The following is a 56652-nucleotide window of genomic DNA, read 5'->3' on the forward strand; positions in this document are numbered from 1 at the left end:
GGGTGCACGGTGACATTGGTCGGAGTGTTGCCGGTACTGCCACCGGCGGCGGCCAGCGGGGCCGCCAGACCGACAGCCGCGAAGGCGGTCGCGGTGACCGCGAGAGCGCGTGAAGCACGCATGGTGTGAACCTCCAGCGGGGCACGCCCCGGAGTCTTTCCTCCGGGATGGATCGAGGAGAACGCACCCCATGACGAACCCTCACCAGTTCCCCGGCACGTCGCACTTCGGCGCTGCTCCACCCCGGTGAGCCGACACGCCGTACGAGGACCCGGCGATCTGACGGAGCCGCAGGTCACAGACCGTCAGAACTTTTATCTGCTCATTACTCCGAAGAGCAGTCCCCCAGGCGGCCCCGTCATCGCCGCCACCCGTTCGCCCCTCCCCGATCGCCGCCCCACCGCACCGCACCTAACGTTCCCATCGTCGCGACGAAGGGAGAACCATGGGCCGGGACCACTCTGGCGCCGGGCGGACCGGACGCGTGCCCTGGGGGGCTGTCGCCCTGGTGATGCTCACCGGACTCGCCCTCATGCGGAACGGTGCCGACACCCCGGCCGGCCCGCCGCAGCCCGCCGCGGCCGCGTCGCTGGACAAGGGCCGGGACGCGGCGGGCCCGCCGGTGGAGGGCGAACCGGTCCAGCCCCTGCCGTACGCCCCCGCCTCCCGTGTGAAGATCCCGTCCATCGATGTCGACGCACCGATCGTCGATGTGAACCTGGACGCGAACGGCTGGATCGACGCACCGCCCCCCGAGGACCCGAACCTCGCGGGCTGGTACCAGAACGGCATCGCGCCCGGCCAGCGCGGCACCGCCGTGGTCGTCGGCCATGTCGACAACATGGCGGGGCCCGCCGTGTTCTACGGGCTGGGCTCGCTCGACAAGGGCCACCACGTCGAAGTGACCCGCTACGACGGCCGGGTCGCGGTGTTCGAGGTGTACGGGGTGGAGGTGTTCGCCAAGAACGGCTTCCCCGGCGCCCGGGTGTACGGCGACACGGGACACGCCGAACTCCGGGTGATCACCTGCGGAGGCGGCTACTCCAAGGCCGGCGGGTACGACGGGAACGTGGTCGTGTTCGCCCGGCTCGTCGAGACCCGCTGAGCCCGTACCGCCCCGCGCCCGGCCGGAAGGCACAGCCGTACGCACCGCAGGAGCGCGGGTCCGCCCGGCCGGGGTGCGGCGGGCGGGTGCCCCGGCACACGCGGGGGCACCGTCCCCCGGGGGCGTGCCGTCAGTCGCGGTGCGGCACCGTGATGCGGTAGCCGTCGTCCAGCAGTTCGGGCAGGTAGCGCCGGAGCGCGGCGACGCTCTGCGAGCGGTTGCCGCCCGCGTCGTGGGAGAGGACGACCACACCGGGGGCGGCCCCGTCCAGGACCCGGCGCACGATGGTGCCGGTCCCGGGCGTCGTCCAGTCCAGGGTGTCCACCGTCCAGGCCATCGGCTCCATGCCCAGTTCGGCGCCGATCTCGAAGGAGTTTCGGTTCCACGCACCGTAGGGGGCCCGGTACCAGAGCGGCGGGGCGCCGAGCGTGCGGTCGATCACCTCGGTGGTGCGCCCCAGCTCGTCGTGGATGCCGGCCCGGGAGAGTTTCGGGATCAGCGGGTGCGACCAGGAGTGGTTGCCGACGACATGGCCGTCGTCCGCCATCTCCCGCAGCAGGTCCCGGTTGTCGACGGCCATCTCGCCGCAGACGAAGAACATCGCGCGGACCCCGTATGCGCGCAGGGTGGCCAGGATGTCCGGGGTGTACAGCGGGTCCGGCCCGTCGTCGAAGCTGAGCACCATGGAGTGCCCGAGGCCGGGCAGTTCCTCGAACGGCCGGGTGCGTACCGGCGGTGGCGCCGGTGTGAACCGGGCGGGGGCGTTCCCGGTCATCGGCTGCAGCCGGTAGACGGAGGGTCTCCCCCGCGGTTTCGCGGGCGGGCCGGCGGCCGCGACGGCCCGGGTGCCCGCCGGACGGGCGGGGGTGGCGGCCGGGTCGGCGGCGATCATGTGCGCGGCGGTGGCGGCCCCGAGGCCCAGGGCGAGCCTCAGCGCGGTGCGGCGCCCGGGTGAGGTCTGATCACGTCTCATGGCCAACTGCTCGCACGGGCGGGCGCGTGCCCTGCCCCACGACACCGGATGATGGTCATTTTGTACCCATTCGAAGCAGCACGCCCACGGCATCCGGCGGGTCCCCGCCCAAGCCCCTCGGCACCCGGAGCGAGACCCTCCGCACCAGCCGATAACCTCTGTGCCGTGACAGACCAGCAGCCCCACCAGTTCGAACGTGGCACAGACGGCCCCAAGGTGATCGTCGCGGGCCTCGACGGGTCCGACTCCTCCATGCGGGCCGCGGCCTACGCCGCCGGTCTGGCCCGGCGCCAGAACGCCATGCTCACCCTTGTGTACGTCCAGCCCGTGATGCCCGCGGGCGCCTCGCTCGGCGCACCGGTCGGCGACACGACGGGGGAGGTCGCCGAGGGACTGGTCGGCGAGATCCGGGCGGCGACGGAGCGGCTCAAGGACATATGGGATGTGCGCTGGGAGTTCCACACCTTCCGCGGCGACCCGTACAACGGGCTCGTGACGGCGGCCGACGAGCTCAAGGCGGACGCCGTGGTGGTCGGCGCGTCGGAGTCGGCGGGGCACCGGTTCATCGGTTCGGTGGCGATCCGGCTGGTGAAGGCGGGCCGCTGGCCCGTCACCGTGGTGCCGTAGCCGTCGGCGGGTGGGCCCGTCGCCCGGTGAGGGGCGGCCCCGTACCGTCGTGGGCGCCCGGTCGGGACCCGAGCAGGGGTGACCGCCTTCCGCGCGGCCCGCTCCCCCGCGGCCGCGGGCCTACTCCCCCATGACGAGGCCGTCGCGGCCCGCGCCCCGGCCGAGCACCACGGCGCGGATACGGTCACGGATCTCGCGCCTTTCATCGGCCCCGTCGTCGTCGCCGACGGGGTGGAGAGCGATGACACGCCCGGCGTCCGTGTCGTACCACTGGGGGATGAACTCGGCCTTCCTCACCGTCCAGCGCTGTCCGGGTCCGCCGGGCGGCGCGAAGGTGAAGCGCCCCATGGAACCCTGATTGCCGCGCGGATCCCGGCCGCCCTCGTAGTTGATCATCTCTCCGGCGATCTGGTCGCCCATGCCGTAGACGACCCAGGTGCCGTTGACCTTCTCGTACGCCTGTGGCACATGGGCGTGGGTACCGATGATCAGGTCGATGTCGGGGCGGCCCGCCGACACGGACGCGGTGAGCCGCCGGGCGAGTCCGAGCTGCTCCTCGTCCGGTTCGTCCTGCCATTCGGTGCCCCAGTGCATGGACAGCACGACCACGTCGGCGCCCGCCCGCCGGGCCGCGCGGGCATCGGCGACGATCTTCCGCTCGTCGATCAGATCGACCGCCCAGGGCTGCCCGGCGGGCAACGGGATGTCATTGGTGTCGTAGGTGTACGCGAGGTGGGCGACCTTGGCCGCCCGCTTTCCCGGACCTGCCCTCAGGAGGGTGGGGCGGGCGGCCTCGGCTGCGGATCGGGCGGAGCCCGCGTGCCGGACGCCCGCCCTGTCCAGCGCGCCGAGGGTGCGGCCGATACCGTCGGCGCCGTCGTCCAGGCTGTGGTTGGAGGCGGTGGAGCAGGAGTCGAAGCCGGTCGAGCGCAGGCCCGCGGCGACCTCGGGCGGCGAGGTGAAGTTCGGATAGCCGGTGTACGGGCCACCCTCGGGGCCGTACACCGTCTCCATGTGACAGATGGCCAGGTCCGCCCGGGAGACGACCGGGGCAACGCCTGCGAGCATCGGGGCGAAGTCGTAGCCCCGGCCGTCCGCGTCGGCGGCGGCCCGGTCGATGACCGAGGAGTGCGGCAGCACATCGCCCGAGGCCAGCAGGGTGAAGGCCCGCGGCTTGTCGACGCCCCCGCTTCCCGCCCCGCGCGCCGGGGAGGCTTCGGCGGAGCGTGGCCCGCTCTCCCCCGCGGGAGGGGACTGTGCGCCCGTGCAGCCGGACGCGGCGGCGAGCAGCGCGGCGATGGCGGCCACCGCGCCCTGTCGGTTGCGCTTCGTCATCTGCCCGGCTCCATTTTTCGGATGAGAAGGACCATCCGACTACACATATCTTCATACCGGTCATTCAAGGAGCAAAGCCGCGCAAGTAGCTGAACCGGTCGTATCACTCGCACCCGACGGCTCCGTGACCGTTCACCGCACCACTCGCCGCACTGTGCGACCGCTCGTCGCACGCCTCGGTGTACCGCCTGTTCCTCCGCTCCCGAATGCGTTCGGATACGGCAGTCGGCAGCGAGGCGGCAGGGGCCTTCGCGGGAGAGGACGTTCACGATGACCACGACGACGACCGATGAGCGGGCCCTCGCCGCGTTGCAGCGGGAGCACGGGCCCGCGCTGTTCCACTTCCTGCTCGGCCTCACGTTCGGCGACCGGCAACGTGCCGAGGACCTGCTCCAGGAGACCCTGGTACGTGCCTGGCAGCATCCGGAGGCGTTCGACGCTCCCTACGACTCGATGCGCCCCTGGCTCTTCACCGTCGGCCGCCGCCTCGCCATCGACGCCCGCAGGTCGCGCCGGGCCCGCCCCGTCGAGGTGAGCGACGCCGTCCTGGAGACCGCCCCGGCGCCGCAGAACACCGCGGAATCGGCGGTCCGCACCCTCGATGTGCGCAAGGCGGTGCGGACGCTGAGCCCCGAGCACCGCGCGGTGCTGGTGCAGATCTACTTCCGGGGGCTGAGCGTCACCGAGACGGCGCGGGTCCTGGGAATCCCGCCGGGCACCGTCAAGTCCCGTTCGTACTACGCGCTGCGTCTGCTGTCGCGCAATCTGCCCGGCTACGGCGCGGACGGTCAGTCCAGCAGGTCCTCCTCGCTGAGCAGCGCGAGCAGGGCCGAGGTCTCCGCCACCTCCACATAGACCGCGGCGCACCCGTCGCAGAGCTGGAGGTGGCCGGAGACCCGGCACGCCTCGTCCTCCGCCAGCGCGTCCAGGACGTACGCACCGAGCAGCTGCCGCACATGCGGGTCATCGCCGGGGTCGGCGGCCATCACAACCTCGTATCTCCTCAACGATCCTGCTCTTCTGCCCACGCGGGGCGCCCGCCCCCGGTTCAATGCTCGGTGAAGCCCGGTGCCGAGTGAGGAAAGAGGCGAGGCGGGATGCGTCCCGAACGTGACGAGGGGACCGGTGGGGACGGGCTGCTGGTTCCGATGGCCTGGATGTACACGGAGTACATAGCCGACGAGCTGCTGCGGACCGGCGACCTGATGGAGCCGACGACACTGGAGTTCCGTGCGGGGCGCGATGCCCTCGCACTCACGATCTTCCTCAGCGACGACGAGCCGGTGGCCGGAGCCCTGCCGGAGGCGCGGGTGAACCAACTCCGGCTGCTCACGGCGTACGGGGCGGCGTGGCGGCAGTGGGTCTGCGAGCGGCTGGACGACGCGGCACGGCGGTACGAACCCGGGGACCCCGATCTCGCGCTGGCGCGGGCCGCCTGGCGGTGGCTGGAGGAGACCGAACTGCTCGCCGCGGACCTCGACGCGATCGGCCCGCCGCCCTGGGAGCCGCCGGGCCGCGGAGCGGACGGGGCCGACGGGGCCGACGGGGTGGAGCTGAGGGGCGGGGTGGAGCCGGAGGACGGGGAGGAGAACCAGGTCTGGACCCCCGCGTGGCAGCTCGGGCTGCCGCTCGGGCATCTGGCGGTCCATCTCTGCTGAAACACTCCGCCGCGCCGCCGTCCGGGACCGCCGTGTCCTCGTACCACCGTCGTGCGCCCGGTCATGAACCGTGCACCCCGGCGCGGTACTTCGGCAGTCGCAGCGTTATCTTCATCCCCGCCCCCACCCCGGTCTCGATGACGAGCCCGTACTCGTCCCCGTACACCTGGCGCAGCCGCTCGTCGACGTTGAGCAGTCCGATGCCGGTGGACGTGCCGCCCTCGCCGCGCAGGATCTGCCGCAGCCGCTGCGGGTCCATCCCGATGCCGTCGTCCTCGATGACGACCTCGGCCTCGGACCCGGCGTCCAGGGCGCTGATGGTGATGCGGCTGGTGGTGACGGCGCCTTCGAGACCGTGTTTGACGGCGTTCTCGACGAGGGGCTGGAGGCAGAGGAACGGCAGCGAGACCGGCAGGACTTCGGGGGCGACCTGGAGGGTGACCGCGAGGCGTTCACCGAACCGGGCCCGGACCAGCGCCAGATACTGGTCGATCGAGTGCAGTTCGTCGGCCAGGGTGGTGAAATCTCCGTGGCGCCGGAACGAGTAGCGGGTGAAGTCGGCGAACTCCAGCAGCAGTTCGCGCGCCTGCTCGGGATCGGTCCGGACGAACGAGGCGATCGCGGCGAGTGAGTTGAAGATGAAGTGCGGGGAGATCTGGGCACGCAGGGCCTTGATCTCGGCCTCGATGAGCTGGGTGCGGGAGCGGTCGAGCTCGGCGAGTTCCAGCTGTACGCAGACCCAGCGCGCCACCTCGCCGGCGGCCCTGGCCAGCACCGCGGACTCCCGCGGCGCGTAGGCGACCAGCGTGCCCAGGACCCGGTGGTCGACGGTCAGCGGGACGGCGACGGCCCAGCGCAGCGGGCAGTCGATGTCACCGCAGTCACTGGGGAACGCGGTGTCACGGCCACTGTCGAGCAGGCCCTGGACCTGGTCCATCACGTCCTTGCCGTGATGGTGCCCGTCACCGTCCCAGACCAGGACCCGGTCGCGGTCGGTGAGGCAGAGCGCGTCCGTGCCGAGCAGCGAGCGCAGTCCGCGCGCCGACTTGCGGGCGCTCTCCTCGGTGAGCCCGGCACGCAGCGGTGGCGCCGCGAGGGACGCGGTGTGCAGGGTCTCGAACGTGGCGTGCTCGACCGGCGTGCCGACATCGCTGGGGCGTACGCGGCGCGCGGTGCGGCGCCCGAGCAGGAAGCCCGTACCGGACAGCAGCACCGCCAGTACGGCCAGTACGGCGATCCCCGCCCCGGTCATCGCTCCCTCCCGGAACTGAGGGCTTCCGGCAGATGGAAGCGGGTCATGGCGGCGTTGGTGCCCGGGGGTATCCGGCCGGGAGTGGCTAGCGACACCAGGACCATCGCCAGGAAGCCGACCGGCACGGACCAGACCGCGGGCCAGGCGAGCAGGGCGTGCGGCCAGCCGGGCGGCCGTACGGCACCGCTGACCGTGATGGTCACCGCGACCAGTGCCGAGCCGCCGCCCAGCAGCAGTCCCGCCATCGCCCCGGGCGGGGTGAGCCGCCGCCACCAGATGCCGAGGACCAGCAACGGGCAGAAGGACGACGCGGAGACCGCGAAGGCCATGCCCACCGAGTCGGCCACCGGCACCCGGCTGACCATCAGGGAGGCGCCCAGCGGCACGGCGATGGCGAGCACGGTCGCCAGCCGGAAGTGGCGTACACCGCGCGAGGGCAGGACGTCCTGGGTGATGACTCCGGCGACGGCCATGGTGAGTCCGGAGGCGGTGGACAGGAACGCGGCGAACGCGCCGCCCGCGACGAGGGCGCCGAGCAGATCGCCGCCGAGCCCGCCGATGACCCGGGTGGGCAGCAGCAGCACGGCGGCGTCCGCGTCCGGTCCGTGCCGGAGTTCGGGGGCGTACAGCCGGCCCAGCGCCCCGTAGACGGGCGGCAGCAGATAGAAGGCGCCGACCAGGGCGAGGACGGCGACCGTGGTGCGGCGGGCGTCGCGGCCGTTGGGGCTGGTGTAGAAGCGGACGACGACGTGGGGCAGCCCCATGGTGCCGAGGAAGGTCGCCACGATCAGCCCGTAGGTGGCGTAGAGCGGGTGGTCGGCGCGGAAGACGGAGAGCTCGCCGTCGAAGCTGACGCGGGGCTGCCCGTCGCCGCGCCAGGCCAGCACGAGGAAGATCGCGGGGACGAGGAGGGCGGTCAGTTTCAGCCAGTACTGGAACACCTGGACGAAGGTGATGGAGCGCATCCCGCCCGCCGCGACCGCGATGACCACGACGGAGGCGACGAGCACATCGCCGAGCCAGCCGGGTGCGCCGGTGAGGATCTTCAGGGTGAGTCCGGCGCCCTGGAGCTGCGGCACGAGGTACAGCCAGCCCGCGCCGACCACGAAGACACTGACCAGCCGGCGCACCCGCCGCGATTCGAGCCGCCCTTCGGCGAAGTCGGGCAGGGTGTACGCCCCGGAGCGGCGCAGGGGCGCGGCGACGAACACGAGGAGCACGAGATATCCCGCGGTGTATCCGACCGGGTACCAGAGCATGTCGGGTCCGTGTACGAGAACCAGGCCCGCGACACCCAGGAAGGAGGCCGCGGAGAGGTACTCGCCACTGATCGCGGCGGCGTTGAGGCGGGGCCGTACGGTGCGTGACGCGACGTAGAAGTCGGAGGTCGTACGGGAGATGCGCAGACCGAATCCGCCGACGAGGACGGTGGCCAGGACGACGAGGGCGACCGCCACCCACGACGCCAGGTGGTCGGGTTCGCTCACGGTGCGGGGCGGCCTTCCACGAGTCTGGCGAAGTCGCTCTCGTTGCGTTCGGCCCGGCGGACGTACCACCAGGCGGTCAGGGTGAGCGGCGGGTAGGCGCCGAAGCCGAGCACCGCCCAGACGAGCGCCGAACTGTGCAGCGCGGCGAAGACCAGGGGCAGGGTGCCCGCGACGAGCGCGAGCACGGCGAAGGCGGTGATCCCGGCGCGGAGCTGGCTGCGCATCAGCGAGCGTACGTAGGCACCGCCCAGGGCGGTCTGCTCGTCGATCTCCGACTGGGTGCGGTAACGGGGCAGCGGACGGACCCGCCGCGACTCCCCCGTGACCACTTCGCGCCGGGACGTGGGCTCTGCGGACATGAGCCCGGAGTGTAGGCGCGGCCCGGCCCCGCTGGGAAGGTCTCGCCGCCCCGGTAGCTCCAGGTCAGCGGCTGGTCTGGCGCATCAGGAGATCGCGCAGGGAGCGGGTGTGGCGGCGGCTGACGGCCAGTTCCGCGTCGCCGACGCGGACGCTCATGCTGCCCGCGTCGAGCCGGAGTTCGTCGATGCGGCCGAGCGCCACGAGATGGCGGCGGTGGATGCGGACGAAGCCGCGGGAGCGCCAGCGTTCTTCCAGGGTGGTGAGCGGGATGCGGACGAGATGGCTGCCGGTGGCGGTGTGCAGCCGGGCGTAGTCACCCTGCGCCTCGGCGTACGCGATGTCGTCCACGGGGATGAACCGGATGACGCCGCCGAGTTCGACCGGGATCTGGTCCGCGGCGATGTCGTGGACGGGCGCGGAGCGGTCCTGGACCTGTTCGGCGACGCGGCGCACGGCTTCGGCGAGCCGTTCCCTGCGGACGGGTTTGAGGACGTAGTCCACGGCCTTGAGGTCGAAGGCCTGGACGGCGAAGCCTTCGTGGGCGGTGACGAAGACGATCAGCGGGGGCGCGGCGAATCCGGCCAGCAGCTGGGCGACGTCGAGGCCGGTGAGGCCGGCCATGTGGATGTCGAGGAAGACCACGTCGATGGCGCTCGGGTCGTCGGGGCCCGCGTCGACGGCGGCGCCGATGCGGCGCAGCGCCTCGGTGGCCCCGCCCGCGCCCTCGGCGCTGCGGATGCGGGGGTCGGCGCGCAGGAGGTAGAGGAGTTCCTCCAGGGCGGGTTGTTCGTCGTCGACGGCGAGTACGCGCAGCATGAGGCCGGAGTTTAAGGGCTGTCCCGGAATCCCTGGCGGGCGGACGGCGTCAGCCCTTGGGTGCTGCGAGGGGGTGGTGGCTCGACTGCTGCCGGGGTTCCTCCCGCTATTTGAGGAGCTTGGACAGACGCCTGTCGGCGAGCGGTTTGCCGCCGGTCTGGCAGGTGGGGCAGTACTGGAGCGAGGAGTCGCTGAACGAGACCTCCAGGATGGTGTCGCCGCAGACCGGGCAGGGCGCTCCGGCGCGGCCGTGGACCCGCATGCCGCTCTTCTTCTCGGCCTTGAGCCTTCCGGCGGCGAGGCCGCTGGAGCGTGCGACGGCGTCCTCCAGCGTGGTGCGCAGCGCGGTGTACAGATGGGTGATGTCGTCCTCGCCGAGGCTGTTGGTGCGCTTGAACGGTGACATCTTCGCGACGTGCAGGATCTCGTCGCTGTAGGCGTTGCCGATGCCCGCGATCAGGGACTGGTCGCGCAGGGCGCCCTTGATCTGGCGGCGTTCCCCGTCGAGGAGGGCGGCGAACGCGTCGCGGTCGAAGGAGTCGGCGAGCGGATCCGGCCCGAGCCGGGCGACGCCGGGGATCTCCGCGGGGTCACGCACCAGGTGGACGGCGAGGCGTTTGGTGGTGCCCATCTCCGTCAGGTCGAAGCCGTCGCCGCCGCTCAGTACGGTGCGCAGCGCGAGGGGCCCTTTGCCGGGGCGGGGCGGGGTGGCCGGGAAGCTGTCCTTCCACTGGAGCCAGCCGGCCCGCGCGAGGTGGGTGACCAGATGCAGCGGGCCCACCTGGATGTCCAGGAATTTGCCGTGCCGGGACACGGAGGTGACGGTGCCGCCCGTCAGAGCGGAGAGCGGCGGGTCGTACGTCTTGAGGACGCTGATCGCGAGCGGCAGGACGCGGGCGATCTCCTTGCCGACCAGGTGGTCGTCGAGGAAGACCCGCAGGGCTTCGACTTCCGGCAGTTCGGGCATGCACCCAGCCTGCCGCAGGCCGGTGACGGGTGCCTCCCCAACGGCCCCCGGGTGGGTCCGCCGGGTCTCCCGGGGTCGCGGGGGTCCTCAGCCGAGTCCGTAGACGCGGGTGGCGGTGTCCGCGAACACGGCCCGCCGCTCGTCCCCGGTGAGGTGCGCGGTGAGGGTACGTGCGGCGTCGGCGACCTCCGCGTAGCTCGCCGCGAGCCGGCACACCGGCCAGTCGGAGCCGAACATCAGCCGGTCCGGCCCGAAGGCGTCCAGGAGCGTGTCGGTGTACGGGCGCAGGTCCTGGACGGTCCAGGTGCGGGGGTCGGCCTCGGTGACCAGTCCGGAGAGTTTGCCGACCGTGTTGGGGAGGGCGGCCAGGGCCCTGAGGCCGTCGGCCCAGGGATGGGTGCGCCGCGCCGCGATCGGCGGTTTGCCCGCGTGGTCGAGGACGAAGGTGAGTCCGGGCAGCAGGGCGGCGGCCTTCGCGGCGGCGGGCAGCTGGTGCGGCAGGACGATGAGGTCGTAGACGAGTCCGGCGTCGGCGACGGCGGCCAGCCCCCGCAGCACATCGGGCCGCAGCAGCCACTCGGGATCGGGTTCGCCCTGGACCTGGTGGCGCAGGCCCACGAGCCGGTCGCCGCCGGGCAGGGCGCGCAGCGCGGCGAGGGTGTCGGCGATGCCGGGATCGGTGAGATCGCTCCAGCCGACGACACCCGCGACCAGGTCGCTGCCTTCGGCGAGCGCGAGGAATTCGGGGGTCTCCTCGGCGACGGTGACCGTCTGGACCAGGACGGTGGCGTACACCCCCGCGGCGCGGGCCTCGGGCTCCAGATCGGCGAGGGTGAAGGTGCGCCGGATGGGAGCCAGTTCCTCGCCGGTGATCCATTCCTGGTCGCGTACGGCGAGGTCCCAGACATGGTGATGGGCGTCGACGGCCGGTACAGGAGCCGCCGGGTCCGCGGGAGCCGCCGGGTCCGCGGGGGAAGCTTCGGGGGGTGTCATGTCACAGCTCCCAGGCGACGGGCAGTCCGGCCTCGGCGCCCTCCGCCGTGTAGTCGTGGGCGACATCGAGCAATTGGTCCATCCGGGCCTGCCAGGCGACATTGACCGGGAGCTGTTCCAGTTCGGCCAGCAGCCGGGCGTAGTCCGCGCACTCGATGAGGTGGAAGAGGTCGGTGCCGCTGCGCCAGATCGTCCAGGAGGTGGCGCCCGCGGCGCGGATGGCGCGGGTGAGTTCCTCCGGGACTTCTCGGTGGGCGGCTTCGTACTCCTCGACTCGGTCGGCGCGGACCTTGGTGTGCAGGGCGACCCTCATGTCAGTTCCCGTCCTCGTGTCCGGTGGTGCTCAGCAGCCCTTCGGCGCGCAGATCGTCCCAGAGCCCGTCCGGGATCTCGCGGCGCGCCTGGGCGGCGGCGTCGCGCACCTCGTCCGGGGAACGCGTCCCGACGAGCACCCCGGCGACGGCCGGGTGGGCGAGCGGAAAGCGCAGGGCGGCGGCGCGCAACGGAACGCCGTGCCCCTCGGTGACCGCCTTCATGCGCAGGGCCCGGTCGAGCAGCGACAGGGGGGCGGCGGCGTAGTCGTAGCGTGCGCCGGGGCGCGGGTCGGCGAGCAGCCCGGAGTTGAAGACTCCGCCGACGACGACGCTCTTGCCGCGGGCGGCGGCCTCGGGCAGCAGGCCGGTCAGCGCGCTCTGGTCCAGGAGGGTGTAGCGGCCCGCGCACAGGACGGTGTCGACGTCGGTGTCGCACAGGAACCGGGTGAGCATCGCCGTCTCGTTCATCCCGGCGCCGATCGCCCCGACGACGCCTTCGGCGCGCAGCTTCTCCAGCGCCGGGTACGCCTCGCGGAAGGCCGCCTCCCCGTGGTCGTCGGGGTCGTGCAGATAGACGATGTCGATGCGGTCGAGACCGAGGCGTCCGAGGCTGTCCTCGATGCTGCGCCGGACGCCGTCGGCGCTGAAGTCCCAGCGGCGCCGATGGGTGGCGGGTACGGCGAATCCTTCGGAGAGCCCGTCGCCGGGCGGCACGTCGCCGGGGGGCAGCGGTTCGAGGAGCCGCCCGACCTTGGTCGACACCGTGTAGGTGTCGCGGGGCCTGGTGCGCAGGGCTTCGCCGAGCCGCCGTTCGGAGAGGCCGAGGCCGTAGTGCGGCGCCGTGTCGAAGTAGCGGACGCCCTCGTCCCAGGCGGCGTCGACGGCGGCCGCGGCCTGTTCCGGAGCGACGGCGGTGAAGAGATTGCCGATGGCCGCTGCCCCGAAGGACAGTTCGGTGATCTCGACCGCACTGCGTCCGAGCCTGTTGCGCCGCATGTCTCTGCCGCCCTCCCCGATGATCGCTTTGCTGTACAGAGCGAATATTCATCGGATCACTTGGGCGCGTCAACACTTCCGGCACCACCCATTGCCGGGAATTGCGGCAGATCCTCAGCGATCTGTCCGATCTATCGCCCGGTCTTACGCTCCGGGGCCGCGATCAGCGCGCACAGCTCCCGGAACTCCTCGTGCACCGCGGCCGCCAGCCGGTCGAGGTCCCCCAGCGCCTTGCCGTCGGCAACCAGCCCGACCTGCACCCGCCCGCCGTACGTGGCGAGCGCCACCGCGAGGGACTGCCCGCGGGCCAGCGGGGCCATCGGGTAGACGGCGCGCAGGGGGCAGCCGCCCAGCGAGAGGGCGGAGCGCGGCAGCGGCACGCTGGTGACCAGCACGTCGAACAGCACCCTGGCCGCGCCGGCTGCCAGCGGCGCCCCGAACCGGTGCGCCAGGGGCGGCAGTTGGTCGGCGAGTACGGCGACGGCCCCGGCGCCCTTCAGCGGCCCCGCCGCCTTGTTGCGGTCCATCGCGGTGCGGACCGCGCGCAGCCGGCGCCGGGCGTCGGGTTCGCCGACCGGAAGACCGAGGAGGTACGCGGAGAGCCGGTTGCCGCTCACCGCCGCGCCGCCCGGCCGGCGCCGGGAGACGGGCACCAGGGCGCGGGGGTCGGCGGCGGGCAGCGGCTCACCGCGTTCCAGCATCCAGCGCCGCAGCGCCCCGGCGACCACGGCGAGCAGGATGTCGTTGGCCGTGCCGCCCTCGGCCCTGCGGATCCGCTGGACCGCCGCGGCGTCGAGCTCCGCCGTGGCGAGGCGCCGGGTACCGCTGGAGGGTGCGGTGAGCGCGGTCGAGCCGCGCAGGTCGAGGCGGCCCGCCCGGACGACGGAGGCGCCGACCCCCAGCGCCCGGCCGACCTCCCCGATCCGCCCCAGGGCCATGCCGACCACCTCGCGGGGGTCCGGCAGCCAGGAGCGCGGCGGCACCGGAGCGCGGCGGCGGGCGGTCCCCGCGCCACCGGTGGCGGCGGCGATCTCGTCGAAGATCCCGGCACCGATCGCGACCGCGCGCATGCCGTCGGCGAGGGCGTGGTGCAGTTTCACCAGCACGGCGAACGGCCCGTCGTCGGCGCCGCCGATGAGGTACATCTGCCAGGGCGGCAGCCCCCTGCCGAGCGGCCGCTCCATCAGCTCCCCGGCCAGCCCGGTCGCCTGCTCCATGAAGTCGCCCTCGGCGAGGACCAGGCGCCGGACGTGCCGGTGGACGTCGAAGTCCTTGTCCAGGGACCACGCCGCGCCGCCGACCGGCAGCAGCACGTCCCGTACACACATCCGCAGCCGGGGAATCGCGGCGGCACGGGCGCCGAGGAGCTCCAGGATGTCGTGCGGGGCGACGCCGGGGGACGGGGAGAACACGGCGAGCGCACCGAGGTGCATCGGGTGGGTATCGGATTCGAAGTGCCAGAAAGCCAGATCGAGAGGGGCCAGAAGCTCGGTACCCAACGGGTCCTCATGTCATCGAAGGCAGAACCGCCGTACGTCCGCAGTCAATCCCTCCGGTCGGTTACGGTCAAGTTCTGACATGTTACGTATTGTTACCGTTCGGTATGGGGCAGGGTCCGCCGTTCGGCCCGCCATCGCCGCACAGGACGCCCGTCACCCACGTTCCGGGACGGTGCCGGTCATGAACGTTCCGGGATGAGGAACTCGCACCACACGCATTTGCCGGTGCCCCGGGACTCCACGCCCCAGACGTCGGCCAGCCGGTCGACGAGCATCAGGCCGCGCCCCGAGACCCCGGACTCGCCCGCGTCCCTGCGGCGCGGCAGCGCGCTGGAACGGTCCTCGACATCGACGCGGAGCCGACGCTCGGTCGCGGCCATCACCCGGATGGTCACGATCGCCCCGCCGTCGGTGTGCATCAGCGCGTTGGTGATCAGCTCGTCGGCGGCCAGTTCGATCTCGTCGGCCCGCTCCTTCGCGCCCCAGGCCCGTACCGCCGCCCGGATCATGTGCCGGGAGGAACTCAGCGCCTGCGGGTCGTTCTGGGCGACATGCTGCTGGAGCCGGCCGCCCGCCTGCGGTGCGTGGGCGGCCCTGCGGCGCAGCAGCAGAACCGCCACGTCGTCCTCTCCCCCGCGCTCGTCGACCGCCTCGCAGAGCTGGTCGGCCAGCGTCTGCAGGTCGTGCGGACCGTTCGTCACCATGGACGTCAGCAGCTGCATGCCCTCGTCCAGATCGGCGCCCGGCAGCTCCACCAGACCGTCGGTGTAGAGCACCATCGTCTGTCCGGGGTCCAGCTCGACCGTGCTGACGGGGTACTCCAGCCGGCCGAACTCGGCCGAGAGCCCGAGCGGCAGTCCGCCCTCGGCCGGCACCCTGCGGCAGCTGCCGTCCACGTCGCGCACCAGCGGATCGACATGACCCGCCCGGACCAGCTGCACCACACCGGTGGTCAGGTCGACCTCGGCGTAGCTGCAGGTGGCGAAGCGGTCGGTGTCGAGCTCATGGAGGAAGACGGAGGCCCGCGCCATCACCGTGGCGGGGCTGTGCCCCTCGGCCGCGTAGGCGCGCAGCACGATGCGCAACTGTCCCATGACGGCCGCCGCATGGGTGTCATGACCCTGTACGTCGCCGATGACGGCACCCACCCGGCCGCCGGGCAGCGGGATGATGTCGTACCAGTCGCCGCCGATGTCCCGGCCCAGGCGCGCCGAGCGGTAGCGGACGGCGACCTGGGCCCCGGGCACCTCGGGGATGCGGCGCGGCAGCATCGCCTGCTGGAGCCCCTCGGCGAGATCGTGCTCCTGCTCGTAGAGCATGGCGCGCTGCAGGCTCTGGGCGATCGAACTGCCGAGCGCCACCAGCAGATTGCGTTCATCGGCGGTGAAACCCGCCTTGTCCCGGTAGAGCAGCCCGAGCGCGCCGATCGGGCGGGCCTGGGCGATCAGCGGCAGATAGGCGGCGGCGGTGATGCCGAGATGACTGATGTTCGCCCACAGGCCCGCGTAGGAGGTGGCGAAGTCGTGGGCGGACTCGATGAAGCGCGGCGTCAGGGTGCGGATCACCTCACTCATCGGGTACGGCTCGTCCGTCCGGGTGTACCGGGTGCCCGGCACGTACGCGCCCTCGGGACCGTCGGCGACGAGATGGATGCGGCCGGCCTCCAGGAGGCCCATGACGAGGCTGGTCGCACCGAGGTGCGCGAGGCCCTGCGAGTTCTTGAGCACCGCGATGACGTCCTTGACGGTGCGGGCGTGCGCCAGGGCTGCCGTGGTGCCCTCCACCAGGCTGGTGCGTCGCCGGCGCTCCTGGTCCAGCTCCCGCCGGGCGGTGGAGTCGGCGAGTTCCTGGGTGGCGTCGCGGACGATCCCGATGATGCGCCGGGGCCGCCCCGTCGCATCCCGGCGGACGCAGCCCTGGGTGTGGGTCCAGCGCAGGCTTCCGTCGCGCCGCTGGACGCGGAAGTAGGCACCGTAATTGCTGTTCCCGCTCTTCAGCGCCGACGAGACCATGGCGTCCAGCCGGATGCCCTCGTCCGTCGGCACCCGCACGGCGAGGCTCTCCGGCCGGTTGTCGTACTCCTCGGGGGTCAGGTCGAACACGTCGAGGGCGGGCCGGTCCATGTGCATGAGGCCGCTGTCCAGATCCCAGTCGAAGCTGCCCATACGGTTCAGGGCGAGGCTGAGGTCCGGGTGGGCGGGCCAGTCGTCCGGGAGTGACAGGGCACCCGAAACCCGATCATCCATGTGGGTCACTCTGCCATCAATTGTCCGATTCTTCGAGCGTTCCGTGCGGCGAGCGAACGGAACGTTCGAACCGCTCCCGCGCGCCCGTCAGCCCCCGAAGGGCTCGGGGGCCGCGGGCTCGGCGGGCTCGTCCGCAAGCAGCGGGCCACCGCCGTCCGGGGCCTCGCCGTCCGGGGCGGGGCCGTCGCCGGGGGCTGGGGGCTCGGCGGGATCCATGGGCCCGGCGGGATCCACCGGGCCGGTCGCGGCGTCCGGCGGCAGGTCGGTCGGAGTGTCCGTGGGCACATCGGGGGTCGTGGCACCCCGGCCGGCGTCTCCCCCACCCCCGTCGCCGGGCGGCGCGGGGACAGCGGGACCGGCGGGGGACGCAGGGCCGGACGGCTCGCTCCGCTCCGTCGGGCCGGTCCCCCGCGACGGCGGGAAGATGTCGTCGCCCGGCTCGAACGGCGGCGGGACGTCGGGGACCTTGTCCCGTCCCCCGCCGTCGCCCATCGGCCGCTCGATCCAGGTGTTGTCCGCGAGGTTCACGAGGGTCAGCTCGGTGAGCACCTGCGCACCGGGGCTGACGATCACGATCCGGGACGGGTCGTAGCCCGCCCAGCGCTCACCCCGGAGGGCGACACGCCCCTTCGCGACGACGGGCCGGTCCAGCGGGTTGCCTCCCGCGCAGCGGACACGCGGAAGGCCCCGGCTGTCGACCATGACGGCGGTGCCCGCCTGGAGCACGGACTGGAAGCCGGTGACCGTGCCGGCGGCGTAGCCGTGGCTGGTCACCTGGACGTCCGCCCGCAGGTGGACCGGGGTCAGCGCCTTCAGGTAGCCCGGAATCTGCACCGCCTCGATGCCCGCCACCCCGGCGAAGGCACGGCTCTTGGCCCGGTCGGCGGTCAGGAGGCGGATCTGGCGGCCGACATCGCACCCGGCGACGGACCGGGTCGCTCCGTAGAGGCCCGGGGCCGCGCCCGACACGGCGCGCACCTTCCGTGGCGCGCCGGCCGCGGGGGCCGCGTTCGGTGCCGCGGTGTCCGCGGAAGCCGCTACGGGCCTCGCCGTCGACCCGGTGAACGGTCCGGGGCCCGCCGCCGCGACCGGCTGGAGCAGAACCTCCTCGGCGCCCGCCGCACCCATGGCGCCCTGCGGTGTCCGCTCACCGCCGTCGCCGCAGCCCGCGGCGAACATGACTCCCACGGACAGCGCGCCGAGCAGGGCGCGCCGAAGGCGTCGGGGGGCGGGCACGGATCGGCCCCGTGCGCTGGCGTCAGCCTGACTGACCACGTCGACCTGCCTGTTCACCTCGTGAATGGATGTTTTCCCCATCTCTCCCGCACCCCGTGGGGCCCCGCAAGCCGGCGTGCGCACACGGCCCACACCGCGTACGCGAGGAACCCGGAGCACCCTGCGGCACACGGCACCTTGAACACGTTCAAGAGAAGCTCTACTCTCGACCCGACTGTTGAACGCGTTCAAAGAGGGAGTGGATGTGGACACCTTCACGTACCCGGAGGTCGGGGCCACCCGGCTGGGCCCGCTCCCCGACGGCTACCACCATCTGCACCACCGCACCCGGGTGGGCCGGGGCCGGTCCGACTTCGCGACGGCGGGCGCCGCGGTCACCGAGTGGCGCGTGCACCGCGCCGCCGGAGCCCGGGTGAACGCCTCGGCCGCACGGGCGGAGGACGGCGGCGGCGTGCGGGTGTCGCTGGGGCTCGGCCCGGTCCGCTTCACCGCCCCGTGCGAGGTGGTCTGGACGGCGTACGAGAGGGACCGCACCGGTTTCGGCTACGGGACGCTGGAGCGGCATCCGGAGTGCGGTGAGGAGTGCTTCGTGGTGGACCTGGCGGACGACGGGACGGTCTGGTTCACGGTCATGGCGTTCTCCCGCCCGGCGAGCTGGTACGCCCGGCTCGCCGGACCGCTCGTGCCGCCGGTACAGCGGTGGTACGCGCGCCGGCTGGGCCGCTCCCTGCGCCGGATTGTCGCCGCCGGCTGAACCGTGGCCGATACTGGGGGTGATGGAGTGGTTCACCGCAGACAGCTACTGGCTCAGCAGGCTGGTCTTCCAGCGGGCTCTCGCCGGGGTCTATCTGGTCGCCTTCCTCACCGCCGCGCTCCAGTTCCGCGCGCTGATCGGCGAGCGCGGCATGCTGCCCGTACCGGAACTGCTGCGGCACACCCACTGGCGGGCGGCTCCCGGGCTCTTCCGGCTCCACTACTCCGACCGGTTCTTCGCCGCCGTCGCGTGGACCGGCTGCGCGGTCTCGGTGGCTCTGATCGCCGGAGTGGACGGATACCTCCCGCTGTGGGGCGGCATGCTGCTCTGGGCGCTGCCGTGGGTGCTGTACCTGTCGATCGTCCAGGTCGGCCAGGTCTGGTACGGCTTCGGGTGGGAGTCGCTGCTGCTGGAGACCGGCTTCCTCGCCGTCTTCCTCGGCACCGGGGACACGGCGCCGCCGGTGCTGGTGCTGTGGCTGCTGCGCTGGCTGCTGTTCCGGGTGGAGTTCGGCGCGGGACTCATCAAGATCCGGGGCGATGCCTGCTGGCGGCGGCTGACCTGTCTGGACTTCCACCACGAGACCCAGCCGATGCCGGGGCCGCTGAGCTGGTTCTTCCACCGTCTGCCGCGCCCCGTGCACCGGGCCGAGGCGGCCGCCAACCATCTCACCCAGCTCCTGATCCCGTTCCTCCTGTTCACCCCGCAGCCGGTGGCGAGCGCCGCCGCGGGTCTGATGGTCATCACTCAGCTGTGGCTGGTCCTCTCCGGGAACTTCGCCTGGCTGAACTGGCTGACGATCGCCCTCGCACTCTCCGCGATCGACTGGTCCCTGATCGCCGGACCGCCGCCCGCACTGTCGGCTCCACCGCTCTGGTACGAGGTGGCCGTTCTCGCCGTCACCGCTCTGATCCTGGCCCTCAGCTACCGCCCGGCGCGCAATCTGCTCTCCCGCCGCCAGGTGATGAACCGGTCCTTCGACCCTCTGCATCTGGTCAATACGTACGGGGCGTTCGGCAGCATCAGCAGGCTGCGGCTCGAAGTCGTCGTGGAGGGGACACGGGACCCGGTCGCCCACGACGGCGCCCACTGGCAGGAGTACGGCTTCCACGGAAAGCCGGGGGATCCGCACCGGGCGGCGCGCCAGTTCGCCCCGTACCATCTGCGGCTCGACTGGATGATGTGGTTCGCCGCCCTCTCCCCCGCCTACGCCCGCTCGTGGTTCGGGCCGTTCGCCGAGCGCCTTCTGACGAACGACCGGGACACGCTCCGGCTGCTGCGGCACAATCCGTTCCCCGGCGAACCTCCCGCGCACGTCCGCGCCAGGGTGTACCGCTACCGGTACACCGACTGGCGCGAACTGCGGACCACCGGACGCTGGTGGCACCGCACCTACGTACGGGAGTTCATGCGGCCGATGGCCCGCCCGGTCCCGCTCAGGCCGACCAGGCGACCTTGAACACCCAGGCGTGCTCCCCCGTCCTGCGGGCCGCCGCGGGCACGTCGATCACCAGCGAGCCGCCCGTGGTGCGCCAGTTGAGCGGCCGGTCGTGGCCCAGGAGCGTCACCCGGTCCCCGGCGCGGATGGGCACCGGTGCCGCGACGGTGAGCTTCGCGCCCGGCCGGACCAGGGAGTGGATGTAGAACGCCCGGTCCGGCCGGACGGTGAAGCGCAGCTCCTCGCCGAGCTGCGGCATCCGTGACCAGTACGTACTGCCGTACACGGCCTCGCCGTTGGTCTTCAGCCACGCCCCCGTCTCCCGCAGCCGGCGCTGCATGATCTCGGGAATGGTGCCGTCCGCCCGCGGTCCGATGTCGAGCAGGAAGTTGCCGTTCTTGGAGACGATGTCGACGAGGGAGTGCACGACGTCCCGCGTCGTCATGTACTTGTCGTCGGGCGTCTGGGAGTTGTAGCCGTAGGAGTACGGATCGAGGCCCCGGCTCGACTCCCATTTCGCGGTGACGATCTGGTCGTACGTCGTGTACTCGGGCGTCGTGAAGTCGTGCGGGCCGATGCCGGAACGGTTGTTGACGGTGACCTCGACGGGCCGCGCCCGGTTCTTCGCCTGGTTGAAGTACTCCGCGAGCACCCGGTGGCTGTCGTTGTCGCCGCCGATGTCGCACCAGAGGATCTCGGGGTCGTATCCGTGGACCAGCTCCAGCATCTGCGGGCCCTGGAGCCCGGTGATGTAGTCCTTGCCCGCCGTGTGGCCGGTGTAGGGGACGGGCTCCAGGGTGTACGGGTTGCGCGGGGCGTGCCCCATCCACGGGTGGTCGGGGTTGAACCATTCGGGCATCGAGAAGTACAGCCCCCGGTGGAGTTCGGGGGTGTAGCGGCGCGAGGCGTCGAACAGTTCCCTGATCAGGTCGCGTCGGGGGCCCATCTTCACGGAGTTGCGGTCGGAGAGCTCGGTGTCCCAGAGCGCGAAGCCCTCGTGGTGCTTGGAGGTGAGCACGTGGTACTGCGCGCCCGCGTCCCGGAACAGCTCCACCCAGGCGCGCGGGTCGAACCGCTCGGCCCGGAACCGCGGGATGAAGTCGTCGTAGGCGAAGTCCTCGCCGTAGGTGTCGCGGTGATGGGCGTACGTGGGGTTGCCCGGGTCCTGCATCTGGTGCCAGTACCACTCGGCGTACTGCTGCCCGACCGGTGCCCAGGCGGGCACGGAGTAGACGCCCCAGTGGATGAAGATGCCGAACTTCGCCTCCTGGAACCAGTACGGCGCCTGATGGGTGCCGAGCGAGGCGTCGGTGGGCAGGTAGTCGGGCACGCCGAGGGTCAGGGAGCGGCGGACGGTCGCCGCCTGCGCGCCCCTGCCCCGTGCGACGACGCTGCCTTCCCGGACCGTGCCCGGTGCCGTGCCCGGCCGGTTGCGGACGCCGATCCGGACGCGGGCCCGGTCGCCGGGGGCGAGCCGGGTGATCCGGGCGGGGTCGACGGTCCGGGCGCCGGGGACGTCCACCGAGACGGTGAGCGCATCGGCGGCGAGGACGGTGACGGTCCCCGCGTTGACCACCGTGGCCTCGACGCTCTGGGCGCCGTTCGCCAGGGACGAGGTGGTGGAACGGGCGTCGCGCAGGGTGAGCGCACGCCCGGTGGCGGCAGGCTGGAGGGACAGCGCGAAGACGTGCAGCGAGGACTGGTTCGCCTCGGCGGGCCGGGTGGTCGGGAGGGTGAGCGCGACGGCCTCCCTGGCCGGGTCGAGGGCGATCTCGGTGACGGCGAGGGCGACCTGATGCGGGTCCTTGGAGCCGTCGGGGCCGTAGCGGTAGGCGGCGGTCAGGGCACCGCTGCCGGAGTACCAGTCGGGGCCGCCGAGGGCCGGGGCGGACGTGGTGCCGTCGGCGTAGTGGACGGTGGCCGTGCCGGAGGTGGCGCCGTAGCTGCACGCGGTGAGCAGGAGGCCGCAGAGGTAGCGGCCGCGGGGCAGGTCGACGCGCTGCCCGAGGGCGACGATGTTGTTCTTGGCACCCGCGGTCGCGGCCGGGAAGAGGAAGGGGGTGCCGTCGATCTCCCGCACCCCGGAAGGGAGTTCCTCGCCGGGGAAGGTGTAGCCGGAGCCGTCGAAGTCGCCGCCCGGGGCATCGGCGGTGTCGATGCCGTCGTTGTCGAACCAGGGGTCGAGGGGGACGGGGAGCGCCGCCGGGACGGTGCCCCAGTCGCCGGTGCCCCCGGGGAGGCGGGCGGCCCGGCCGGGCGGGGCCGCTTCGGCGGTGGCGGGGGTGAGCAGAGCGGCGCCGACTGCCGCTCCTGCCGTCATTCCGAGTACGTGTCGTCTGCGAGGCTCGGTCATGAGGTCCGATGATTGAGCCCTGATGCGACCCTGTCAATGGACTCTTCCAGACAGAGGGAAACTCCTCTCGCCCATCCATCGGATGACTGGCCCCGTATGCGGCGCTCCGCACTGAGCAGGTCCGGTGCTCCGCCGGGTCCGGGCCGGGGCGTACGACCGGCCCGGAAACGCGCGGCGGAGCCCCCGCTACTTGGCGTTTTCGCGGGCCTTCAGCAACCGGCTGATCTCCTTGACGAGTGCGGAGTCGTCGGTGACCTCCTTGCCGGAGACCAGCGCGCCCAGGCGCTCGGCGGTCTGGAAGTCGTAGGCGTGCTCCACCTCTTCGTCCGGCACCGCCTCGTACTCCGCCGCGGCGCGGAATCCGACGGTCAGGTCCACCGCCTTCGCGATGATCCAGGTGAGGATGAAGGAGAACGCGATCACGGCGACGATGGCGACGAGTTGCCTGCCCAGCAGCCCCCAGCCGCCGCCGTAGAACAGCCCTTCCTTGCCGCTGATGCGCGCGGTGGCGAACAGCCCGACCATGATGAGGCCGATCAGACCTCCCACCCCGTGCACGCCGACGACATCCAGGGTGTCGTCCACTCCGAAGCGGTACTTCAGCGTGATGGCGAACGCGCAGACGGCGCCGACGACCAGACCCGTGACGACGGCTCCGAGGGTGTTGATCTCTCCACAGGCCGGGGTGATGGCGACCATGCCCGCGACCGCGGAGGAGACGACCCCCATGGTGGTGACGCGGCCGGTGCGCCATTTCTCCACGAGCGGCCAGGTGACCATGGCGCCCGCGGCGCCGAGCTGGGTGTTCAGGAAGGCGGCCGCCGCGGTGCCCTGGTCGGAGAGTGCGGAGCCGGAGTTGAAGCCGAACCAGCCGAACCAGAGCAGCGCGACACCGATGACGACGAGCGGGATGTTGTTCGGCCGTTCCCCGCGCCGCGCGAAGTCACGCGGCGCGCGCAGGACGAGCGCCACCGCGAGGCCCGCGACACCGGAGTTCAGCTCCACCGGCAGCCCGCCGGCGAAGTCGAGTGCCCCGAGGTGCTTCACGATCCAGCCGTCCGTGTCGAACACCCAGTGCGCGATCGGGATGTAGACGATGAGCAGCCACAGGACGACGAAGACCAGCCAGCCCCTCATCGTGGCGCGGTCGGCGATCGAGCCGCTGATCAGCGCGACGGTGATGACGGCGAAGCCCATCTGGAACGTGCTGTAGACGTACGTGGGGATGTGACCGGTGAGCGTGGTCAGCTCGATCCCGCGCATGAACACATGGTCGAGATTGCCGATCACCCCGGCTCCTCCGACATCGGGGCCGAAGGCGAGCGTGTAGCCGATCACCCACCAGAGGAGGGTGCCGAAGGCGAGCGCGGCGAAACTCATCTTGATCATCATCAGGACTTGTCTGGTGCGCACCATGCCGCCGTAGAAGAACGCCAGTCCGGGCGTCATCAGCAGCACCATCGCGGTGGAGGCGAGCAGCCAGGCGGTGTCCCCGGAGTCGTACGCGGGGGGCATCGGCGCGGGAGCGGTGATCATCGGCGGATACCTCGTCGGGGGTGAGGGTCTCGGTGGACGGGGGAGGGCCCGGTGGCGCCGGGGACTGGGTGGGGTCCGGGGACCGGTGACATCGCGGGCCGGGTGACGTCTACGGTTTGCGCAGATCGGGAGCCGGATGGCCGGTGAGCAGCCGGCGTACGGCGTCCCAGGCGGTGTTCCTCGCGGCGGCGACCCGGATCGGGCTGTCGTCCAGGAGGCGCACCCAGGCGCCGCACTCCCCGGGCAGCACACTGACGCCGTACAGCAGGCCGAGGTCCGCCAGGGCGTCGTGCAGCGTGTCGGCGACCTCGGTGGCGGTACTGCGATCGGTGACGACGAAGAGCGAGGCGACATGGTCGTGCCCGGCGAACACACCGGGTCCGAGGACCTCCGCGCGGCCCCGCCCGCCGCCGGGCGACAGCCGCAGGGTGTCGATGGCCAGCAGTGTGCCGTCGGGGCGGTCGATGCGCAGGTCGGTGGCGAGCACCCGGTAGTCGTGCCGCTCACCGCGGGCGAGCCGCCCGGCGGTGAGGGTGTCACCGAGGACGACGGTGGCGCCGGGGGCGACCGTCACCTCGGTGCGCTGGTAGAACCGGGCGTCCTTGAACGGGATCAGGGGGTCCGGGAGGTACTCGACGTAGGAACCCTCCTCCGCCGTGAGGTGCACGCGCTGGCTGGCGTAGTCGTGCTCCATCCGGAAGACCTTGCTCGCCGCCTGCGTGGTCAGATGCACCTGGGTGCCGGGTCCGCAGCGGAAGTCCATCCGGTAGCGGTCGGCCTGGGCGATGCCGCCGCCGGTGGCCATCAGATACACGTAGCTCATGCCCGGCAGCCCGGCATCGATCCACAGCGGCCGCATGATCTGCAGCGGGGTCTTCTGGTAGCGCTCGACCAGCTCCGTGCGCCCGCCCCGGACGGCGAAACCCAGGTCCAGGATGCCGACCTTGGCCGGTGATCCGGGGGCGAGCGTATCGGGGACGGACGCCAGCGCCGCCACCTCCGGAGGGACGCGCTCCGCCGTGTAGTACTCCGGCGCGAGCCGGTCGACGGCGGGGCGCGGCAGGGTGGGCGGCAGGGCGGACTCCGGGGCGGGCGGCACGTCAGATCAGCACCTTGCGGCGGGACTCCAGATAGCCGGCGATGTCCTCGATGCCGACGCCGGTGAGACAGTCGGTCAGGACGACGGGGCGGTTGTCGCGGACCCGGTAGGCATCCGATTCCATGATCCCGACGTCGGTGCGCACGTACTTCGCGATGTCGATCTTGTTGATGACGAGCAGATCGGAGTCGGTGATGCCGGGACCGCGCTTGCGCGGCATCTTCTCGCCCTCGGCCGTGTCCAGGACGAACAGGAAGAGGTCGACCAGGGCGGGGCTGAACGTCAGCGTGAGGTTGTCGCCGCCGGACTCGTACAACAGCGTGTCCGTGTCCGGGAACCGCTCCAGCATCTCCGCGCCGGCCGCCAGATTCATCGTCGGGTCGTCGCGTACGGCCGTGTGCGGGCAGGCGCCGGTCTCGACGCCCACCACCCGCTCCGGTTCCAGGACCCCTTCGAGCGTGCGGCGGACGTGCTGCGCGTCCTCCTGGGTGTAGATGTCGTTGGTGATGACGGAGGGGCGGTGGCCGCGGGCGATGAGCACCGGCACCAGCGCCTCGATGAGGGCGGTCTTGCCGGAGCCGACCGGTCCGCCGATGCCGACCCGCAGTACGTTGTCGTCCATGGTGCTCCCTTGAGGGTGGATGGGTGTGCTCAGCTGGCGAAGAGGCGTGCCTCAGCGCGTTCATGACGGCCCGACATGACGTCGGAGGCGAAGACGGTGGCGCCGACGTCGGCGAGTTCGCGCCGCAGCGCCTCCTCGGCCACGCGCTCGATGACGGGGGCGGCCCCCCGCAACAGGCTCTGGGCCCTGCGGTGGTCGGTCAGGCGCAGCCGCAGGGCCGCTCCGGCGAAGCTGGCGCAGAACGCGAACAGGTCACAGGCGACGGCCTGCCGGACCGGGACCCCGGTCGCGGCGTAGATGACCCCGGCGGCGACCGCCTGGGTGCCGGGTGCCCCATGACGCCGGACCCGGTCGAAGTACGCGGTGATCGGCGGGCGGTCGAACACCTCCGCCGCCAGGTCGAGGAGCTGTCGCCCGGTCCTGGTGGACGCCTGGCGCATCTCCCGGCCCAGTTTGGTCGCGTACAGGTGCGCGTCCACACCCGCCACCGCGTCCAGGTCCCCTTCCGCCGTCGCCCGGTGGGCGAGGGCCAGCGCCGTGGCGTCCGCCGGACCGACGCCGTGCAGCAGCAGGTCCCGCAGGAGCGACGGCAAACTGCCGGAATCGACGGCTCCGGCGTGGGCGAACCCCTCCAGACTGTGCGACAGCGTGTAGAAGCCACTGGGGAACGCCGAGTCGGTCAGCTGGAGACCGACCAGCAGGGGCCCCAGATCGGGCCCGGTCCGGGCGGTCGGGCCGGTACCGTTCCCGGCACCGTTTCCCCGGCCGTTCCCGCCGCCGGACACGGCCTGGGGCAGGGCGACGGCAGCCTGGATCCCGCGGTGCTCGTCCTCGTTGCGGTACATCGCTAGACCAGGAAGAACAGGTGGTTGAGGGGCAGTTCCTCGGCCGGGTCGATCGTCGCGACCTTGCCGTCGAGGGTGACCTTGAACGTCTCCGGGTCGACCTGGATGTCCGGCAGGGCGCTGTTGCGCACCATGTTGTGCTTGCCGATCGTGCGGGTGCCGCGCACCGGAAGGATCTTGCGCTCCAGGCCGAGCTCCGACGGCACCCCGGCGGCGATTCCCGCCTGCGACATGAAGGTGACGTGGGTCGCCGGCAACGCCTTGCCGAACTGCCCGAACATCGGCCGGTAGATGACCGGTTGCGGCGTCGGCAGCGAGGCGTTCGGGTCGCCCATCTGCGCCCAGGAGATGATCCCGCCCTTGATGACCATCTTCGGCTTGGCCCCGAAGGAATGGATGGGCCAGAGCACGATGTCGGCGATCTTGCCCTTCTCCAGGGAGCCGATGTGGTCGGCGATGCCCGTCGCGATGGCCGGGTTGATGGTGACCTTCGCGAGGTAGCGCAGTACCCGCTGGTTGTCGTTGCGGGCGGAGTCGCCCTCCAGGATGCCGAGCTTGTCCTTGCAGTGGTGCGCGGTCTGGAAGGCGCGCGTCACCGACTCGCCGACGCGGCCCATGGCCTGCGAGTCGGAGGAGAACATGCTGATCACACCGAGATCGTGGAGGACCGACTCGGCGGCGATCGTCTCGGCGCGGACCCGGCTGTCGGCGAAGGACACGTCCTCGGGGATGTCATGGCTGAGGTGGTGACAGACCATGACCATGTCGAGGAGTTCGTCGACGGAGTTCTTGGTGTACGGCAGCGTCGGGTTGGTGGAGGACGGCAGGATGTTGGGCTCGCCCGCCACCCGCATGATGTCCGGGGCGTGACCGCCGCCCGCGCCCTCGCTGTGGAACGTGTGGATCGCACGTCCGTCGATCGCGGAGCGGGTGTCCTCGAAGAAGCCGCTCTCGTTCAGGCTGTCGGTGTGGATGGAGACCTGGACGTCGTAGCGGTCCGCGACATTGAGCGCGTTGTCGATGACGGCCGGGGTGGCGCCCCAGTCCTCGTGGACCTTCAGGGCGCAGGCTCCGGCTTCGATCTGCTCGTCCAGGGCCTCGGGCAGACTGCCGTTGCCCTTGCCCATGATGCCCAGGTTCACCGGCCAGCCCTCGGCCGCCTGGAGGAACCGGGCGATGTTGTAGGGGCCGGGGGTGCAGGTGGTGCCGTTGGTGCCGTCCGAGGGACCGGTGCCGCCACCGATGAGCGTGGTGATGCCGTTGGTCAGCGCCTGTTCGGCCTGTTGCGGGGCGATCAGATGGACATGGGAGTCGATGGCCCCGGCGGTGGCGATGAGGTGTTCACCCGCGATGGCCTCGGTCCCCGGGCCGATGACGAGGTTCGGGTCGACGTTGTTCTGCGTCTGCGGGTTGCCGGACTTGCCGATCCCGGCGATCATCCCGTTCTTGATGCCGATGTCACATTTCACGACGCCCACCATCGGGTCGATGACCACGACATTGGTGATGACGGTGTCGAGCGCGCCCTGGGCGCTGGTGGCCTGCGGGGAGGCGGCCATGCCGTCGCGCATGGTCTTGCCGCCGCCGTAGAGGACTTCGTCGCCGTACTGGCCCTCGCTGAAGTCCTTCTCGACCTCGACGACGAGGTTGGTGTCGGCGAGGTGGAAGCGGTCGCCGACCGTCGGGCCGAACATGTCGGTGTACTGCTTGCGGGGCAGGATGGGCATCAGCGCGAACCCTTCTTCTTGGCCTTCGCGCTCTTGGCGCTCGGCGTGCTCTTGGCGCTCTTCGGGCTCGGCGTGCTCTTGGCGCTCTTCGGGCTCGGCGCACCGGCAGCGCTCTTCGGACCCGGCGCGGGCTTGGCGCTTCGGGGACTCGGAGCGGGCTTGGCTTTCTTCGGACCCGGCGCGGGCTTGGCGCTCCGTCCGCTCGGCGCGCTCTTCGGGCCCGCCCTGCCGCGCGGACTCTTCGCACGGGGGGAGACCATTGCTTTCGGGGGCTGGTCGGCGCCCTGGAAACCCTGCTCGATCGCCTTGCGGACGGCCTCGACCTTGGCCGGGTGGGAAGCGAGGCTGCCGTTGAGCAGTCCGCTGAAGCCGACCAGGCGGCCCGTTCCGGCGTACGCGCAGAGTTCGACCTCGCGCGAACCGCCGGGTTCGATCCGTACGGAGGTGCCCGCCGGGATGTTGAGGTGCATGCCCAGGGCCGCCTGCCGGTCGAACGACAGCGCGGAGTTCACCTCGAAGAAGTGGTAGTGGGACCCGACCTGGACCGCGCGGTCGCCGGTGTTGCTGACGGTGAGCGTCACCGTGCGGCGCCCGGCGTTGATCTCGACGGGGTCCTCGCCGTAGATGTACTTCTGTCGGAACGTCATGCGGAGCTCCTGAGAACGTGGCCCGCGCCGAGGGTCTGCGGGTGCGGGTGCTCGTGAAGGTGGTCGTGACCGTGGTCGTGCCCGTGGCCTGCGGCGTGACCGTGGCCCGGTGCGTGCTCGTGGCCCGTGCCGGGCGGGTGGGTGTGGTGGTGGCCGTGGTTGTCGGCCGCGCCCAGTCCGGCGGCGATGCCGTCGTCGCCGCGCTCGTGCCGGCGCCGCAGGGCGTCGGCGGCCCGTTCGGCGAGCACGCGGCGCAGTGCGGAGCGCGCCAGCGGCGGACCGGCGACGGCGACCTGTGCGTCCGGTACATCGGGGGCCTCGGGCACCACGAAGGCGGCCGGCAGCACCACCACCCGTGCGGCGCCCAGGGACACACAGCGCCGGACTCCCTGCGCGAGGCCGGGATCACCACCGGTGAGGGCCACTTCGACCAGCGCGTGGTTGCCGTAGCTCCGTACGAGACTGGCGACGCGGTACAGCTCCGCGTCCTCGAACGGGCCACCGGACGGCGCCGTGACGAGCAGTGCGTCGGCGGTGGGCACCCGGCGCGCGGCGCCCCGCAGCCAGCCGACGAGGTGCTGTGCGGTACCGAAGGGTTCGGCGAGGACCGTCCCGGCCCGCTCCTCGTCGGGTACCGCCCGCAGGGTGCGCGCCGTCTCGGCGACGAGTTCGGGGTCGCGCCCGAGCGTCATCGGTACGACACAGCTCGCCTCGCCCCGGCGGCTCAGCCCGACGACGGTCCGGAACAGCTCCCGCCCGTTCGGCACCACGATCACGTCCGGGCCGCCCAGCTCCGCCGACGCCCGTCCGTACGCCGCCTCGTGACCGCAGACGGCGATCACCCGGCACCGCTCGGCCACCGGGGTCAGCCGCCGATGGGGTCGTGGCAGGAGACGAGCTTCGTACCGTCGACGAAGGACGCCTCGACCTGGAGCAGGCCGAGCATGTCGCGTACGCCGGGCATCGTGTCGTCCTCGCCGACGACGTGGCGGCCGAGTTCCATGCAGTCGGCCACGCTCCTTCCGTCGCGGGCGGCTTCGAGGATCGCCTCGGTGATCAGCGCCACCGACTCGCTGTAGTTGAGCTTGAGACCGCGGCCCTGGCGTTTGCGGGCCAGGTCGGCCACGACGTACACCAACAGCTTGTCGATCTCGCGGGGAGCGAGGTTCATCGTCGGTACCTTCCTCGGGGATGTACGGAACACGCGGGCGGTCGGGCGGGCTTCAGTCGTTCGGACGGAAGCGCGGGAGAAGTGGCACGGCGGCCATGAGGACCCAGGTCGTGAGGATGAACGGCCAGGTGAAGGTGTGGCCGCCGAAGGGTTTGAACAGGGAGGTCAGGGAAGCCGTCAGCCCGGTGGTGGCCGCCGCTCCGAACAGCGCGTACGCCCCGTTCCAGACGGTGCCCGTCAGGAAGACCGCGCCGACCGCGATGGCCACGAGGACCGCGTTGTAGCCGTAGATTCCGTTGGCGATCAGATCGGCGGGGGCGCCGAGCGCCCATCCGGTGAAGATGCCGACGACGCTGCCCGCAGCGGCGAACAGGACCACGCGCACCCCGGCGATTGCCAGGCCCACGAGCATGATGAGCCCGACGTACCACTCGTCGATCAGGAAGACCTGAGCGACGTTGGTGAAGAACGCGTGCCACAGGTCGTCCCAGGACAGTCCGGTATCCCCCGCGGTCGTGCTGGACACCTGCGCCGGGGCGCCGTGCCAGATCCGGCCGAAGGAGGGTGCCCCGAGCACCATGACGCCGGAGACCAGGCAGAAGGGCGCGGTGAGCGGGGTGAGTCCGCAGGGGGCGAGGAACGTGGTGAGGGCCGCCATGAGGAGCACGCACATGATGGCGCCGACGACGGTGAGTACATAGGTGGCCGGGTGGTGGCCCAGCGAGGTGACGAGGGCGATGCCGGTGAGAGCTCCGCAGTAGCCCTGGAGGCCCTGGGCGATTCCCGAGCGATCCACGCCGAGGGCATAGGCGGTCGCGGTGGCGAACAGGGTACCGAGGGTGGCGAAGAGGCCCGCCTCCCAGCCCGCCGCCCACAGCGCGAGAAGGATGACCGCACCGGTCCACGCTCCGGGCTGGAGGTCCACCTGACCGACTCCGCGCACCGAGGCGAGTAAGTACGACAGGGGCTGCGGCTGCGGCGCCTTCGGCTTGTGACGCTCTTGCGCTTCGGCGGACGGCACGAACAGCTCCGTAACTCGGCAGGGGACCCGGCGGCGCTGCCACCGCCCGACAGCAGGCGAGACAACCGATGCCAGATATATCCCATATGCATACTTTCGCTCCACCGGGGAGGCGGCCCGGTCCACCGTCGGAGTGAGAGCGCCGGGCGCGGCCGTCCGCCGCACGCACATCGCGGGCAGGGCCTCATACGGTCCCCGGATGTCTCTCAAGTCCCTTTTGCTCGAACACCGTCACCCCGATCACGCCCCCGGGAGACAGGTCCCGGTGGTCGCCGCCGTCGCCGTCGGCGGGGCCGTCGGCGCCGGGGCGCGTTACTGGGCGGAGCGCCTGTGGCCGAACGGGGAGTCGTCCTTCCCGTGGACCGTCCTGCTGATCAACGCCGTGGGCTGCCTGCTCATGGGCGTCCTGATGGTGGCCCTCAAGGAACGGTTCACCGGCGCCGCCGCGCTCCTGGGCCCACTGCTGGGCACCGGCATGCTCGGCGGCTTCACCACGTTCTCCCACTACACGGACGATGTGCGGCAGCTGTTCGAGGAAGGCTCGCCGGGCTACGCGATCGGCTGCCTGGTCCTCACCGTGGTCGCGGCCCTCGCGGGCGTGACCGTGGGCGCGTTCGCCACACACGCGGCACTGGGCCGCCGGAACACCTCCGGGGGGACGGCGTGATGCTCGACTGGCTCCTCGTCATGGCCGGGGGCCTGGTGGGCGCCCCGGTCCGCTATCTCACCGGTGTCGTGGTCAAGGCGCATACGCACTCGGCCTTCCCCTACGGCACCCTCGCGGCGAACGCGCCCGCCGCCCTGCTCCTGGGTTTCTTCGCCGAGGCCGCGTCCGACGGCGATCTGGGGTCCCGGGTCCATCTGCTGGTCGCCACCGGGTTCTGCGGTGCGCTGTCGACCTGGTCGACCTTCTCGTACGAGCTGCTGACCCTGGCCTCCACACGTCGCGTCGCCACGGCCGGCGCCTATCTGTCCGTCAGCGTCGGGGCGGGTGTGGGGCTGTCCTTCGCCGGGGCCGCCCTGGCCCGCGCGGCCTGGTGACACGACCGCGCCGCGGGAAACACGAAGCCCCGTTCCCCGCGGCTGCGGGGGACGGGGCTTCGCTCATGCCGTACGGGCTACGCGTGTCAGTCGATGCCGGGCAGGATGTGCGGCTCCGCGAGATCGTCCTCGTAGCCGGCCAGCCGGATCGGTGCGGACCTGGCCCAGACTTCGATGTTCCGGAGCTTCTCGGGCCGCGCGGCCCGCTCTCCGTGTCGTTCGGCAGGCCGCTTCTCGTGCTTCGTCAGTTCTGGTGTCACCGCGCACTCCTCTGTGTCGCGTAACCCCGGACGGTCGCGGCGCGACCTCTCGGCCGACCGCCCTCGGGGGCAGGGGCAGGAACAGTTCGGTCGCGGTGGCGCCGGCGTTGGGCGGGACGGCGGCCTGGTTGCAGACCTGTCCCAGGACGGTCGAGGAAGGTTTGTGGATCCCTCGGTGCCGCCCGTTCACTTCAGAGTAACCAAATGAGCGCCATCGCGCTCGACGGAACGTGTGGCCTGGGTCACTTTCCGCCATCGGCGGGCTGCGGGGCCCCCGCGCCCGGCCCGCAGGTCACCCGGTGAACCCGCCCACGGGCGGGTTCACCGGGACGACGGGCGGGATCACCAGCCCGCGGGCGCGTAGTCCTTGAGGAAGCAGCCGTACAGCTCGTCGCCCTCTTCACCGCGCACGATCGGGTCGTAGACCCGGGCGGCGCCGTCGACCAGGTCGAGAGGAGCGTGGAAGCCCTCCTCGGCGAGGCGCATCTTGTCGGGGTGCGGACGCTCGTCCGTGATCCATCCGGTGTCGACGGCGGTCATCAGGATGCCGTCCTTCTCGAACATCTCCTGGGCGCTGGTGCGGGTCAGCATGTTCAGGGCGGCCTTGGCCATGTTGGTGTGCGGGTGCCCCGCGCCCTTGTAGCCGCGGCCGAAGACGCCCTCCATCGCGGAGACGTTCACCACGTACGCGCGCTTCGCGGCCGTCGCCGCCATCGCCGGGCGGAGCCGGCTGATCAGGATGAAGGGCGCGGTCGAGTTGCAGAGCTGGACCTCCAGGAGCTCGATCGGCTCGACCTCCTCGACCGTCTGGATCCAGCTGTTGGTGTCGTGCAGGTCCGGTACGAGGCCGCCCGCGTCGATCGCGGTGCCCGCGGCGATGCGTTCCAGCGACGCCGAGCCCGTGACCAGGGCCAGCTCGGTGACGTCCTGCGCGGTCAGCCCTTCCTTGCGGGCGGCGGGCAGCGCCGCCACCCGGTCCACGCTGCCGCTGCCGAAGGTGCCGATGACCTGGGCGGCGGGCAGCTCGCCCGCGGGCAGCGGCGCCGACTCGGCGCCGACCAGCTCGCTGTACGCCTGCGGGGACCGGCGCACGGTCTGCGCGGCGTTGTTGATCAGAATGTCCAGGGGCCCCTCGGCGGCGACCGAGTCCGCGAGGGCCACGACCTGGGCGGGGTCCCGGAGGTCGATGCCGACGATCTTCAGCCGGTGGATCCACTCGTCGCTGTCCGGCATCGCCTTGAAGCGGCGGATCGCGTCGTTGGGGAAGCGCGTGGTGATGGTGGTGTGCGCGCCGTCGCGCAGCAGCCTCAGCGCGATGTACATGCCGATCTTCGCCCGGCCGCCGGTGAGCAGCGCACGGCGCCCCGTGAGGTCGGTCCTGGCATCGCGCCGGGCCCGGTTCTCCTTGGCGCACCGCCGGCAGAGCTGGTGGTAGAACGCGTCGACCTCGACGTACCGGGTCTTGCAGATGTAGCAGGACCGGGGCCGCTGGAGCACCCCGGCGATCTCGGCGGCGGCCGAGGACGAGGGCAGGACGCCCTGCGTCTCGTCGTCGATGCGCTCGGCGGAGCCGGTCGCGGTGGCTTCGGTGACGGCCTTGTCGTGCGCGGTCTTCGCGGCCCGGCGCTCCTGGCGGCGGCGCTGCTTCACCGTGCGGTAGATACCGGCGGTGGCCCGGCGTACGGCGATGGCGTCCGGGTGGTCGACGTCGATGGTGTCGAGTTCGTCGAGCACGCTCAGGCAGACGGCCAGGCGCTCCGGGTCGATTCCGGCACCGAACTCATCGATTCCGGGAGCGAGCTCCGGACTGTCCTCTGTCACCGTCATTGCCGTTCCTCTGCCATTTGTCCCTGCGGGCCACATGTCACCGCAGGCCGAAACACCCCGGTCAAGTCTGCCATGCGCCGGACGCTGCTCCATTCGTGGCTTTCCTGCCTGATTCGGCCGGTGCGTCCGGGCCGGATCGAGAAGAATCGCGTTCAGGTGGCATGGCCCCCGGATTGCTGGGCAGGCGCGGATCGACACATCCGACGGCAGGGAGGGCGACACCATGGCGGCCATGTCCGTGCGAACCACCGGAGCCGACCCGGGCACACTGCCCTGGATCGAGGAGACCGGAAAGGTCGCGCCACAGGACGCCCGCGCGTTGTCGAAGGTCTTCTTCGACCGGCTCCAGGTCCTTGAGGAGGGCACGCACGAATACCAGTACGCGCGCAACACCCTCATCGAGATGAACCTGTCGCTGGTCCGCTTCGCCGCCTCCCGGTTCCGCAATCGCGGCGGTGACGACACCGAGGACATCATCCAGGTCGGCACCATCGGGCTGATCAAGGCGATCGACCGCTTCGATCTCTCGCGCGAGGTCGAGTTCGCGACCTTCGCCGTGCCGTACATCGTCGGCGAGATCAAGCGCTTCTTCCGCGACACGACCTGGTCCGTGCATGTCCCCCGGCGGCTCCAGGAGCTGCGGGTGGACCTCGCGAAGGCGAAGGAGCAGCTGTCGGCGGAGCTGGACCGCGAGCCCACGGTCAAGGAGCTCGCCGCGCGTCTGGACCTTCCCGAGGAAGAGATCATCGAGGGTCTGGTGGCGGCCAACGGCTACTCGGCCGGCTCTCTCGACACACCGTCGGCCGACAGCGACTCCGGGCAGGAGCAGCGGGCGTACGCGGATCTGCTCGGCGAGCGTGACCCCGGCATGGAGACCGTCGAGAATCTGCACGCCCTGGCACCGCTCCTGGAGCAGTTGGACGCGCGTGAGCGCAGAATCGTCCAGATGCGGTTCGGGGACGAGATGACGCAGTCGCAGATCGGTGCGGAGCTGGGGGTCTCCCAGATGCATGTGTCGCGGCTGCTGTCGCGGATCGTGCAGCGTCTGCGCGAGGGGATGTCCGTGGAGGCCTGACCCCGGCCCACCACCACCGTTCCGTTCGCCGCCCGCCGCCGTCCGCCCCGTCCCTCCGTCCGCCGCCGTCCGCCCGTCCCTCCGTCCGCCGCTGTCATGCTCGTCCTCCTCGCCCGCTCTACGCCGGAGCGCGCCGGGTCGCATATGCTGCCCTGCGGTACAGCGCCGGGTGACCCGCGCCGTCGTGCGAGCGAGGGGGTGGAGGGGTGGCCGAGCTCCCTGCGGATGCCGTGGTGCATCCTTCCGGCTCGGTGGCGCTTCCCGGGCAGTCCGGGGCGCGGCGGGCGGACGGCGGCTCCGTCTGGGACGTCGACGCCGCGATCCTGCTGATCGAGGACGGCTCCGGGGACGCGGTCCTGATCGCGGAGATGCTGGCCGACAGCGAACTGGATTCCGGCCTCACCTGGTGCAGGACCCTGGACGAGGCGCGGCGGTTCCTGAGCACCTGCCGGACACCCAGCTGTGTGCTGCTCGATCTCCACCTTCCGGATGTGCACGGCCAGGACGCCGTCACCCAGCTCCTCGACTCCTCGCCGGACGCCGCGATCGTCGTACTGACCGGCAGGGCCGAGGCCGACGCCGGTCTCTCCGCGGTGGCGGCCGGTGCCCAGGACTATCTGGTCAAGGCCCGGCTCGATCCGGAATCGCTGGGCCGCGCCGTCCGCTACGCCCTCCAGCGCAAGCAGGTGGAACGGGCGGCGGCCGCGTTGCGCGCCAACCGGCTGACGGCGCAGGAGAACGCCCGCCTGGAGCGCGGTCTGCTGCCCGTCCCCCTCCTCCTGGACGACGGTTTCCAGGCGGTGGCACGGTACGAACCGGGCCGGGCCCACGGCCTGTTGAGCGGTGACTTCTACGACGTGGTGCAGACCGCCGACGGCACGGTGCACGCGGTGATCGGGGATGTGTCGGGGCACGGGGCGGCCGAGGCCGCGCTCGGTGTCTGCCTGCGGGTCGCGTGGCGCACGGCGGTCCTGTGCGGCACGGACCAGCGGGAACAGATGGGGCTGCTGGAACAGATGCTGGTCGCCGAGCGGGCCGATCCACGGGTCTTCGCCACCGTGAACTCGCTCGTCTTCTCCCCCGACCGCCGCCAGGTCCAGGTGCTGCGGGCCGGGCACCCCGGGCTGCTGCTGCGCGACGGTCCGGACGTGCGCTGGATCGAACCCGCGCACGGGATGGCACTGGGCCTGCTGCCGGGCACCTGCCGCTGGACCACCACCGTGGTGCCGCTGCCCGTGGACAGCCATGTCGTGATGTTCACCGACGGGCTCTTCGAAGGGCACACGGGGCCGGATACGCGGCTCGGCGAGGACGGTCTGCTGGCGATGGCACAGGAGTCCGGGACGCTGCCCGCCCGCGCGTTCGTGGACACCCTCGTCGCCGGCGCGGCTCGGGCCGCGTCCCCGTACGGCGGTCTCGCCGACGATGTGGCGGTGCTGCACCTGGGCTGGCCCGGGGGCGGCGCCGGGGGCGGATCGCCCGCCGGAAGCACGTCGGTGGCCAGGTGAGCGTACGGAGCGGGACGGACCCCGTAGGATTTCGCCGTCACGGTCCGAGGCTGCCGGAATCCGGTCGGAGTGAGATGTCCGGACGCGGGTAGACGACCGGCGAGAAAATGTATTCGACCATCCGCAGCGTCCTGGCTGGAGCCTATGAACGAACAGGTCACCTCGCGACCGGCCGGCCGCTCCGAAGAGCCACGGCCCACCGAGGTTCTGCACAGCGCCGAGGTGTTCGGCGGCGAGCCGGGCTGCATCGCGCAGGCCCGCGCCCTGGCCGACCGGTTTCTGGCGCGGCTCGCCGCCGAGTGGCTGGCGGTGCTGGGAGAGCACACCCGCAACGACCTGATGCTGGCGGTCAGCGAACTGGTCACCAACGCCGACCGGTACAGCCACGGCCCGTACCTGCTGGAGCTGGAGGGCACCGCCGAGCGCATCAGCGTCACGGTGTACGACAGCAGCACGGCGCTGCCGGTGATCTACGAGCCCGACCCGACCCGGCCGGGCGGCCACGGCATGGAGATCGTCTTCGCCGTGTGCGACCGGCTGACCGCCGAGCGGGTGCCGGTCGGCAAGCGCATCCGCGCGGAGTTCGAGCTGAGCAGCTGAACGCCGTGGCCCCCGGTCTCAGCGCGGGGCGGGCGGCGCGTCGAAGACGCAGTCGCCGCACAGACCGCCGTCCGGGCAGCGGTAGTACAGGCAGCAGCTGCGCCGTCGGAACGCAGGACCGTGCGGAGCCCCGGTGGCCCGCAGGTCCGGATGGTCGAAGAGTTCGGCCGCCAGCGCGCGGGCCCGCTCCGCGACGTCCGGACGGGAGTTGGCGCGCGACCAGGTGACGAGTTCGCGCACGGCACCGGCGAGCGCTGAGCCCGCGTTGCCCCACAGCAGCCGCGGGGAGATGTTCCCGCCGCGGCGCATCGCGTCGGCGAGCGGCACGAGGTGCCCGTACTGGACGGCTTCGCGGAGCCGCTCGGCGGTGCCCGGCAGCGCGGCGGGGTCCGGCAGCCGGAGGTCGTCGGGCGAGGTGCGTCCCGGGTCCCACCACAGAGCGCCGGGCGCGATGTCAGGGAAGCGTCCGGACAGCGCGGCCGGTCCCAGCGCGACGGACCAGAGCCGGGCCGCGAGACCCAGGTGGGCGATGGAGGCGGCGACCCGGCGCTCGGGCGCCCGGAGCCGGGCGGCGACCGTGTCGATACGGGCCGTGAGCGGCGCCGTGTCCCCCGCGTACAGCCGCGCCAGCGGGCGGTGCGCGCCCTCGGGCACCGGGGCGGTGCTGAGCGCGAAGAATCCGCCCACCGACGCCGCTCGGGTCAGATCCATGCTCGGCTCCCCTCGGACCCCTCACGGCCCGTACGTCCGGTTCCGGCCACTCGACGTACCGGATCAGCGGCTCACCGTATCCGCAGGGGGACAACTTCTGAGCCCTGGGGGCAGGAGGACTACCGTCAGGAGGAGGACGTAGGACTTACGTCCGTACTACTAGAGCAGTACGCCGAATCGCCGCCTCAAGGACGACGACGCGGCGGCCTTGACGGGACATCGTGGTGTACATGAGTTCCCTCGCGCTGTCTGTGCTGCTGTCACTGATCTCCGCGGTCGCCTATGCGGCCGGGGCGATCGTCCAGGAGCGCGTGGCCGCGGCCGGTGACGGCCGCTCGTACGCACCCCTGCGCAACGCCGCCTGGTGGGCGGCGGTGGCCCTGAACGGGATCGGCGCGCTCCTGCACGTGGTGGCCCTGGCCTACGGGCCGCTGAGCCTCGTCCAGCCGCTCGGCGCCCTGACGATCGTGTTCGCCCTGCCGATGGCGGCACTCTTCGTACGCCGCAGGGCGGGCGCCACCGCCTGGCGCGGCGCGATCATGGCGACGGTCGGACTGGCCGGTCTGCTGGCCCTGACCGGGAACGCGGCGTCGCACACGCTGGGCGGCCCGGAGCAGCTGATGCTGGCGACCGTGACGTTCGGTGCGGTGGTGGCGCTCTTCCTCCTCGCCCAGGGGCTGCACCGGCCGATGCTGCGCAGCGTGGTCCTGGCCACCGGCGCCGGGGTCGCGTTCGGTATGGCGTCGGTGTTCACCAAGACCGTGGCCATGGAGTGGACGTCCGGCTCGTTGCGCTCGGGTCTGCCGCCGCTGCTGGTGATCGCGGGGCTCGCGGCGGCCGGTCTGCTGCTGTCCCAGGCCGCGTACCGCGGTGCGGGGCTGACCGCTCCGCTGGCGACGGTGACCGTGGTGAACCCGGTGGTCGCCGCCGCGGTGGGCATCACGCTGTTCGGCGAGCACTTCCGCTACGGATGGACGGGCACCGTGCTGGCGCTCTCCTGCGGTGCGCTGGCCGCGGGTGGTCTGATCCTGCTGACGACGGAACGTCTCGGCGCCGAGCGCGCGGGGGCCGCGGAGCGGGCAGGGGCGCACACGGGCCCCGAGGCGCCCGAGGACGCCGGGAGGGCCACGGAGGGCGGGATGAGCACCGGAGGCGGCGAGAGGGCCCCCGAGGGCCCTGCCGGAGCCGACTCCGTTCCGGCGTCCAGGCCGCCGGTGACGCTGCGAGGTGCCGCGCCGGGGGGCCGGTCGAGGCTCCGCCTGCCCGAGCCGCCCCGGCCCGCTTCCGCCGACACCGCCGGAACCGGTGGGGCTCGGACCGCTGCTTCCGGTGCCGCCGGGGAGGAGGCCCCTTCGACGGGGCCGTTTCCGGCGCCGCATTCCCTGCCCCTGTCCGTGACCGTGCCGCTGGGACGCGGCGCGCGGCGCGTGGTGTTCGGCGACGCCCGGCCCGCTGCGGGGCGGGCACGCCGCGAGGATTTAGCCGCCGCTGTCGGTACGGAGCCATAGGCGCACGACGCGGGTGCGCGCCGGCATCACGAGCGCACCCCCGCGGACGCGGTCCGCACTGCGGGAACGCACCGCGCGGACGCGGACCGTCGTCTCAGACGTTGACGCCGCCCGCCCTGAGGTAGGCCAGCGGGTCGACGTCCGACCCGTAGCCGGGGCCCAGACGGATCTCGAAGTGCAGGTGCGGGCCCGTGCTGTTGCCCGTGGAGCCCGAGCGGGCGATCCGCTGTCCGCTGGAGACCTTCTGCCCCTCGCGCACATGGAGCGCGGAGAGATGCGCGTACTGGCTGTACTTGCCGTCACTGTGCCGGATGACGACCTGGTAGCCGTAGGCCCCCGCCCAGCCTGCCGAGACGACCTTCCCCGAGGCCACGGACTTCACCGACGTGCCGGTGGGGACCGGGAAGTCGACGCCCGTGTGGTAGCCGCTGGACCATGAACCGGCCTGCCGGTACTGGGTTCCGGTACGGGCGGACACAGGGGCACTGAGACCGGAGTGCTTCTCCGCGCGCTCCGGGGCCCGGTGCTCCTTCTTCGGTTCCGGTTTCCTCTTCGGTTCGGCCTTGCTCTTCTGCTGGGGCCTGCTCTTCGGTGCGGGCTCGGCGGCCTGCCTGACCGGCGCCTCGGCCACCGGCGCGGCCGCCCGCTTCGGCTTCGCCTCGGGCGTGGCCGACTGTTCGGGCTTCGCCTGCTCGGCCTTCTCCGCCTGCTTCTTCGGCTTCGGGACGGGCTTCGCCGGCTCCGTACGGGAGCCGTCGTCCGCCGTCGGCTTCGCCCCGGCCTTCGGTGCGCGGGCCACGTCGAGGCTCAGCCGCTGCCCGGGGAAGATGAGGTCCGGATCGCCGCCGACCACCGTGCGGTTCGCCGCGTACAGCCGCTGCCAGCCGCCCTGGAGCCGTTCGGCGGCCGCGATCCCGGAGAGCGAGTCGCCGCTCGCCACGGTGTACGACTCGTGCTTGCCGGGCGCCGTCGTCGGTGAGGTGGACACCTTGCCGGTCCGCGGTGCTCTCGCCGGGGCGGCCTTCTTCGGGGCCTGGGCCGGCCTGCTGCCCGCGGCCTGGGGGGAGATGTCGGGGGCGTCGCCACCCCGCGTGAGGCCCGCGCTCACCGAGCACGTGGGCCAGGCGCCGGGTCCCTGCCCGTCCAACACCTTCTCGGCGACGGCGATCTGCTGGTCCTTGGTCGCCAGGTCGGCGCGCTGCGCGAAGGCGGTGCCGCCGTACGCCGCCCAGGTGGAACCGGTGAACTGGAGGCCGCCGTAGTAGCCGTTGTCGGTGTTGATGTGCCAGTTGCCGGACGACTCGCAAGCGGCGACCTTCTCCCAGACATCGGTGGAAGCGGCCCCGGCGGAGGCTGCGGTGATGAGCGGAAGCGCAAGGCCCGCACCGCTCGCCGTCACCGTGAGCGAGGCTCGGTTGATCCGACTGGGCTGATACCGGCGGTGCCGTCCGTTTGCGGCCATGACTTGGCTCCCCCACTGACAGGTAGGACACTCGCAAGCGGCCAACTTAGGCCCACCTGAAGGACGGTGACAAGGGACCGAATTGTCTCGGCCTTCTCCGGCGCGTCCATGGCCGGTTTCCGCCCTCCGCCGGGAGATCGGACACCGGCCGACAGCCCCGCGCGGGAGATCTCCGCACCGCGCCCGGCCCCCGGACGGACGGGAACCCGCGTCGCCCGACGGCGACGCGGGCCCCGGTGAATCAGGCGGTGTGCAGCGTGAGTCCGTAGCGATTGAGGATCTCGTTGACCGGCTGGTGCCAGGTCTCACCGCCGCCGCTGCAGTTGCCCCAGCCGCCCGAGGTGACGCCCTGCGCCTGGTCCCCGCTGATGAAGGAACCGCCGGAGTCTCCGGGTTCGGCGCAGACGCTGGTCTTGGTCATCTGATGGACGGCGCCCTGGCTGTAGTTGACGGTCTCGTTCTTGGCCAGCACGTTGCCGCAGTGCCAGTGCGTGGTGGAGCCCGACCGGCAGATCGAGGCACCGACCGGGGCCTCGGCCGAGCCGCGGACCAGCTGGTCGGAGACGGTGCCCCAGCCGAGGACCACGGGAACGGTCCACCAGCCGTTGCCCACGCTCACCCAGGCGTAGTCGTCGCCCGGGAAGGACGACCCCTGGAAGTTGCCGATCGCCGAGCCGTCCCAGCCGCTGACGCCCGCACCCGCCTGACCGCAGTGTCCGGCCGTGACGAAGCCGCCGTGCACCGAGAAGCCTATGGAGCACCGGACGTTGCCCGTGTAGTACGGGTCGCCGCCGACCGTTCCCGCGGCGAAGGTCTGCGGGGCCCCGGCCGTCTGCTTCACCGTGACGGGGCCGGCCTTGCGAGCCTGTGCGACGAAGGCACGGACATCGTTGTCATCATATGCGGAGGCGACGACGTTCACGACGACGCTGCTCGCCTCGGGGTCGACGTGCCAGCTGCTGACGCCGCGCGGCGCGGACAGGGCGTCGATGCGCCGCTTGGTGGCGTCGAGCCGCTGCGCCGTGTGCTCGACCAGCCGCGTCGCGGCGCCGGTCGCCCGTACGGCACGGACCGTCCCGCTGTCGGTGACGGCGACGGTCAGCTTGCCGCTGTCCGCGTCGAACCAGGAACCGCCGTACGAGGATCCGGCCGCACGCCGCGCCGTCGGCTCCAGCGCCGTCGCCGTCTTCTCGTCCGCCAGCCTGGCCCTGGCCTGACTTTCCGTCAGCCCGAGGTCCTGCCGCATCGCCGAGAGCAGGCCGGCGGAGGCGGGAGCGGGAGCAGTGGAGGGGGAATCCGCCGCGGAGGCCGAGGGCAGACCGACGGCCGCCCAGGCACCGAGGAGGAGGAGCGCGGACAGTCCGGTCCGCACAACTGTTGCGTGTCTCAAGGGAATGACCCTTCCTGTTGTCCAGCATCGTGGGGTGGAACAGGAGGCGTCCGGGAGCGCATCCGGAACAGTCGATTGGGAGCGCTCTCAGATGTACCGCAACGGACTGTAGCCCAGAACGTTAGGCAGGTCCATGCCAATGGGAGGGGTGCCCGGAATCGCACGGGGGCGCACTCGGAGCGAAGGTTGAGAGCAGGCAAGAACCCCGCCCGGCCGGTGCCGCCCGCCCCCTGCACCTGTCCCCGTCCCTGTTCCTGCCCCCGTTCCTGCCCCTGCTTCTGTTCGCTTCTGTTCCTGTGCCACCCGCCACCCGCCACCCGCCCCGCCCCCGCCCCCGCCCCCGTCAGGGAGCCAGCAACGGGAAGCCCGACGTGCGCCACAGGTCGCGGAAGTCCCCGCCCGCCGCGGCGCCCTCGTCCTCCCGGCCCGTGTACCAGAGCCGCACCGGCAGGGAGGAGGTGTCGGCCCGTGGCCAGCCGGGGTCGCCGTGCGTGGCGAATGAGGTCCAGGCGCTCATCATGCGGCGCGACAGTTCATGGTCGCCCTCCCCCGGCGGGCCGCCGGTCAGGAAGTGGACGCTCTCCTCCTCCAAGTTGCCGAAGGCGAACGGGATGTCCGCGCAGTGCCAGGCGCGCACCCGTTGCCCCCGGCCACCGCGTCGCCGGGCGAAGCGCGAGCGGAACACGGTGCCGCCCGCGTCCGCGTGGGTGTCGGCGAGCCTGCTGCTGTACTCGGCGAAGAGCAGGTCCCCGTGGACGGCCAGATAGAGGTCGCGTACGGATGCCTCCGGCATGCGGAGCCGACAGCCGTCGACAAGCCCGGCGGAGAGCCCGAAGTCCTGGGCGAAGGCGGCCAGTTGTTCCTCGGTGGTGATCTTCGCACTGCTGCCCACGGCATCCAGGAGCCAGTACTCCTCGGTGGTGTGGCAGACCAGCAGGTCCACCTCACGGGTGAGTCCGGCCGCCGCGGCGGTGAGCGGATCGGCGGGAAGGGTGTGCCCGTCGGCGACCGGCCCGTAGATCGCCGGATCGTAGTGGCGCCGCCCGGACGCGGGGTCACGCCGGTACCGGTCGACGACCTGGTCACCGGCGGCGACGAGGGCCTGCGGCGACGCGGAGAGCAGTCCCTCGCGGGTGGCGGGCACACCCGCCGCGGCGGCGACTTCGGCGGTGGTGCGCGCGGCTTCCGCCACGGACGCGCAGGCGTTGACGGCACTGTGGAGGATGGCACGGCGGAACAGCCCGCGTGCCCGGTCCATCGCCGTCAGGCAGGCGACCGAGGTGGCTCCCGAGGACTGGCCCGCCACCGTGACGTTGCCGGGCGCGCCGCCGAAAGCGGCGATGTTCTCGCGTATCCACTCCAGGGCCGCGATCTGGTCGAGGAGCCCGCGGTTGTCGGGGCAGGGCATCTCGCCCTCACCGGCCGGTACGTGTCCGAAGCCCTCGAACCCCAGGCGGTAGTTGAGGGTCACGACGACGAGGCCCTCACCGGCGAGCGCCGTGCCGTCGAAGTCCGGCTGAGCGGAGGAGCCGAAGACGTAGGCGCCGCCGTGGATCCAGACCAGGACGGGCAGCCCGTCACCTTCGGTGCCGGGCGTCCAGATGTTGACGCTGAGTACGTCCTCGTCCCCGGGCGACCAGGTCGGCGAGCCCGGCAGTTCGGCGGACTGGGGGGCCACCGGGCCGAACGCCACGCAGTCCCGGACCCCGTCCCAGGGCCGCGCCGGGCGGGGTTCCCTGAACCGGTCGACGCCGAACGGCGGGGCGGCGTACGGGATGCCGAGCACGGCGACGACCGCGTGGTCACGCACGGATGCCCGCCCCCGTACCCGTCCGGACTTCGTCGTGTACACGTGCACCGTCACCCTCCGCTCCGTGACCGGGGCCGAGTCTCCGGGCACGGGTTCAGCATGTCAGCGGGCCGGCCGGGCGGGCCAACACCAAGATCACCACGATTGACCCGCCCCTGATGTGAATCGGAGAGCGTCACCCCGGATGTCCGGATCTGTGGGATGTATGGCCCAGTGGCCATGGCGCCGCACCCGCGGTCCGCCGATGCTGGAGTGGTCCGGTCGCGACGCCGTGACCGGAAGACCACCCCCGGGGAGACCCCGGCCGGGTCGCCTCCCTTGACGGACCGAGCGGCCGACGACCCGGCCCACGACACGGAAAGCCGGTGAGCACCATGACGATCGACACGCCCCTCGCGGCCGGTGTCCACGTACCCGACACCAAGCTCGCGCGCGAAGCGACCGAGCTGGTACGTGACACCACGAGTGAACTCATCTATCACCACTCGCGCCGCGTCTTCTGGTTCGGCGCCCTTCAGGGCCGTAACCGCGACCTCGGTTTCGATCCCGAGCTGCTCTACATCGGTGCGATGTTCCACGACCTCGGGCTCGGCGAGCGGTTCCGCTCCAGCGGCAGGCGCTTCGAGGTGGACAGCGCGGACGAGGCGCGCCGGTTCCTCCAGGCGCATCAGGTGCCCGAGGACAGCATCCGGCGGGTGTGGACGGCCATCGCCCTGCACACGACACCGGGGATTCCGTCCCACATGGAACCCGAGGTGGCCCTGGTGACCGCCGGTGTGGAGTACGACGTGCTGGGGATCGGCTATGGGGACATCTCCGAGGCCGACCGGGCGGAGATCGTCGCCCTCCATCCGCGTCCGCACTTCAAGCGGGACATTCTCACCGCGTTCACGGACGGGATCAGGCCCAAGCCGGAGACGACGTTCGGCAATGTGAAGGCCGATGTGCTGGAGCACTTCGTCCCCGGCTTCGAACGCGGTGACTTCGTACGTACGATCCTCGACTCCCCCTGGCCCGAGTGACCGCCGCCGTCACCGGCCCGGCCCATGTGGTGGCCGTCGTGGCGTTCGACGGGGTGCAGCTCCTGGACGTCACCGGGCCCGCGGAGGTGTTCACGACGGCCCGTGCGTTCGGAGCCGGGTACGAGGTCAGGATCGTCTCCGTCACCGGTGCGGACGCCGTGACGTCAGCCGGGGTCCGGATCGGGGTGGACGGGACCGTGGACGAGCTGCCCGGGAGGCCCGGGACCCTGCTGGTGCCGGGCCGGCGGGAATGGCGCCGGGCGGTGGCCGACCGCGAACTCGTCGGCCGGGTACGGGAGCTGGCCGGCCGGTCCGGGCGGGTCGCCTCGGTATGCGCGGGCGCGTTCCTGCTCGCCGAGGCCGGGGTGCTCGACGGCCGCCGCGCGGCCACGCACTGGCGGCTGGCCGGGGAACTGGCGGGGGCCTACCCCGGGGTGACGGTCGAGACGGACCCGCTGTTCGTACGCGACGGCAACGTCATCACCTCCGCGGGGGTCACCGCGGGCATGGACCTGGCGCTCGCCCTGGTCGAGGAGGACCACGGGGCCGCCCTGGCCCGCGAGGTCGCGCGTGAACTGGTCGTGTTCATGGCCCGTCCGGGCGGTCAGTCCCAGTTCAGCGCACGGCTGCGGCCCCGGGAGGCACGGCACCCCGTGGTCCGGTGGGCCATGGACGCCATCGGAGCCGACCCGGGCGCGCCGCACAGCATGAGCGTCCTGGCCCGCCGGGCCGGGGTCTCCGCCCGGCACCTGAGCCGGCTCTTCCGCACGGACACGGGCATGACGCCCGGCCAGTACGTCGAGTCCGTACGGCTGGAGGCGGCCCGGAATCTGCTCGCCGCGGGCACCGACCCGGTCGAGGCGGTGGCCGAGCAGGCGGGGTTCGGGTCGGCGGAGACCATGCGGCGGACCTTCCAGCACACGCTGGGCGTCTCGCCGACCGCGTACCGCGCGCGGTTCCGTACGACGACTACGGCTACGGCTACGGCTACGCGGACGGTCCCGACCACGGTGGCGCAGCCGGCTACAGCTACAGAAAAGGCTGCGGCTGTGTAAGGGGCTACGCCCCCATCAGCTCACGCACCGTCGCCATGTCGCTGAAGGGCACCAGCTCGTCGCCGACGATCTGGTACGGCTCGCTGCCCTTGCCCGCGATGAGCACGATGTCGTCCGGGCCCGCCTCGGCCAGGGCGAAGGTGATGGCCCGGCGCCGGTCGGCGAAGCGCTCGAAAGGGGTGCCGGTCGCCGTCAGGCCCGGGGCGATCTGGTCCAGGATGGCCTGCGGGTCCTCGTAGCGCGGGTTGTCCGAGGTGAGGACGCACAGGTCGGAGTGGGTTCCGGCGATGGTCCCCATGTCGGCCCGCTTCGTGGTGTCGCGGTCCCCGCCGCAGCCGAAGACGGTGATGACCCGGCCACGGGCGAAACCCCGGATCGTGGTCAGGACCTTGTTCAGGGAGTCCGGCGAGTGGGCGTAGTCCACGATCACCGAGGTGCCCTGCGGGGTGTGGAGGCGCTCGAACCGGCCCGGGATCTGCGGCATCCTTTCGAGCGCCTCGACCAGCCCGGCCAGGTCGTGCCCCAGGAGATGGCAGGCCGCCACGGTCGCCAGCGCGTTGGACACCGAGAAGCGTCCCGGCGAGGGGATCGCCGCCGGGTACTTGCGGCCGTCGTGGTGCAGGGTGAAGCGGGTGCCCGCGGCGTCGACGAGGAGGTCGGTGGCCCGGTAGTCCGCCTTGGCGTCCAGGGCGTACGTGGTCACCGCACCCGGCATCATCGCCTCGATCCCGGCGCCCACGGCGTCGTCGGCGTTGACCACCGCGCGCCGGCAGAGGCCCTGGAAGAGGCGGAGCTTGGCGTCCCGGTAGTTCTCCATCGTCCCGTGGTCGTCGAGGTGGTCCTGCGTCAGGTTCGTGAAGACGCCGACGTCGATGAACGTACGGTCCACCCGGTGGTTCAGCAGGCCCATCGAGGTGGCCTCCAGGACGACCGTGCCGGTCCCCCGGTCCCGCATGCGTCCGAGCAGATACTGCAGGTCCGGCGATTCGGGTGTGGTCAGTACCGACGGCGGCATCGGGATCAGCTCGTCCCCGATCCGGCTCCCGGCCGTGCCGATGACGCCGACCTGCGCGCCCTCCGCGATCCGGAGCACCGACTCGACCATGTACGACACGGACGTCTTCCCGTTGGTGCCGGTGATCGCCACCAGGTCCATCCCGCGTCCCGGTTCGCCGAAGTACCGTGCGGCGATGACCGCGGCCGCCTTCCGGGCGTCCGGTACGCGCACGGCGCACACGCCCTCCGCGGCCGCCGGGAGCGGCGGTGCCTGCTCGTCGACCAGGACGGCCACCGCACCGCGGGCGACCGCCGGTGCCACGGATTCCGGGCCACCGGCGAGGTGGCCCGGCACCGCGACGAACAGCGAGCCCGGAGTGACCCGGTCCGCGTCGAACGTGGTCCCGGCGGTGATGTCCGTCTTCTCCGGCGCGCCCTGGAGCACGTGGTGTTCCTGACCGGCCAGTAGTTCGCTCAGCTTCACGTTGATCCCTTCGAAGTCGGCTCGGGCCCGGTCGTGCGGCCGTCGCCGGGCAGCAGCACGGGCGGTACGCCGAATGCTGCGGTGATGCTGTGGAGCCGGTGACGTGGATCTCGCGCGCGGCGATCGCCGGGCGCGACGGTTCGGCCCGGCGGAGGCGCTGCCGGGGGTGTGGAGGGACAGCGGGTCGGGGCGGTGTCCCGGACAGGAACCGCCGGAGACCGCTAACCGTGGCCGTGCGGACCGAAGATCGCTAACCGTGGCCGTGCAGAGCGGTGCGGCCCGTTCCGGGGGCACCGTCGGCGGGCGCGATCGCCGCCGCGGGGGCTGCCTGGGCGGCAGCGGCCGGGCGCAGCACGGAGGTGGCCTCTTGCAGGCACTTCCTCACATCAGCGGTGCGACCCATGGACCGAGTGTACGTCCGGCCGGGCACGGCCGAGCCCGCGCGGGACATGCGGCGGGGAGGGCGGGCGCGAGTCCGCCGGGGTGTCCCGGTGGGCCGGACCCCGGTCGGGGTCTTCCACGACGTCCGCCGCTTCACCCGGTTTCGCAGGAGGCGTTGCCGGAGGCGTTCAGGTGGCGTCGTCATCAGCCGGACCGTGCCGAGGATCTTTCGCCCCGTCGGCTCGGGCACCTCGTCCCCGACCTCCCGCACCCCCGCACCCCCGCACCCCCACGAAGGTCCAGGAAACGATCTCCCCCTTCGCGTTCCTGAAAGCGAAGGCCGTCGCCTTTCCGTCGTTGTCGCACCCGCGCCTCGCTCTCCCCCGGAACCCGCGGTGGCCAGGGGGCTTCTCCTCGGTGCCGTTCGTGCCCTCGTCGGACCGGCACCACTTCTCCTTGAGCATCGCGGGGGCCGAGCAGCCCACCAGCGGGGTTCGGCTGCCCCTGTCGCGGCAGCGGGTCCGACGGATGGTGATCGCCCCCGGGCGACTCATGTCCTGACCACATGGGTGGCAACCCTGGGGAGTGCCCGCGCCCGGTCGTGGCCGGGGCCCTGAGCTGCGGAGGAAGGGACGGGTGCCCCGCCGCGGGCGGGGCGGGCCCTGATCTTCCCTTTGCGGCGGCCGCCCGACCGGAGTGGAATTGCGTAGAGGGGACGGTAGAGCTCTCGGGCTGTTCGGCATCGAGCTGTCCGCACCGCCGAAGGTGGTGACGGCGGGCAGAAAGGACACACCATGACCGACACCGACCGGGGGGACGACGTCTACCAGCCCCAGGAGCCGGAAGCCTCCGACCCCGCCGACCTGCTCGATGCCGAGGACACCCTGGACACCACCGGAGTCACCGATGTCCTGGACGAGGGCTACTCGCCGCCCGACCGTCCGTGGGCGGTCGAGGGCCAGGGCACGACGGCGGCCGAACAGCACTCCGGAGAATCCCTCGACAGCCGTCTGACCAGGGAGCTCCCCGAGATCTCCGGCTCCACCGACAACGGTCCCGGTGACCTGCCCGACGGGGACGGCGAGCTCTGGGACACCGAGGTGGGCACCGACCGTGCGGGCCGCCTCACCCAGCAGGCGGACGGCAGCGTGCCGTCCACCCTGACCGCGCAGGACGTCGGGATCGACGGTGCGGCGGCATCGGCCGAGGAAGCGGCCATGCATGTGATCCCGGACGACGAGGACGACGGCGTGCCCGGCGTGGGGCCCCTCCCCGCCGACGAGGGCACCGCCGCCTCACCGGCACCGTGAGGGCGGGCGCGGGTACCCGCTGAACGCGCTGTCCGCCCGGCCCCTGTCCATACTGGATGCATCCCGACATCCCCAAGATTTGCAGGAGCACACAGATGAGCGGCACTGCGCAGATCGGCGTCACAGGGCTCGCGGTGATGGGCCGCAACCTCGCCCGGAACTTCGCGCGCAACGGCTTCACCGTTGCCGTGCACAATCGCACCACCGCGAAGACGGACGCCCTGGTCGAGGAGTTCGGCGACGAGGGCGCCTTCGTCGCCGCGCGTACGCCGAAGGAGTTCGTCGCCGCCCTGGAGCGCCCCCGCCGCCTGGTGATCATGGTGAAGGCGGGGGACCCCACCGACGCGGTGATCCAGGAGTTCGCCCCTCTGCTGGACGAGGGCGACATCGTCATCGACGGCGGCAACGCCCACTTCGAGGACACCCGACGGCGCGAGAGGGAGCTGCGCGAGCGCGGGATCCACTTCGTCGGAGCGGGCATCTCCGGCGGTGAGGAAGGCGCGCTGAACGGGCCGAGCATCATGCCCGGCGGCTCCGCCGAGTCGTACGAGTCGCTGGGGCCGATGCTGGAGAAGATCGCCGCGAAGGCCGAGGACGGCACGCCCTGCACCACCCACATCGGACCGGACGGCGCCGGGCACTTCGTGAAGATGGTCCACAACGGCATCGAGTACGCGGACATGCAGCTGATCGCGGAGGCGTACGACCTGCTGCGGGCCGTCGCGGGCTACTCCCCCGCACGGATCGCCGAGACGTTCCGCAGCTGGAACACGGGGCGCCTCGACTCGTATCTGATCGAGATCACGGCGGAGGTCCTCGCCCACACCGACGCGGCCACCGGCAGGCCCTTCGTCGACATCGTGCAGGACCGGGCCGAGCAGAAGGGAACCGGCCGCTGGACCGTACAGATCGCGCTCGACCTCGGCGTACCAGTCTCCGGGATCGCCGAGGCGGTCTTCGCCCGCTCCGTCTCCGGCCACGCCGCTCTCCGTGAAGCCTCACGCCACCTCGCCGGACCGACCGCCCGCAAACTCGGCGAGGACGAGGCGGCGGCATTCGCCGCCCAGGTCGAGCAGGCGCTGTACGCCTCGAAGATCGTCGCCTACACCCAGGGCTTCCACGAGATCGCGGCCGGCAGCGAGCAGTACGCGTGGAACATCGACCTCGGCAAGGTCGCCGCGATCTGGCGCGGAGGATGCATCATCCGGGCCGCGTTCCTCGACAGAATCACCATCGCCTACGAAACCCGGCCGCAGATGCCGAGCCTCCTCTCCGACAAGAGCTTCGCCCAGGAGATCGCCGCCGCACAGAACGACTGGCGCACCGTGATCGCCACCGCCGTCACCCAGGGCGTCCCCACCCCCGCCTTCGCCGCCACCCTCGCCTACTACGACTCCCTGCGCGCCGAACGCCTCCCCGCCGCCCTCACCCAAGGCCAGCGCGACTACTTCGGCGCACACACCTACCACCGCGTCGACCGCGACGGCACCTTCCACACCCTCTGGGGCGGCGACAAAACCGAAGTCGACCGCTGACCGACACCCACAACAGCTGGTGACGGGGCGGATACGCCCCAGGTGACGGGTGTGGGTGTCGGGCGTCGGGTGTCGGGTGTCATCGTCCGGCCCCGGCACCCGGAAGACGCGTCAGTCACCGCGCCAAACCCTGGCGAGAGCCATCGGCTTGATCTGCTCCATCGAGAGGACAGGGGCCTTGCGTGTGACGGGCGTCCCGAAGGATGAACTGTTCAGCTCCGAAATCAGTACCCTGCGCCCGTCGTCGTAGAGGACGTCGACATCCCACTGCACGATGTCGGGGTGTCCCTGCAGGGGCGCCGTTCGGGTAACGATCCTCCCGCCGCCCGGAAGGTTCTTCCCGTTACGAAACAAGGGCACCAGCTCCTGCCGTCCGGGTTTCCACTGCTGGACGCTCACGGTCAGCAAGGACTCGCCCCGTCCGTCATCAACCGTGACGTCGGCATAACCAGTGCGGCTTCCCTCCTGGTTCGCAATCCGAAGGTTGCCGGGAATCAGCTTCTCCAGATTGCGCAGGATCTCCCGCTCGGTCATCCTTCCGGTGCTGGGCGGCTCGGGAGGAGACGGCGCCTGAGGCACGGCTGCCATGACGGGTTCCCAATCCTTTGATGTGGCAATTCTTGAGAGTTCCTCAACCGTCAAGGGCAGTGCGGAGCGAAGGTTCCTGCCCGCCCCTTCGGCGGATACGTCGCTCTGCACGACGGACACCAACACCCCGTCCCGGGACAGCAGACGCGCGGACCACTGCTTCGCCCCCTCGGGCTCGAAAGGATCCACATAGCTTTGGTTGACGACCAGCGCGTGATGCCCGTCGACGGTCTTCTTCACGCAATGGTCATACGGGCTGTACGAGCGCAGAGGACATTCGGCCGAGACGTGCCGGGCAGAACGAGGAAGGCGTGAGACCGACACTTCGACGAACGATCTGTCGTGACCGTCATCGAACACCAACCGAGCGGACGGTGCGTGTGTTTCCGAAAGACCCGATCCGGATACATCTGAAACGCCCCCCTCCGGAAGCAGGGATCGCAGAGTATCCTTCATCAGATCCGCTGACACCGGCCTGCCCGAGGATCCATTCACCGTCATTGCGGAAATCATGGCGGCAGACAGCCCCAGCACCAACGCGACAGAAAGCGTGATCACTCGCCTTCCAGAACCCCACGCGGGCTTCTTCGACGTGTGTTCGGAAAGAACACTTCGATCTTCGCGAGTCAAGAGAACCACCGAACTCATATAGATGTCGGATGCAGAAATACCATCCCGCGTTTCCTTCGCGGGAGAGCTGATCGGCGCTCCCACGAAGCATGGGGGGCCACCTGGTTACCGTCTCCCAAGCGGAACTACGAGGCAACCAGGTGGCCTTTCACGGCATCTTCGGAGACGTATCAGCCTGCGCCTTCTGTTACGTCAGTCTGTTACGTCAGTCGCGTTTCTCTCAGCAGCCGTTCACATCGGCCCAGTTCACCCACATGAGAGGGCTGGAGGAGCTGAACGGGCTCCCGACGTAGGACCAGGCACCGCCCTTCCAGAAGCGGTAGTTGACACCATGGTTGCGGTCATTGAAGCCGCACAGGTCCTTGCCCGTGTGGTTGATCACGGAGTTGACCGGCGTTCCGGTACTCAGGATGCTGTTGTACTTCGTCCACTTATCCCATTGCTGTCCACCGTAGTTCTGCTGTGAGTAGAGATATGCGTAGTCGGCGCGTGCCGCGGATTCTGTGGCGTATGCCGGAACCGCCGTCACACCCGTGACAGCCACACCGGACAACGGGAGAACGGCGAGGGCGACAGCGGAAATCAGACGCTTCATGAGGTTCCTCTCTGGGTACGACGGAAGATTTGGTACGGACAATTCACCCCGGCGGACAAGGGCTCGCGATGTCCGCCGGGAGCGAAGAGGCCGCACCGATGTCAAACTCCTGGGCGGGGTGCGCGAAGTCGTCGCCGACTCAGGGCTGTCCTGTCAACCCTGGTGGATCAGCGCGCGGCGTCGGATGCGGTGCATCGCAAGACGGACGTCCGCATAGGGGATGTACGCGGGCGTTCCGATAACGCCGCGAGGTGCCGTAGCTGACGCCGTACGCCCGCCAGGGATTTTGGGAAAGCCCTCAGCATTCAAGGAAGAGCGGGGTTCCCGTGGGGTCGACTCCGATCCGGATGCCGCTCCAGGCCGACGCCCTCAGTGGGTTACCGTCCGTGAAAGGCGCCCCGACGTAGCTGTAGGAACCGTTCCGGAAGGCGTACTTCTGCTTTCCGTCCCTACTGATGCCGCAGAGCTTCCCCCCACCGTTGTAGATGACGGAGTTGACGGCTGTCGGGTAGGCCTGGATCTCCTTCAGGTTGCAGTCGTGGAAGAACTGGGTTCCGCCGTAGTTCTGCTGCGAGTAGAGCCAGGCGTGCGAACACGCAGCCGTGCCGGCCGAGGCATTCTCCGACCCGGACGCCGCCGAAGCGGGCCCCGCAGAGAGAAGCGGAGCCGCTACGCCGGCCATCGCGGTCAGGCACACGGCAGCCACGGCCGAAGCGATCTTTTTCATAGACTCTTCTCCTTCAAAGACGGATGACGATGCAGAACGGATGCGCGGTGCCACCGGGGCGAACCGGACGAGGAAGAGGGAAGTGCCCTCCGAGTGGGGCGCGGCAGTCGAACAGGCCGCGAGCCGGCAAGCCCCATGCCGTCACTGACGAACCTTCAGTGTGACACGTTGTCACACTCTACATACGGAGGCAGGGCGGCGCTAGTGTCAACAGTGGTTTTGGCGCGTACTCCGCGGAACCGACGCGCGAGGTGTCCACCGCGGGCGAGCTCATCGGGTGGTGAACTGTCGGCCGTCAGGCGCGGGCCAGCGCTCCGCGCAGCTTGTTCCGCGAGTTGACCTCAAGCTTGGTGAACACCTTGTGGAGATGCCATTCCACCGTGCGAGGGCTGATGAACAGCTCGGCACCTATCTCGGAGTTCGTCCGTCCATCGGCGGCCAGTCGGGCGATCTGGGCTTCCTGCGTGGTGAGAGCCTCACGTATGTCGGCCGCGCGCTGCCGTACCGACTCGCCGGTGGCCAGGAGTTCGCGACGGGCGCGCTCGGCAAAGGCACGTGCTCCGAAACCGTGCAACATGTCGTAGGCGGTGCGCAGTTGCTCGCGCGCTTCGAAGCGCCGGTTCTCGCGACGAAGCCACTCGCCGTACACCAGGTGGGTGCGAGCGAGGTGGACGGCGACCCGGCTGCGCTCAAGGCGCTCGATGGCCTCGCGGTACAGCAGGTCGGCGGTCCGGCCGTCGCAGAGCAGCGCTCTCGACCGGGCCAGAACGCCCAGGGCCCAGTCCGTGCCACCGGCGTCGGCCTGTTCTTCGAGCCGGCGCAGGGCGGTCGCGGCCGCATCGGGGGCATCACTGCGCGCACCCGCCTCGACGAGCTCGACGAGGGAGAACCCGACGACCGCCAGATCCTCGTACTCCCCCGCCCGTTCGGCACTGGCCAGGGCGTCCTGGTACCGGCCGAGGCCGTTGTACAGCACCGCGAGCAGATAGTGGGACAAGCCGATCGCTCGCCCCTCCCCCCAGGCGGCCGCGTCTCGGGCTCCGGCCCGGATCAGGTCCGATGCCTGGGCCTCACCGCGCCAGGCGACGAGCAGGAGCGAGGGGTACCCGAGGGGCGAATTGCCGGTCACCTCCGTGATGTTGTCGGACTCGTTGATCAACGCCGAGGCGAGGTCGAACTCTCCAGCGTGTACATGAACGGCGGCCCGGTAGGCGAGGGCCAGGGGAAGGAAATTGAGCGCGCCGGTCTCCCTGGCCGCCCGGACCGCATGCGTGGTCAGTTCGTGCCAGGCCTCGTCGTCCCACATTTCGCCGGCGACCAGCCACGTCAGCCAGAGCCAGCGCATGGCGTCGTCCCCGTCGCGCCCGGCGGCTCGCCGGAACGCCCGCAGCGCGGGCTTCAACGACGACGCACCGTTGACGTAGCCTTCGGCGAACCGCGTCGCCAGTCCGTCGAGAAGCAGGTCCGCCAGCCGCGGGGGTCGCGGTCCGCGCGGTGCGGCGCGGGCGGCGTCGGCCACCTCCCGCACTCCGATGCGCCCGTTGAGGCGACCGGCGAAGACCGCTGCTCCGACTGCTTCGAGGTACGCCTCACCCGCCTGTCCGTCGTCGATCCGTTCCAGTCGGCGGGCCGCGTCGAGCAGCAGTGGCAGAGCCTCACCGCCGCGCCTGCGCGCGAAGACGATCTGGGCGCGGAGCCGGGCCAGCCGCGTGTGCTGGGCCTCGTCCAGCGGGCCCATCTCCGCGGCGGCGAGAAGTTCGAGCGCCGCGTCGGGAGCCCCGGCATCGAAGGTGGCCTGCGCCGCGGCCGCCGCCCTCGTTCCGCGTACGGCCGGATCCGGCGTCAGCTCGGTCGCACGTCGCAGGAACGCGGCCGCCGCCGCGATACCGCCGCGGGCCTGGGCCCGGCCGGCCGACCGTTCCAGCTCGCCCGCCACGGCCTCGTCGGGTTCGACCGCCGCGTGGGCACGATGCCAGGCTCGCCGATCGGAGTCGAACTCGGGAGCGGTCGCCTCGGCCAGCGCACGATGCACGTCCCGGCGTTCCCCGGGGTCGGCCGCGCGATAGGCCGCCGAGCGCACCAGCGGGTGGCGGAACCGCACCCGCGCACCGAACTCGATCAGCCCCGCCGCCTCGGCCGCCCCTGCGGCGTCCGCCCCGATGTCGAGCCGCTCGGCCACCCGCCGCAACAACGGCACGTCCCCCACGGGCTCGGCGGCAGCGGCCAGCAGCAGCCGCCGCGTCGCATCCGGCAGCGACCCGATTCGCCGCAGGAAACGCTGCTCGATCCGACTCGCCAGCGGCCTCGCGTCCGGCCGCCCGAACCCGCCGGCCAGCTCTGCCGCAGTCAGCCCGCGCGTCAATTCCAGTAGAGCCAGCGGGTTGCCGCGGGTCTCGGCGACGATCCGGTCGCGGACGCGTTCGTCCAGCCGCCCAGGGACCACCGAGTCCAGAAGCGCACGCGCGTCGTCGTCGCGCAGCCCCCGTACCACGAGCTCCCTCAGCGCCACCAACGGCTCAGCACCCGCGGCACGTGTCGACGCACGCACCGCGAACACCAACGCCACCCGCTCCGCGAGCAGCCGACGCGCGACGAAGGCCAGTGTCTGCGCGGAGACCAGATCGAGCCACTGGGCGTCGTCCACCACACAGACGATCGGCTGCTCCTCCGCCTCCTCGGCCAGCAGGCTGAGCACCGCCAGCCCGACCATGAAACGGTCCGGCGCGCTGCCCTCACTCAGACCGAACGCGATGGCCAAGGCAGCACGCTGAGGGCCGGGAAGCCGATCGAGGTGCCCCATCATCGGCATGCACAGCTGGTGCAACCCGGCGAACGCCAGCTCCATCTCGGACTCGACGCCGGCAGCCCGCAGGATCTGGCATCCTGCCGCGCTGCCGACCAGGTACTCCATCAACGCGGACTTGCCGACCCCGGGCTCGCCGCGCAGCACCAGTACCTGGCTCCTACCCGCCCTGGCGCCGGCGACCACCTGATCCAGCGCCCCGCACTCGCCACGCCGACCACGCAGCCCGCGCCGAGGAGCGCTGCTCGACATCCACC

At 71.5% G+C, this 56652-nt stretch carries 53 protein-coding genes (1 of these 53 running past the window's edge); 16 read left to right on the top strand and 37 right to left on the bottom strand.

What is annotated here, in order from left to right; genetic code table 11:
- Nucleotides 1-122, bottom strand: the beginning of a protein-coding gene (locus OG251_RS42220; RefSeq protein ID WP_326682571.1) for a hypothetical protein. The gene continues 430 nt to the left of window position 1, outside the view; only the first 122 of its 552 coding nucleotides appear in the window; it begins with the start codon at nucleotides 120-122; its stop codon lies off the left edge, out of view.
- Nucleotides 123-445: 323 nt separating this feature from the next.
- On the opposite strand from OG251_RS42220, the gene OG251_RS42225 reads away from it, so the two are divergent.
- Complete coding sequence (locus tag OG251_RS42225) at nucleotides 446-1105, top strand: class F sortase (RefSeq protein ID WP_326682572.1); 660 nt, start codon at nucleotides 446-448, stop codon at nucleotides 1103-1105.
- 130 nt (nucleotides 1106-1235) lie between these two features.
- Here the strand turns inward: OG251_RS42225 and OG251_RS42230 are convergent, their stop codons facing one another.
- On the bottom strand, nucleotides 1236-2078 hold the full coding sequence (locus tag OG251_RS42230) for a polysaccharide deacetylase family protein (protein ID WP_326682573.1): 843 nt from the start codon (nucleotides 2076-2078) through the stop codon (nucleotides 1236-1238).
- 165 nt (nucleotides 2079-2243) lie between these two features.
- On the opposite strand from OG251_RS42230, the gene OG251_RS42235 reads away from it, so the two are divergent.
- Nucleotides 2244-2705, top strand: coding sequence for a universal stress protein (locus tag OG251_RS42235; protein WP_326682574.1), 462 nt, complete (start codon nucleotides 2244-2246; stop codon nucleotides 2703-2705).
- Between the two features lie 120 nt (nucleotides 2706-2825).
- On the opposite strand, the gene OG251_RS42240 is transcribed toward OG251_RS42235, so the two are convergent.
- Nucleotides 2826-4040 (bottom strand): CapA family protein, encoded by a 1215-nt coding sequence (locus OG251_RS42240; RefSeq protein ID WP_326682575.1) that lies wholly within the window; start codon nucleotides 4038-4040, stop codon nucleotides 2826-2828.
- A 270-nt stretch (nucleotides 4041-4310) separates the two neighbouring features.
- On the opposite strand from OG251_RS42240, the gene OG251_RS42245 reads away from it, so the two are divergent.
- Nucleotides 4311-4895, top strand: a complete 585-nt coding sequence (locus OG251_RS42245) for a sigma-70 family RNA polymerase sigma factor (protein ID WP_326682576.1) — start codon at nucleotides 4311-4313, stop codon at nucleotides 4893-4895.
- Here OG251_RS42245 and OG251_RS42250 read toward each other — a convergent pair.
- Nucleotides 4829-5026 carry a zf-HC2 domain-containing protein gene (locus OG251_RS42250; protein WP_266811571.1) on the bottom strand — a complete coding sequence of 66 codons (198 nt, stop codon included), beginning with the start codon at nucleotides 5024-5026 and terminating at the stop codon, nucleotides 4829-4831. The two genes, OG251_RS42245 and OG251_RS42250, sit on opposite strands and share 67 nt — an antisense overlap.
- A gap of 111 nt (nucleotides 5027-5137) precedes the next feature.
- Between OG251_RS42250 and OG251_RS42255 the strand changes: the two genes are divergently transcribed.
- Nucleotides 5138-5698: a hypothetical protein gene (locus tag OG251_RS42255; protein WP_326682577.1), complete on the top strand. Its 561-nt coding sequence runs from the start codon at nucleotides 5138-5140 to the stop codon at nucleotides 5696-5698.
- A 61-nt stretch (nucleotides 5699-5759) separates the two neighbouring features.
- On the opposite strand, the gene OG251_RS42260 is transcribed toward OG251_RS42255, so the two are convergent.
- The 11 genes from OG251_RS42260 to OG251_RS42310 form a co-directional block, all read right to left on the bottom strand.
- A complete protein-coding gene (locus OG251_RS42260) occupies nucleotides 5760-6950 on the bottom strand; it encodes a sensor histidine kinase (protein WP_326682578.1) in 1191 nt (396 codons plus the stop codon).
- Nucleotides 6947-8437 carry a sodium/solute symporter gene (locus OG251_RS42265; RefSeq protein ID WP_326682579.1) on the bottom strand — a complete coding sequence of 497 codons (1491 nt, stop codon included), beginning with the start codon at nucleotides 8435-8437 and terminating at the stop codon, nucleotides 6947-6949. Before OG251_RS42265 ends, OG251_RS42260 begins: the two co-directional genes overlap by 4 nt.
- On the bottom strand, nucleotides 8434-8796 hold the full coding sequence (locus OG251_RS42270) for a hypothetical protein (RefSeq protein WP_326682580.1): 363 nt from the start codon (nucleotides 8794-8796) through the stop codon (nucleotides 8434-8436). Before OG251_RS42270 ends, OG251_RS42265 begins: the two co-directional genes overlap by 4 nt.
- 64 nt (nucleotides 8797-8860) lie before the next feature.
- On the bottom strand, nucleotides 8861-9613 hold the full coding sequence (locus OG251_RS42275; protein WP_326682581.1) for a LytR/AlgR family response regulator transcription factor: 753 nt from the start codon (nucleotides 9611-9613) through the stop codon (nucleotides 8861-8863).
- 106 nt (nucleotides 9614-9719) lie between these two features.
- Nucleotides 9720-10580, bottom strand: a complete 861-nt coding sequence (locus OG251_RS42280; protein ID WP_326682582.1) for an Fpg/Nei family DNA glycosylase — start codon at nucleotides 10578-10580, stop codon at nucleotides 9720-9722.
- Nucleotides 10581-10667: 87 nt separating this feature from the next.
- A complete protein-coding gene (locus OG251_RS42285; protein ID WP_326682583.1) occupies nucleotides 10668-11573 on the bottom strand; it encodes an amidohydrolase family protein in 906 nt (301 codons plus the stop codon).
- 1 nt (nucleotide 11574) lies between these two features.
- Complete coding sequence (locus tag OG251_RS42290; protein WP_326682584.1) at nucleotides 11575-11886, bottom strand: L-rhamnose mutarotase; 312 nt, start codon at nucleotides 11884-11886, stop codon at nucleotides 11575-11577.
- A gap of 1 nt (nucleotide 11887) precedes the next feature.
- A complete protein-coding gene (locus tag OG251_RS42295; protein WP_326682585.1) occupies nucleotides 11888-12883 on the bottom strand; it encodes an aldo/keto reductase in 996 nt (331 codons plus the stop codon).
- Nucleotides 12884-13014: 131 nt separating this feature from the next.
- Complete coding sequence (locus OG251_RS42300) at nucleotides 13015-14382, bottom strand: wax ester/triacylglycerol synthase family O-acyltransferase (protein ID WP_326682586.1); 1368 nt, start codon at nucleotides 14380-14382, stop codon at nucleotides 13015-13017.
- Between the two features lie 179 nt (nucleotides 14383-14561).
- Nucleotides 14562-16628 carry a SpoIIE family protein phosphatase gene (locus tag OG251_RS42305; RefSeq protein WP_326682587.1) on the bottom strand — a complete coding sequence of 689 codons (2067 nt, stop codon included), beginning with the start codon at nucleotides 16626-16628 and terminating at the stop codon, nucleotides 14562-14564.
- An 87-nt stretch (nucleotides 16629-16715) separates the two neighbouring features.
- Nucleotides 16716-17864, bottom strand: a complete 1149-nt coding sequence (locus OG251_RS42310; protein ID WP_326682588.1) for a DUF6777 domain-containing protein — start codon at nucleotides 17862-17864, stop codon at nucleotides 16716-16718.
- Nucleotides 17865-18108: 244 nt separating this feature from the next.
- On the opposite strand from OG251_RS42310, the gene OG251_RS42315 reads away from it, so the two are divergent.
- On the top strand, nucleotides 18109-18618 hold the full coding sequence (locus OG251_RS42315) for a DUF1990 family protein (protein ID WP_073721111.1): 510 nt from the start codon (nucleotides 18109-18111) through the stop codon (nucleotides 18616-18618).
- Nucleotides 18619-18640: 22 nt separating this feature from the next.
- Complete coding sequence (locus OG251_RS42320) at nucleotides 18641-20077, top strand: lipase maturation factor family protein (protein ID WP_326682589.1); 1437 nt, start codon at nucleotides 18641-18643, stop codon at nucleotides 20075-20077.
- Here the strand turns inward: OG251_RS42320 and OG251_RS42325 are convergent.
- The 10 genes from OG251_RS42325 to OG251_RS42370 form a co-directional block, all read right to left on the bottom strand.
- Entirely contained in the window at nucleotides 20055-22409 is a 2355-nt protein-coding gene (locus OG251_RS42325; RefSeq protein WP_442818466.1) for an alpha-L-fucosidase, read from the bottom strand. The two genes, OG251_RS42320 and OG251_RS42325, sit on opposite strands and share 23 nt — an antisense overlap.
- A gap of 186 nt (nucleotides 22410-22595) precedes the next feature.
- Nucleotides 22596-23945 (bottom strand): ammonium transporter, encoded by a 1350-nt coding sequence (locus OG251_RS42330; RefSeq protein ID WP_326682591.1) that lies wholly within the window; start codon nucleotides 23943-23945, stop codon nucleotides 22596-22598.
- A 109-nt stretch (nucleotides 23946-24054) separates the two neighbouring features.
- Complete coding sequence (locus tag OG251_RS42335) at nucleotides 24055-25020, bottom strand: urease accessory protein UreD (RefSeq protein ID WP_442818481.1); 966 nt, start codon at nucleotides 25018-25020, stop codon at nucleotides 24055-24057.
- Between the two features lie 25 nt (nucleotides 25021-25045).
- The gene (ureG, locus tag OG251_RS42340; protein WP_326682592.1) at nucleotides 25046-25666 is read right to left on the bottom strand and encodes an urease accessory protein UreG; all 621 of its coding nucleotides are present in this window, start codon (nucleotides 25664-25666) and stop codon (nucleotides 25046-25048) included.
- A gap of 29 nt (nucleotides 25667-25695) precedes the next feature.
- Complete coding sequence (locus OG251_RS42345) at nucleotides 25696-26511, bottom strand: urease accessory protein UreF (RefSeq protein ID WP_326682593.1); 816 nt, start codon at nucleotides 26509-26511, stop codon at nucleotides 25696-25698.
- 2 nt (nucleotides 26512-26513) lie between these two features.
- Nucleotides 26514-28238 (bottom strand): urease subunit alpha, encoded by a 1725-nt coding sequence (gene ureC, locus OG251_RS42350; RefSeq protein ID WP_326682594.1) that lies wholly within the window; start codon nucleotides 28236-28238, stop codon nucleotides 26514-26516.
- Nucleotides 28238-28885 carry an urease subunit beta gene (locus OG251_RS45130; protein ID WP_442818467.1) on the bottom strand — a complete coding sequence of 216 codons (648 nt, stop codon included), beginning with the start codon at nucleotides 28883-28885 and terminating at the stop codon, nucleotides 28238-28240. The genes ureC and OG251_RS45130 overlap by 1 nt, the downstream gene beginning before the upstream one ends.
- Nucleotides 28882-29745: a cobalamin biosynthesis protein CbiX gene (locus OG251_RS42360; RefSeq protein ID WP_326682595.1), complete on the bottom strand. Its 864-nt coding sequence runs from the start codon at nucleotides 29743-29745 to the stop codon at nucleotides 28882-28884. The genes OG251_RS45130 and OG251_RS42360 overlap by 4 nt, the downstream gene beginning before the upstream one ends.
- Before the next feature lie 5 nt (nucleotides 29746-29750).
- Complete coding sequence (locus OG251_RS42365; RefSeq protein ID WP_266811608.1) at nucleotides 29751-30056, bottom strand: urease subunit gamma; 306 nt, start codon at nucleotides 30054-30056, stop codon at nucleotides 29751-29753.
- Between the two features lie 52 nt (nucleotides 30057-30108).
- Entirely contained in the window at nucleotides 30109-31077 is a 969-nt protein-coding gene (locus OG251_RS42370) for an urea transporter (RefSeq protein ID WP_326682596.1), read from the bottom strand.
- 199 nt (nucleotides 31078-31276) lie between these two features.
- Here OG251_RS42370 and OG251_RS42375 point away from each other — a divergent pair, with 199 nt between their 5' ends.
- Nucleotides 31277-31744, top strand: coding sequence for a fluoride efflux transporter FluC (locus OG251_RS42375; RefSeq protein WP_326682597.1), 468 nt, complete (start codon nucleotides 31277-31279; stop codon nucleotides 31742-31744).
- Complete coding sequence (locus OG251_RS42380; RefSeq protein WP_326682598.1) at nucleotides 31744-32118, top strand: fluoride efflux transporter FluC; 375 nt, start codon at nucleotides 31744-31746, stop codon at nucleotides 32116-32118. The genes OG251_RS42375 and OG251_RS42380 overlap by 1 nt, the downstream gene beginning before the upstream one ends.
- An 86-nt stretch (nucleotides 32119-32204) precedes the next feature.
- Here OG251_RS42380 and OG251_RS42385 read toward each other — a convergent pair whose 3' ends face one another.
- Nucleotides 32205-32378 (bottom strand): hypothetical protein, encoded by a 174-nt coding sequence (locus OG251_RS42385; protein WP_198953102.1) that lies wholly within the window; start codon nucleotides 32376-32378, stop codon nucleotides 32205-32207.
- A 342-nt stretch (nucleotides 32379-32720) separates the two neighbouring features.
- The gene (locus OG251_RS42390; RefSeq protein WP_326682599.1) at nucleotides 32721-34205 is read right to left on the bottom strand and encodes an SDR family NAD(P)-dependent oxidoreductase; all 1485 of its coding nucleotides are present in this window, start codon (nucleotides 34203-34205) and stop codon (nucleotides 32721-32723) included.
- 223 nt (nucleotides 34206-34428) lie between these two features.
- Here OG251_RS42390 and OG251_RS42395 point away from each other — a divergent pair, with 223 nt between their 5' ends.
- From OG251_RS42395 to OG251_RS42405, 3 genes are all read left to right on the top strand, one after another.
- On the top strand, nucleotides 34429-35280 hold the full coding sequence (locus OG251_RS42395) for an RNA polymerase sigma factor SigF (protein WP_326682600.1): 852 nt from the start codon (nucleotides 34429-34431) through the stop codon (nucleotides 35278-35280).
- 251 nt (nucleotides 35281-35531) lie between these two features.
- Nucleotides 35532-36788: a PP2C family protein-serine/threonine phosphatase gene (locus tag OG251_RS42400; protein ID WP_326682797.1), complete on the top strand. Its 1257-nt coding sequence runs from the start codon at nucleotides 35532-35534 to the stop codon at nucleotides 36786-36788.
- Between the two features lie 144 nt (nucleotides 36789-36932).
- Entirely contained in the window at nucleotides 36933-37388 is a 456-nt protein-coding gene (locus OG251_RS42405) for an ATP-binding protein (RefSeq protein WP_073721106.1), read from the top strand.
- Between the two features lie 18 nt (nucleotides 37389-37406).
- On the opposite strand, the gene OG251_RS42410 is transcribed toward OG251_RS42405, so the two are convergent.
- A complete protein-coding gene (locus tag OG251_RS42410) occupies nucleotides 37407-38099 on the bottom strand; it encodes a (2Fe-2S)-binding protein (RefSeq protein ID WP_326682601.1) in 693 nt (230 codons plus the stop codon).
- A 230-nt stretch (nucleotides 38100-38329) separates the two neighbouring features.
- Between OG251_RS42410 and OG251_RS42415 the strand changes: the two genes are divergently transcribed.
- Entirely contained in the window at nucleotides 38330-39607 is a 1278-nt protein-coding gene (locus tag OG251_RS42415; protein WP_326682602.1) for a DMT family transporter, read from the top strand.
- Between the two features lie 94 nt (nucleotides 39608-39701).
- On the opposite strand, the gene OG251_RS42420 is transcribed toward OG251_RS42415, so the two are convergent.
- The 3 genes from OG251_RS42420 to OG251_RS42430 form a co-directional block, all read right to left on the bottom strand.
- On the bottom strand, nucleotides 39702-41069 hold the full coding sequence (locus tag OG251_RS42420; RefSeq protein ID WP_326682603.1) for a peptidoglycan DD-metalloendopeptidase family protein: 1368 nt from the start codon (nucleotides 41067-41069) through the stop codon (nucleotides 39702-39704).
- 241 nt (nucleotides 41070-41310) lie between these two features.
- Nucleotides 41311-42459, bottom strand: coding sequence for a S1 family peptidase (locus OG251_RS42425; protein WP_326682604.1), 1149 nt, complete (start codon nucleotides 42457-42459; stop codon nucleotides 41311-41313).
- A gap of 343 nt (nucleotides 42460-42802) precedes the next feature.
- Complete coding sequence (locus OG251_RS42430) at nucleotides 42803-44317, bottom strand: carboxylesterase/lipase family protein (RefSeq protein WP_326682798.1); 1515 nt, start codon at nucleotides 44315-44317, stop codon at nucleotides 42803-42805.
- A 326-nt stretch (nucleotides 44318-44643) separates the two neighbouring features.
- Between OG251_RS42430 and OG251_RS42435 the strand changes: the two genes are divergently transcribed.
- Nucleotides 44644-45291 (top strand): HD domain-containing protein, encoded by a 648-nt coding sequence (locus OG251_RS42435; RefSeq protein ID WP_326682799.1) that lies wholly within the window; start codon nucleotides 44644-44646, stop codon nucleotides 45289-45291.
- Nucleotides 45288-46346, top strand: a complete 1059-nt coding sequence (locus tag OG251_RS42440; RefSeq protein WP_326682605.1) for a GlxA family transcriptional regulator — start codon at nucleotides 45288-45290, stop codon at nucleotides 46344-46346. The genes OG251_RS42435 and OG251_RS42440 overlap by 4 nt, the downstream gene beginning before the upstream one ends.
- A gap of 4 nt (nucleotides 46347-46350) precedes the next feature.
- Here the strand turns inward: OG251_RS42440 and OG251_RS42445 are convergent, their stop codons facing one another.
- Nucleotides 46351-47826 (bottom strand): UDP-N-acetylmuramoyl-L-alanyl-D-glutamate--2,6-diaminopimelate ligase, encoded by a 1476-nt coding sequence (locus OG251_RS42445; protein ID WP_326682606.1) that lies wholly within the window; start codon nucleotides 47824-47826, stop codon nucleotides 46351-46353.
- A gap of 250 nt (nucleotides 47827-48076) precedes the next feature.
- Nucleotides 48077-48229: a hypothetical protein gene (locus OG251_RS42450; protein WP_326682607.1), complete on the bottom strand. Its 153-nt coding sequence runs from the start codon at nucleotides 48227-48229 to the stop codon at nucleotides 48077-48079.
- Nucleotides 48230-49001: 772 nt separating this feature from the next.
- Between OG251_RS42450 and OG251_RS42455 the strand changes: the two genes are divergently transcribed.
- Both OG251_RS42455 and gndA read left to right on the top strand, forming a co-directional pair.
- Nucleotides 49002-49517 (top strand): DUF5709 domain-containing protein, encoded by a 516-nt coding sequence (locus OG251_RS42455; RefSeq protein WP_326682608.1) that lies wholly within the window; start codon nucleotides 49002-49004, stop codon nucleotides 49515-49517.
- Nucleotides 49518-49612: 95 nt separating this feature from the next.
- Nucleotides 49613-51052, top strand: coding sequence for an NADP-dependent phosphogluconate dehydrogenase (gene gndA / locus OG251_RS42460; protein WP_326682609.1), 1440 nt, complete (start codon nucleotides 49613-49615; stop codon nucleotides 51050-51052).
- A gap of 111 nt (nucleotides 51053-51163) precedes the next feature.
- Here the strand turns inward: gndA and OG251_RS42465 are convergent, their stop codons facing one another.
- From OG251_RS42465 to OG251_RS42480, 4 genes are all read right to left on the bottom strand, one after another.
- Nucleotides 51164-52354 carry a hypothetical protein gene (locus OG251_RS42465; RefSeq protein ID WP_326682610.1) on the bottom strand — a complete coding sequence of 397 codons (1191 nt, stop codon included), beginning with the start codon at nucleotides 52352-52354 and terminating at the stop codon, nucleotides 51164-51166.
- A 136-nt stretch (nucleotides 52355-52490) separates the two neighbouring features.
- Complete coding sequence (locus tag OG251_RS42470) at nucleotides 52491-52865, bottom strand: hypothetical protein (RefSeq protein WP_326682611.1); 375 nt, start codon at nucleotides 52863-52865, stop codon at nucleotides 52491-52493.
- Between the two features lie 298 nt (nucleotides 52866-53163).
- The gene (locus OG251_RS42475; RefSeq protein WP_326682612.1) at nucleotides 53164-53592 is read right to left on the bottom strand and encodes a hypothetical protein; all 429 of its coding nucleotides are present in this window, start codon (nucleotides 53590-53592) and stop codon (nucleotides 53164-53166) included.
- Nucleotides 53593-53887: 295 nt separating this feature from the next.
- Complete coding sequence (locus OG251_RS42480; protein ID WP_326682613.1) at nucleotides 53888-56647, bottom strand: helix-turn-helix transcriptional regulator; 2760 nt, start codon at nucleotides 56645-56647, stop codon at nucleotides 53888-53890.
- Between the last annotated feature and the right edge of the window lie 5 nt (nucleotides 56648-56652).

Origin of the sequence: Streptomyces sp. NBC_01237 (genome assembly GCF_035917275.1) — a bacterium.
Taxonomy (GTDB): Bacteria; Actinomycetota; Actinomycetes; order Streptomycetales; family Streptomycetaceae; genus Streptomyces.

Coding starts and splice junctions, on each gene's coding strand:
- OG251_RS42420 (WP_326682603.1), bottom strand. CDS start 41,069: ATGGCCGCAAACGGACGGCACCGCCGGTATCAGCCCAGTCGGATCAAC.
- OG251_RS42270 (WP_326682580.1), bottom strand. CDS start 8,796: ATGTCCGCAGAGCCCACGTCCCGGCGCGAAGTGGTCACGGGGGAGTCG.
- OG251_RS42415 (WP_326682602.1), top strand. CDS start 38,330: ATGAGTTCCCTCGCGCTGTCTGTGCTGCTGTCACTGATCTCCGCGGTC.
- OG251_RS42450 (WP_326682607.1), bottom strand. CDS start 48,229: ATGGGTCGCACCGCTGATGTGAGGAAGTGCCTGCAAGAGGCCACCTCC.
- gndA (WP_326682609.1), top strand. CDS start 49,613: ATGAGCGGCACTGCGCAGATCGGCGTCACAGGGCTCGCGGTGATGGGC.
- OG251_RS42290 (WP_326682584.1), bottom strand. CDS start 11,886: ATGAGGGTCGCCCTGCACACCAAGGTCCGCGCCGACCGAGTCGAGGAG.
- OG251_RS42320 (WP_326682589.1), top strand. CDS start 18,641: ATGGAGTGGTTCACCGCAGACAGCTACTGGCTCAGCAGGCTGGTCTTC.
- OG251_RS42435 (WP_326682799.1), top strand. CDS start 44,644: ATGACGATCGACACGCCCCTCGCGGCCGGTGTCCACGTACCCGACACC.
- OG251_RS42250 (WP_266811571.1), bottom strand. CDS start 5,026: ATGGCCGCCGACCCCGGCGATGACCCGCATGTGCGGCAGCTGCTCGGT.
- OG251_RS42295 (WP_326682585.1), bottom strand. CDS start 12,883: ATGCGGCGCAACAGGCTCGGACGCAGTGCGGTCGAGATCACCGAACTG.
- OG251_RS42470 (WP_326682611.1), bottom strand. CDS start 52,865: ATGAAGCGTCTGATTTCCGCTGTCGCCCTCGCCGTTCTCCCGTTGTCC.
- OG251_RS42395 (WP_326682600.1), top strand. CDS start 34,429: ATGGCGGCCATGTCCGTGCGAACCACCGGAGCCGACCCGGGCACACTG.
- OG251_RS42330 (WP_326682591.1), bottom strand. CDS start 23,945: ATGATCACCGCTCCCGCGCCGATGCCCCCCGCGTACGACTCCGGGGAC.
- OG251_RS42475 (WP_326682612.1), bottom strand. CDS start 53,592: ATGAAAAAGATCGCTTCGGCCGTGGCTGCCGTGTGCCTGACCGCGATG.
- ureG (WP_326682592.1), bottom strand. CDS start 25,666: ATGGACGACAACGTACTGCGGGTCGGCATCGGCGGACCGGTCGGCTCC.
- OG251_RS42390 (WP_326682599.1), bottom strand. CDS start 34,205: ATGACGGTGACAGAGGACAGTCCGGAGCTCGCTCCCGGAATCGATGAG.
- OG251_RS42260 (WP_326682578.1), bottom strand. CDS start 6,950: ATGACCGGGGCGGGGATCGCCGTACTGGCCGTACTGGCGGTGCTGCTG.
- OG251_RS42455 (WP_326682608.1), top strand. CDS start 49,002: ATGACCGACACCGACCGGGGGGACGACGTCTACCAGCCCCAGGAGCCG.
- OG251_RS42230 (WP_326682573.1), bottom strand. CDS start 2,078: ATGAGACGTGATCAGACCTCACCCGGGCGCCGCACCGCGCTGAGGCTC.
- OG251_RS42285 (WP_326682583.1), bottom strand. CDS start 11,573: ATGACACCCCCCGAAGCTTCCCCCGCGGACCCGGCGGCTCCCGCGGAC.
- OG251_RS42365 (WP_266811608.1), bottom strand. CDS start 30,056: ATGAACCTCGCTCCCCGCGAGATCGACAAGCTGTTGGTGTACGTCGTG.
- OG251_RS42225 (WP_326682572.1), top strand. CDS start 446: ATGGGCCGGGACCACTCTGGCGCCGGGCGGACCGGACGCGTGCCCTGG.
- OG251_RS42410 (WP_326682601.1), bottom strand. CDS start 38,099: ATGGATCTGACCCGAGCGGCGTCGGTGGGCGGATTCTTCGCGCTCAGC.
- OG251_RS42255 (WP_326682577.1), top strand. CDS start 5,138: ATGCGTCCCGAACGTGACGAGGGGACCGGTGGGGACGGGCTGCTGGTT.
- OG251_RS45130 (WP_442818467.1), bottom strand. CDS start 28,885: ATGACGTTCCGACAGAAGTACATCTACGGCGAGGACCCCGTCGAGATC.
- OG251_RS42345 (WP_326682593.1), bottom strand. CDS start 26,511: ATGTACCGCAACGAGGACGAGCACCGCGGGATCCAGGCTGCCGTCGCC.
- OG251_RS42375 (WP_326682597.1), top strand. CDS start 31,277: ATGTCTCTCAAGTCCCTTTTGCTCGAACACCGTCACCCCGATCACGCC.
- OG251_RS42480 (WP_326682613.1), bottom strand. CDS start 56,647: ATGTCGAGCAGCGCTCCTCGGCGCGGGCTGCGTGGTCGGCGTGGCGAG.
- OG251_RS42405 (WP_073721106.1), top strand. CDS start 36,933: ATGAACGAACAGGTCACCTCGCGACCGGCCGGCCGCTCCGAAGAGCCA.
- OG251_RS42280 (WP_326682582.1), bottom strand. CDS start 10,580: ATGCCCGAACTGCCGGAAGTCGAAGCCCTGCGGGTCTTCCTCGACGAC.
- OG251_RS42305 (WP_326682587.1), bottom strand. CDS start 16,628: ATGGATGATCGGGTTTCGGGTGCCCTGTCACTCCCGGACGACTGGCCC.
- OG251_RS42240 (WP_326682575.1), bottom strand. CDS start 4,040: ATGACGAAGCGCAACCGACAGGGCGCGGTGGCCGCCATCGCCGCGCTG.
- OG251_RS42245 (WP_326682576.1), top strand. CDS start 4,311: ATGACCACGACGACGACCGATGAGCGGGCCCTCGCCGCGTTGCAGCGG.
- OG251_RS42275 (WP_326682581.1), bottom strand. CDS start 9,613: ATGCTGCGCGTACTCGCCGTCGACGACGAACAACCCGCCCTGGAGGAA.
- ureC (WP_326682594.1), bottom strand. CDS start 28,238: ATGCCCATCCTGCCCCGCAAGCAGTACACCGACATGTTCGGCCCGACG.
- OG251_RS42325 (WP_442818466.1), bottom strand. CDS start 22,409: ATGACCGAGCCTCGCAGACGACACGTACTCGGAATGACGGCAGGAGCG.
- OG251_RS42380 (WP_326682598.1), top strand. CDS start 31,744: ATGCTCGACTGGCTCCTCGTCATGGCCGGGGGCCTGGTGGGCGCCCCG.